Source organism: Pseudoxanthomonas spadix (assembly GCF_003703395.1).
In the GTDB taxonomy this organism is placed as follows: Bacteria; Pseudomonadota; Gammaproteobacteria; order Xanthomonadales; family Xanthomonadaceae; genus Pseudoxanthomonas_A; species Pseudoxanthomonas_A spadix.
The window spans coordinates 1-57671 of sequence record NZ_RDQN01000001.1 but is presented as its reverse complement, the minus strand read 5'-3'; the positions used below and the strand labels follow the sequence as shown (position 1 = coordinate 57671).

Annotated in this window: 47 protein-coding genes and 1 tRNA gene (1 of these 48 running past the window's edge); 19 read left to right on the top strand and 29 right to left on the bottom strand. The window is 68.7% G+C overall.

From position 1 onward, the window contains the following. Nucleotides 1-693 carry the 3' end of a penicillin acylase family protein gene (locus D9R12_RS00240; RefSeq protein WP_122226910.1) on the top strand. Its footprint begins 1731 nt before the window's first position, so 693 of the gene's 2424 nt are visible here — the last part of the coding sequence; its start codon lies off the left edge, out of view; its stop codon occupies nt 691-693. 19 nt (nt 694-712) lie between these two features. Here D9R12_RS00240 and D9R12_RS00235 read toward each other — a convergent pair whose 3' ends face one another. Continuing rightward, nucleotides 713-1081, bottom strand: a complete 369-nt coding sequence (locus D9R12_RS00235) for a response regulator (RefSeq protein ID WP_014161040.1) — start codon at nt 1079-1081, stop codon at nt 713-715. A 231-nt stretch (nt 1082-1312) separates the two neighbouring features. Between D9R12_RS00235 and D9R12_RS00230 the strand changes: the two genes are divergently transcribed. After that, nucleotides 1313-2377: a right-handed parallel beta-helix repeat-containing protein gene (locus D9R12_RS00230; RefSeq protein WP_244671984.1), complete on the top strand. Its 1065-nt coding sequence runs from the start codon at nt 1313-1315 to the stop codon at nt 2375-2377. A 125-nt stretch (nt 2378-2502) separates the two neighbouring features. Here the strand turns inward: D9R12_RS00230 and asnB are convergent, their stop codons facing one another. The 7 genes from asnB to map all read right to left on the bottom strand — a co-directional run bounded on the left by asnB (nt 2503) and on the right by map (nt 11129). Continuing rightward, nucleotides 2503-4191 (bottom strand): asparagine synthase B, encoded by a 1689-nt coding sequence (gene asnB, locus D9R12_RS00225; protein WP_014161042.1) that lies wholly within the window; start codon nt 4189-4191, stop codon nt 2503-2505. Nucleotides 4192-4436: 245 nt separating this feature from the next. After that, a complete protein-coding gene (gene dapE, locus D9R12_RS00220) occupies nt 4437-5624 on the bottom strand; it encodes a succinyl-diaminopimelate desuccinylase (protein WP_244671983.1) in 1188 nt (395 codons plus the stop codon). Nucleotides 5625-5640: 16 nt separating this feature from the next. Next, nucleotides 5641-6234, bottom strand: coding sequence for a DUF4136 domain-containing protein (locus D9R12_RS00215; RefSeq protein WP_122226904.1), 594 nt, complete (start codon nt 6232-6234; stop codon nt 5641-5643). Between the two features lie 91 nt (nt 6235-6325). Further along, nucleotides 6326-6682 (bottom strand): arsenate reductase, encoded by a 357-nt coding sequence (locus tag D9R12_RS00210; protein WP_122226902.1) that lies wholly within the window; start codon nt 6680-6682, stop codon nt 6326-6328. A 166-nt stretch (nt 6683-6848) separates the two neighbouring features. After that, nucleotides 6849-7763: a 2,3,4,5-tetrahydropyridine-2,6-dicarboxylate N-succinyltransferase gene (dapD, locus tag D9R12_RS00205; protein ID WP_122226900.1), complete on the bottom strand. Its 915-nt coding sequence runs from the start codon at nt 7761-7763 to the stop codon at nt 6849-6851. Further along, entirely contained in the window at nt 7729-10311 is a 2583-nt protein-coding gene (glnD, locus tag D9R12_RS00200; RefSeq protein WP_244671982.1) for a [protein-PII] uridylyltransferase, read from the bottom strand. The genes dapD and glnD overlap by 35 nt, the downstream gene beginning before the upstream one ends. A 41-nt stretch (nt 10312-10352) precedes the next feature. After that, nucleotides 10353-11129 (bottom strand): type I methionyl aminopeptidase, encoded by a 777-nt coding sequence (map, locus tag D9R12_RS00195; RefSeq protein ID WP_122227605.1) that lies wholly within the window; start codon nt 11127-11129, stop codon nt 10353-10355. A gap of 678 nt (nt 11130-11807) precedes the next feature. Here map and rpsB point away from each other — a divergent pair. The 3 genes from rpsB (at nt 11808) to D9R12_RS00180 (ending at nt 14249) form a co-directional block, all read left to right on the top strand. Next, nucleotides 11808-12590 (top strand): 30S ribosomal protein S2, encoded by a 783-nt coding sequence (gene rpsB, locus D9R12_RS00190; RefSeq protein ID WP_014161050.1) that lies wholly within the window; start codon nt 11808-11810, stop codon nt 12588-12590. 135 nt (nt 12591-12725) lie between these two features. Then, entirely contained in the window at nt 12726-13604 is an 879-nt protein-coding gene (gene tsf, locus D9R12_RS00185; protein ID WP_014161051.1) for a translation elongation factor Ts, read from the top strand. Between the two features lie 147 nt (nt 13605-13751). Next, the gene (locus tag D9R12_RS00180) at nt 13752-14249 is read left to right on the top strand and encodes an REP-associated tyrosine transposase (RefSeq protein WP_244919607.1); all 498 of its coding nucleotides are present in this window, start codon (nt 13752-13754) and stop codon (nt 14247-14249) included. A gap of 138 nt (nt 14250-14387) precedes the next feature. On the opposite strand, the gene radA is transcribed toward D9R12_RS00180, so the two are convergent. After that, complete coding sequence (gene radA, locus D9R12_RS00175; protein ID WP_122226897.1) at nt 14388-15779, bottom strand: DNA repair protein RadA; 1392 nt, start codon at nt 15777-15779, stop codon at nt 14388-14390. A gap of 126 nt (nt 15780-15905) precedes the next feature. Between radA and D9R12_RS00170 the strand changes: the two genes are divergently transcribed. The 5 genes from D9R12_RS00170 to D9R12_RS00150 all read left to right on the top strand — a co-directional run bounded on the left by D9R12_RS00170 (nt 15906) and on the right by D9R12_RS00150 (nt 20484). Beyond that, on the top strand, nt 15906-16844 hold the full coding sequence (locus D9R12_RS00170) for an ankyrin repeat domain-containing protein (RefSeq protein WP_122226895.1): 939 nt from the start codon (nt 15906-15908) through the stop codon (nt 16842-16844). Between the two features lie 31 nt (nt 16845-16875). Further along, nucleotides 16876-18180: a tRNA lysidine(34) synthetase TilS gene (tilS, locus tag D9R12_RS00165; protein ID WP_122226893.1), complete on the top strand. Its 1305-nt coding sequence runs from the start codon at nt 16876-16878 to the stop codon at nt 18178-18180. A 35-nt stretch (nt 18181-18215) separates the two neighbouring features. Next, nucleotides 18216-18476, top strand: coding sequence for an exodeoxyribonuclease VII small subunit (locus D9R12_RS00160; protein WP_043290532.1), 261 nt, complete (start codon nt 18216-18218; stop codon nt 18474-18476). Next, nucleotides 18466-19344 carry a polyprenyl synthetase family protein gene (locus D9R12_RS00155; RefSeq protein ID WP_122226891.1) on the top strand — a complete coding sequence of 293 codons (879 nt, stop codon included), beginning with the start codon at nt 18466-18468 and terminating at the stop codon, nt 19342-19344. Before D9R12_RS00160 ends, D9R12_RS00155 begins: the two co-directional genes overlap by 11 nt. 162 nt (nt 19345-19506) lie before the next feature. Next, nucleotides 19507-20484 carry a 2-hydroxyacid dehydrogenase gene (locus tag D9R12_RS00150; protein WP_122226889.1) on the top strand — a complete coding sequence of 326 codons (978 nt, stop codon included), beginning with the start codon at nt 19507-19509 and terminating at the stop codon, nt 20482-20484. Nucleotides 20485-20904: 420 nt separating this feature from the next. On the opposite strand, the gene D9R12_RS16105 is transcribed toward D9R12_RS00150, so the two are convergent. The 6 genes from D9R12_RS16105 to pmbA form a co-directional block, all read right to left on the bottom strand. Continuing rightward, on the bottom strand, nt 20905-21267 hold the full coding sequence (locus tag D9R12_RS16105) for a type II toxin-antitoxin system RelE/ParE family toxin (RefSeq protein WP_083833534.1): 363 nt from the start codon (nt 21265-21267) through the stop codon (nt 20905-20907). After that, complete coding sequence (locus D9R12_RS00140) at nt 21209-21394, bottom strand: hypothetical protein (protein WP_043290534.1); 186 nt, start codon at nt 21392-21394, stop codon at nt 21209-21211. Before D9R12_RS00140 ends, D9R12_RS16105 begins: the two co-directional genes overlap by 59 nt. 243 nt (nt 21395-21637) lie before the next feature. Next, complete coding sequence (locus D9R12_RS00135; protein ID WP_122226887.1) at nt 21638-22780, bottom strand: DUF1501 domain-containing protein; 1143 nt, start codon at nt 22778-22780, stop codon at nt 21638-21640. A 1-nt stretch (nt 22781) separates the two neighbouring features. Beyond that, on the bottom strand, nt 22782-24176 hold the full coding sequence (locus D9R12_RS00130) for a DUF1800 domain-containing protein (RefSeq protein ID WP_122227602.1): 1395 nt from the start codon (nt 24174-24176) through the stop codon (nt 22782-22784). A 257-nt stretch (nt 24177-24433) separates the two neighbouring features. Next, the gene (locus D9R12_RS00125) at nt 24434-24811 is read right to left on the bottom strand and encodes a DUF4870 domain-containing protein (RefSeq protein ID WP_122226885.1); all 378 of its coding nucleotides are present in this window, start codon (nt 24809-24811) and stop codon (nt 24434-24436) included. A 120-nt stretch (nt 24812-24931) separates the two neighbouring features. Next, a complete protein-coding gene (gene pmbA / locus D9R12_RS00120) occupies nt 24932-26293 on the bottom strand; it encodes a metalloprotease PmbA (RefSeq protein WP_122226884.1) in 1362 nt (453 codons plus the stop codon). A 76-nt stretch (nt 26294-26369) separates the two neighbouring features. On the opposite strand from pmbA, the gene yjgA reads away from it, so the two are divergent. Then, nucleotides 26370-26903: a ribosome biogenesis factor YjgA gene (yjgA, locus tag D9R12_RS00115; RefSeq protein ID WP_122226882.1), complete on the top strand. Its 534-nt coding sequence runs from the start codon at nt 26370-26372 to the stop codon at nt 26901-26903. Between the two features lie 287 nt (nt 26904-27190). Here the strand turns inward: yjgA and tldD are convergent, their stop codons facing one another. From tldD to D9R12_RS00095, 4 genes are all read right to left on the bottom strand, one after another. Beyond that, on the bottom strand, nt 27191-28636 hold the full coding sequence (gene tldD, locus D9R12_RS00110) for a metalloprotease TldD (protein ID WP_014161066.1): 1446 nt from the start codon (nt 28634-28636) through the stop codon (nt 27191-27193). 45 nt (nt 28637-28681) lie between these two features. Continuing rightward, the gene (locus D9R12_RS00105; RefSeq protein ID WP_122226880.1) at nt 28682-32605 is read right to left on the bottom strand and encodes a YhdP family protein; all 3924 of its coding nucleotides are present in this window, start codon (nt 32603-32605) and stop codon (nt 28682-28684) included. A gap of 330 nt (nt 32606-32935) precedes the next feature. After that, nucleotides 32936-34432 carry a ribonuclease G gene (gene rng / locus D9R12_RS00100; protein ID WP_122226878.1) on the bottom strand — a complete coding sequence of 499 codons (1497 nt, stop codon included), beginning with the start codon at nt 34430-34432 and terminating at the stop codon, nt 32936-32938. Then, nucleotides 34432-34998 carry a Maf family protein gene (locus tag D9R12_RS00095; protein ID WP_122226876.1) on the bottom strand — a complete coding sequence of 189 codons (567 nt, stop codon included), beginning with the start codon at nt 34996-34998 and terminating at the stop codon, nt 34432-34434. The genes rng and D9R12_RS00095 overlap by 1 nt, the downstream gene beginning before the upstream one ends. 135 nt (nt 34999-35133) lie before the next feature. Here D9R12_RS00095 and D9R12_RS00090 point away from each other — a divergent pair, with 135 nt between their 5' ends. From D9R12_RS00090 to D9R12_RS00075, 4 genes are all read left to right on the top strand, one after another. After that, the gene (locus D9R12_RS00090; protein WP_122227599.1) at nt 35134-35865 is read left to right on the top strand and encodes an SIMPL domain-containing protein; all 732 of its coding nucleotides are present in this window, start codon (nt 35134-35136) and stop codon (nt 35863-35865) included. Between the two features lie 243 nt (nt 35866-36108). After that, nucleotides 36109-39159, top strand: coding sequence for a TonB-dependent receptor (locus D9R12_RS00085; RefSeq protein ID WP_014161071.1), 3051 nt, complete (start codon nt 36109-36111; stop codon nt 39157-39159). 132 nt (nt 39160-39291) lie between these two features. Next, entirely contained in the window at nt 39292-40860 is a 1569-nt protein-coding gene (locus D9R12_RS00080) for a tetratricopeptide repeat-containing sulfotransferase family protein (protein ID WP_122226874.1), read from the top strand. Continuing rightward, nucleotides 40857-42425, top strand: a complete 1569-nt coding sequence (locus tag D9R12_RS00075; protein ID WP_122226872.1) for a tetratricopeptide repeat-containing sulfotransferase family protein — start codon at nt 40857-40859, stop codon at nt 42423-42425. Before D9R12_RS00080 ends, D9R12_RS00075 begins: the two co-directional genes overlap by 4 nt. A gap of 104 nt (nt 42426-42529) precedes the next feature. Here D9R12_RS00075 and rlmH read toward each other — a convergent pair whose 3' ends face one another. The 7 genes from rlmH to D9R12_RS00040 all read right to left on the bottom strand — a co-directional run bounded on the left by rlmH (nt 42530) and on the right by D9R12_RS00040 (nt 49980). Continuing rightward, nucleotides 42530-43000, bottom strand: coding sequence for a 23S rRNA (pseudouridine(1915)-N(3))-methyltransferase RlmH (rlmH, locus tag D9R12_RS00070; RefSeq protein WP_014161074.1), 471 nt, complete (start codon nt 42998-43000; stop codon nt 42530-42532). Between the two features lie 15 nt (nt 43001-43015). After that, complete coding sequence (gene rsfS, locus D9R12_RS00065) at nt 43016-43429, bottom strand: ribosome silencing factor (protein WP_014161075.1); 414 nt, start codon at nt 43427-43429, stop codon at nt 43016-43018. Nucleotides 43430-43460: 31 nt separating this feature from the next. Beyond that, nucleotides 43461-44315, bottom strand: a complete 855-nt coding sequence (gene nadD, locus D9R12_RS00060) for a nicotinate-nucleotide adenylyltransferase (protein ID WP_425479025.1) — start codon at nt 44313-44315, stop codon at nt 43461-43463. 620 nt (nt 44316-44935) lie between these two features. Beyond that, nucleotides 44936-45979 (bottom strand): DNA polymerase III subunit delta, encoded by a 1044-nt coding sequence (gene holA / locus D9R12_RS00055; RefSeq protein WP_014161077.1) that lies wholly within the window; start codon nt 45977-45979, stop codon nt 44936-44938. A gap of 2 nt (nt 45980-45981) precedes the next feature. Then, nucleotides 45982-46503 carry an LPS-assembly lipoprotein LptE gene (locus D9R12_RS00050; RefSeq protein WP_122227593.1) on the bottom strand — a complete coding sequence of 174 codons (522 nt, stop codon included), beginning with the start codon at nt 46501-46503 and terminating at the stop codon, nt 45982-45984. Nucleotides 46504-46622: 119 nt separating this feature from the next. Further along, the gene (leuS, locus tag D9R12_RS00045; protein ID WP_122226870.1) at nt 46623-49256 is read right to left on the bottom strand and encodes a leucine--tRNA ligase; all 2634 of its coding nucleotides are present in this window, start codon (nt 49254-49256) and stop codon (nt 46623-46625) included. A 94-nt stretch (nt 49257-49350) separates the two neighbouring features. Further along, the gene (locus tag D9R12_RS00040; RefSeq protein ID WP_244919606.1) at nt 49351-49980 is read right to left on the bottom strand and encodes a DUF998 domain-containing protein; all 630 of its coding nucleotides are present in this window, start codon (nt 49978-49980) and stop codon (nt 49351-49353) included. 178 nt (nt 49981-50158) lie between these two features. Here D9R12_RS00040 and trxA point away from each other — a divergent pair, with 178 nt between their 5' ends. Beyond that, the gene (gene trxA, locus D9R12_RS00035) at nt 50159-51019 is read left to right on the top strand and encodes a thioredoxin (RefSeq protein ID WP_122226866.1); all 861 of its coding nucleotides are present in this window, start codon (nt 50159-50161) and stop codon (nt 51017-51019) included. Nucleotides 51020-51093: 74 nt separating this feature from the next. Here trxA and D9R12_RS00030 read toward each other — a convergent pair. Continuing rightward, a tRNA-Arg gene (locus tag D9R12_RS00030) sits at nt 51094-51170 on the bottom strand. A 308-nt stretch (nt 51171-51478) separates the two neighbouring features. Here D9R12_RS00030 and D9R12_RS00025 point away from each other — a divergent pair. From D9R12_RS00025 to D9R12_RS00015, 3 genes are read left to right on the top strand one after another with little or no spacing between them, the layout of a single operon-like run. Then, on the top strand, nt 51479-52321 hold the full coding sequence (locus tag D9R12_RS00025; RefSeq protein ID WP_122226864.1) for a cyanophycinase: 843 nt from the start codon (nt 51479-51481) through the stop codon (nt 52319-52321). An 8-nt stretch (nt 52322-52329) separates the two neighbouring features. Continuing rightward, entirely contained in the window at nt 52330-55128 is a 2799-nt protein-coding gene (gene cphA / locus D9R12_RS00020) for a cyanophycin synthetase (RefSeq protein ID WP_122226862.1), read from the top strand. Between the two features lie 35 nt (nt 55129-55163). Then, nucleotides 55164-56936: a Mur ligase family protein gene (locus D9R12_RS00015; RefSeq protein ID WP_122226860.1), complete on the top strand. Its 1773-nt coding sequence runs from the start codon at nt 55164-55166 to the stop codon at nt 56934-56936. A gap of 63 nt (nt 56937-56999) precedes the next feature. On the opposite strand, the gene D9R12_RS00010 is transcribed toward D9R12_RS00015, so the two are convergent. Further along, a complete protein-coding gene (locus tag D9R12_RS00010) occupies nt 57000-57290 on the bottom strand; it encodes a type II toxin-antitoxin system RelE/ParE family toxin (protein WP_122226858.1) in 291 nt (96 codons plus the stop codon). Beyond that, a complete protein-coding gene (locus D9R12_RS00005) occupies nt 57277-57483 on the bottom strand; it encodes a hypothetical protein (RefSeq protein WP_122226856.1) in 207 nt (68 codons plus the stop codon). Before D9R12_RS00005 ends, D9R12_RS00010 begins: the two co-directional genes overlap by 14 nt. Between the last annotated feature and the right edge of the window lie 188 nt (nt 57484-57671).

The following is a 57671-nucleotide window of genomic DNA, read 5'->3' as shown; positions in this document are numbered from 1 at the left end:
CGCGCGCTGGCAAGCGCGGCGCATCAGTGGGACGGCTCGGCCAGCGTGGACTCGGTGAGCTTCCGGCTGGTGCGTGCGTGGCGCCTGGCGGTGCTGAGGCGGGTCGAAGACGGCCTGACCGCACCGGCGCGCGCCGCGCTGGGCAGCGACTTGCGCATGCCGGCGCTGCCGCAGTTCGAAGGCACGCTGTGGGCCCTGCTGCAGCAGCGACCGGTGCACCTGCTGCCGCGCGCGCACAGCTGCGCGGCGCTGCATCCAGCGCCGGCCAACTGCGACGATGCACAGGGCTGGCAGCGCCTGCTCGAAGCGGCCGCCGCCGCAGTCCGCGATGACCTCTCCGCCGATGCACCGCTGGAGCGCCGCACCTGGGGTGAACACAACACCGCGAAGATCTGCCATCCGCTGGCCGCCGCGCTGCCCGGGCCCGCCGGGCGCCTGCTGTGCATGCCGGCCGATCCATTGCCCGGTGCCGCCGACATGCCACGCGTGCAGGCGCCGGACTTCGGCGCGTCCGAACGCATGGTGGTCTCGCCCGGCCACGAAGCCGATGGCTTCATCCACATGCCTGGTGGCCAGAGTGGCCATCCGCTTTCGCCGTACTGGGGCGCGGGCCATGCGGACTGGGTGCACGGCCGGCCCACGCCGTTCCTGCCCGGACCGGCCCGGCACACGCTGACCCTGCAGCCGCGCTGAGCTGGGCTGGCGGCGCGCTTCAGAGCAGGCTGGCTTCCTCGGTCAGGGCCGACATCAGCCCGCCGAACTGGTAGGGCTTGGGCAGGAAGCGCACGCCGCGCGGCAGTTCCGGCAGTTGCGTGCGCGGATAGCCGGAGGTCAGGACCACGGCGATCTGCGGGTATTCGCGCGTGACCATGTCCACCAGCTGCACCCCGGACAGGCCGCGCGGCATCAGCACGTCGCTCATCAGCACGTCGAAACCCTGGTCGCGGATCAGGATATCCAGCGCCGCGGTCGCATCCAGGGCGGTGACGACCTCCACGTCATACATCGACAGCCCTTCCTGCAGCACGCGCAGCAGTTCAGGGTTGTCATCGACCATCAGCACGCGCAGGCGCTTGGACATGCGATTCCTCACCAGATGATGCGGACCCCGGCCGGGACCGGCCCGGACTATGGCGCGGCCTGCGACAAGACCGCGTGTTTTTTTTGCGCCGCCGCGCTGCGCCCGAGCCCGATCGTGGCGCCAGGGTGGGCACTGCACGCCGCCCTTACGCCGGTCCGGGACAATGCTGCGGCGCCGCAGCAGGTTCATGCGGCGCCATTCCCCGTTTTTTCACAGGTTCACAGGTTCCGGATGAGTCATCGACGCTGGTCTTCCCCCCTCGCCCTGATGGCGCCGCTGCTGCTGGCCCTGCCCTTCTTCAGCCCGAGCGCGCGCGCGGCCCTGGCCGACGACCAGCCTGCGGCCTGCACCGCCAGGGCCGGCCCCAAGGACAACCTGCAGGGCGTCATCAATGCCCTGCCCGCCGACGGTTCGCACGCGGTGCTGTGCCTGGCCGCCGGCGATTACCAGCTGCAGGGCCTGCTGTGGATCCTGCGTGACAACACCACCGTGCGCGGGGTCGGCCCCAGGACCGCGCTGCACATGCGCGATGGTGTGCAGCAGCCGCTGCTGGTGGTGGGTGATTACCTCAACCAGGTGCCGGACCGCACCATCACCAACGTCACCATCTCCGACCTGTCCCTGGTCGGTGGCCAGGCCGACAATGAGTTCATGCCCGAACGTCCGTACCTGAGCAACAGCGGCGTGGTCGTGCGCAAGGGCTATCGGGTGCGCCTGACCCGGCTCAAGGCCAGCGGCTGCCGCAGCGCCTGCCTGCTGACCGAACAGCACAGCGATGCGATCACCATCGACCACAACGACGTCTTCGGCGCGGTCTGGGACGGGGTGTCCTTCAACAGCACCTCCAACGTGGTGATGTTCGACAACCACGTGCACGACAACGTCGCCGCCGGAATCACCGCCGAGCACCTCACCGACAGCCAGATCCGCAACAACGTGCTGGCCAATAACGGCAGCCAGGGCGTCTACCTGTCCGATTCGGCGCGCAACCTGTTCATCGGCAACACCTTCACCGGCAACCGCGGCGCCGGGGTGTTCCTGACCTGCGCGATCCGTTTCCGCAACGCCGACGGCAGTACCCAGTGCTGGGACAACAGCATGAGCCAGGACAACGTGTTCGAGAACAACCACTTCGACAAGGACCCGTTCACCTACACCATCGGCGTGGACAAGGCGGCCAACTGCAAGAGCGCCGGCTTCAGGCCCAACGTGTGGAAGGCCAGCAACCGGGCCAGCGCTTCGGGCGTGGACATCGAACCGCAGCGCTACGGCTATTGCGTGCGCCATGAACCGTAGGGCGGGTCTCGACCCGCCATCGCGATGCCGGTAGGGCGGGTCTTGACCCGCCATCGCGACCCCGGTAGGGCGGGTCTTGACCCGCCATCGCAATGCCCACAACGGCCGGCGGGTCGAGACCCGCCCTACAGCGCCTGCGCGTGCACCCCGGCAATGGCACGGCCGGACGGATCTGCCGCGGCGGCGAAGCTCGCGTCCCAGGCGATCGCCGCCGGCGAGGAGCAGGCGATCGACTTGCCGCCCGGCACCGTCTCGGCCGCGGCCGGCGTCGGGAACGCCTGCTCGAACAGCGCGCGATAGAAGTACGCCTCCTTGGTCAGCGGCGGGTTGAACGGGAAGCGCTTGTCGGCTGCGGCCAGCTCGCGGTCGCTGACCTGGGCCTCGGCGTGGGCCTTGAGCCCGTCGATCCAGCCGTAGCCGACGCCGTCGCTGAACTGCTCCTTCTGCCGCCACAGGATCGAATCGGGCAGGTAACCTTCGAAGGCCTCGCGCAGCACCGCTTTCTCGATCCGCTTCTTGCCATCGGCACCGACCGTGATCATCTTGTGCGAAGCATCCATGCGCATGGCCACATCCAGGAACTCGCGGTCCAGGAACGGCACGCGCGGCTCCACGCCCCAGGCCATCATCGACTTGTTGGCGCGCAGGCAGTCGTAGTTGTGCAGCGCGTCCAGCTTGCGGATCAGCTCCTCGTGGAATTCGCGCGCGTTCGGCGCCTTGTGGAAGTACAGGTAGCCGCCGAAGATCTCGTCGGAGCCTTCGCCGCTGAGCACCATCTTCACGCCCATCGCCTTGATCCGGCGCGCCAGCAGGAACATCGGGGTGGAGGCGCGGATGGTGGTCACATCGTAGGTCTCGATGTGCCTGATGACCTCCGGCAGCGCATCCAGGCCTTCCTCGAAGGTGTATTCGAAGCCGTGGTGCACCGTGCCCAACGCGTCGGCAGCGATCCTGGCCGCGGCCAGGTCGGGCGAGCCCTTCAAGCCGATGGCGAATGAATGCAGGCGCGGCCACCAGGCCTCGGTCCTGTCGCCGTCCTCGACGCGATGGCGCGCATAGCGCGCGGCCACCGCGGCCACCAGCGACGAATCCAGGCCGCCGGACAACAGCACCCCGTAGGGCACATCGGTCATCAACTGGCGATGCACGGCGGCCTCGAAGGCCTCGCGCAACTCGGTCGGGCTCACCTGGACCCCCTTGACCGCCTCGTAGTCACGCCATGGGCGCCTGTAGTACTGGGTCAACTTGCCGGTGGCGGTGTCGTACCAGTGGCCGGGCGGGAACTGGGCCACATCGGCGCAATGCTCGCACAGCGACTTCATTTCCGAGGCCACGCGCAGGCGGCCTTCGCGGTCGTGGCCCCAGTACAGCGGGCACACCCCGATGGGGTCGCGGGCGATGAGGGCGCGGCCGGTCTGCCTGTCCCACAGCGCGAAGGCGAAGATGCCGTTGAGGCGGTTGAGGAACGATTCCGGCGCATCCTCGCGATACAGGGCGTTGATCACCTCGCAGTCCGAGCCGGTCTGGAACGCGTAGGGCTGGGTCAGCTCGGCCTTCAATTCGGCGTGGTTGTAGATCTCGCCGTTGACCGCCAGCGCCAGCGCGCCGTCCTGGCTCAGCAGCGGCTGCGAACCGCCGGCCGGATCGACGATGGCCAGGCGCTCGTGCACCAGGATCGCGCCCTCGTCCACGTACACCCCGCTCCAGTCCGGGCCGCGATGGCGCTGGCGCTGCGAGCACTCCAGCGCCTGACGGCGCAGCGCGCCAAGATCATCGCCGGATTGCAGGCCGAAGATGCCGAAGATCGAACACATGGGAAAACTCCTGGGGAAACATGACGTGGGAAAGGGTTCAGGGCGGTCCAAAAAGAAAAAACCCGCATCTTGCGATGCGGGTTTTCTGGTTTCCTGGCTGTTCCGTTCTGTGCCTAGTCGCAGACCCGCATCGGCCGCGCGCGATTGTTCGCACGCAGGGCATTGCGGTTGGTGTTGTTCACGACGGTGGCGCGGCTGGACGGCATGGGCGCAACTTAACCCGGGCGTTTGCTGCAACGCAACTGTTACGCCAGCAACCGTTCGATCAACGTGCGATACAGGTCCGGCAGCCGCTCCAGGTCGGCCACGCGCACGTGCTCGTCGATCTGGTGGATGCTGGCGTTGACCGGCCCGACCTCGATGCACTGCGCGCCCAGTGGCGCGACGAAGCGCGCGTCCGAGGTGCCGCCGCCGGTGCTTTCCTGCGGCGGCGCTCCGGCAAACTCGCCCAGCACCTGACGGGCCACGCAGCGCAGCGTGCCTTCGGGCGTGTAGAACGGCTCGCCGCTGCGATGCCATTGCAGCGTGTATTCCAGGCCGTGGCGCTCCAGCAGTGCGGCGACTTCGGCCTCCAGCTTCGGCGCATCCCAGTGCGGGTTGTAGCGCAGGTTGAACAGCACCTGCAGCTGGCCCGGGATCACGTTGCTGGCGCCGGTGCCGGCATGGATGTTGGACACCTGCAGGCTGGTCGGCGGGAAGCTTTCATAGCCGTCGTCCCACTGGCGCGAGGTCAGCTCGGCCAGGGCGGGGGCGGCCTGGTGGATCGGATTGCGGGCCTTGTGCGGATAGGCCACGTGGCCCTGCACGCCTTTGACCGTCAAGGTGCCGGTCAGGCTGCCGCGACGGCCCACACGCAGCAGATCGCCCAGGGTCTGGGTTGAGGACGGCTCGCCGGTGATGCACCAGTCGATGCCCTGACCGCGCTCGGCCAACACCCTGGCGACCCGGCGCACGCCATCGATGGCATCGCCTTCCTCGTCGCTGGTGAGCAGCACCGCCAGCGTGCCGGCATGGTCCGGATGGGCGGCCACGTATTGCTCGGCGGCGACCACGAACGCAGCCACGCTGCCCTTCATGTCGGCGCTGCCGCGGCCGTAGAGGTTGCCCTCGCGCACCTGCGGCTTGAACGGGTCACTGGCCCAGGCTTCGACCGGCCCGGTCGGCACCACGTCGGTATGGCCCAGCAGCACCAGCACCGGTGCGCCGCTGCCGTGCGTGGCCCACAGGTTGTCGACCCGGCCAAAGCGCAGCTGCTCGCAGGTGAAACCGGCCGCCTGCAGGCGCGAGCCGATCAGCGCCTGACAGCCGGCGTCCTCGGGCGTGACCGAAGGCCGGGCGATCAGTTCGCAGGCCAGCGCCAGGACCGGCTCGGTGTGCGCAGTATCGGTAGGCGCGCGCGCGCCGCCATCGTGGGAGCCGCTGGCGGCCTTCATCGGCACACCCCGGCGGTCATGGCGATGGCGTGCCCTGGCCGGCGCGATACGGAAACTGGGCGAAGATCCCCGCCATCGCCGAATCGATCTTGGCCGCACGTTCGGCCGGGGTCAGCTTGTGCACGGTGCCCACCGCCACGCCTTCCCATACCAGCCGCCGCTGCGCCACATCGACCAGGTCCACGTTGAGCGTGCCCTCGGTGTAGGTGCGCACCGTGGTGTGTTCATGCCAGTAGGGCGAGACGAAATAGCCGCCGGCGCGATAGCTGTAATAGGCGTCGTAGCCCACGTCCGGGATCGAGGAGACCTGTATCTTCTCCTGCAGGTAGGCGCCCAGGTTGACCCACAGGTCCGGCGCGACCGGATCGTAGCGATAGCCGCGCGCTTCCATCTCCCGACGCGCTGCTGCCTTGATCGCCTCGCTGGTGGCGGTGGCGTAACCCTTGCTCTCGATCGCCAGCGGCGCATAGAAGGCGAAGCTGCGATAGCGCGAGAAGTCGGCCTGGGGATCGGCCACGCTGCTGATCTTGGGGCCGGTGGCGCAGGCGGCCAGCAGCAGCAGACAACTGACAAAAAGACAACGGATGACCCGGTCTTGCACTGCGTTCATGGCATGGACTCCGTGGGAGGAAAGCGTGCACGCATCACCGCACGCGCAGCATCCTCGCATGATCCCCCTGCTGCGCGCACCGCCGTGTCACTCACCCGATGCCAAACAACCGCTTGAAGCCGTTGTCGGAGAAGCCCTGGCTGAAACGACCGTCCTGCGTGATCACCACCGGCCTGCGGATCAGCTGCGGATGCTCGCGCAGCAACAGCTTCCATTCAGCCTCGCTGCCGGGGGTCTTGCGGTTTTCTGGCAGCTGGCGCCAGGTGGTGGAGGACTTGTTGACCAGCGCCTGGAACCCACCGGCCCTGCCCGCCCAGTCCACCAGCATCTCTGGCGTGGGTTTGTGATCGCGATAGTCGATGAAGGTGTAGGCCAGGCCGAACCGGTCCAGCCACTTGCAGGCCTTCTTGCAGGTGTCGCAGTTGTTGAGTCCGTAAAGCGTGGTCATGGGGCGAGAGACGAGGGGAGCGGTGTGAGAAACGAGGGAAGGCGGGAGCCGCGGAGAACGAATCCATGAAGCTCCAGAAACGAACACGACAGCGGGCAAAGGCCGAACGGAGCCGCGGTTGCGCGCGATTGCTTGTTCCTCACTGCTCTGCCCTCGTTCCTGTGTTTCAGTCCGCCAGCCCGCGCAGCAGGTCGTTCACCGAGGTCTTGCTGCGGGTCTTCTCGTCGACCTGCTTGACGATGACCGCCGCGTACAGCGAATGCGAGCCGTCGCTTGCCGGCAGCGAACCTGCCACCACCACGCTGCCCGGCGGCACGTAGCCGTAGGAAATCTCGCCGCTGGCGCGGTTGTAGATGCGGGTGGACTGGCCCAGGAACACGCCCATGCCGATCACGCTGTGGTGGCCAACGACCACGCCTTCGACCACTTCCGAACGCGCGCCGATGAAGCAGTGGTCCTCGATGATGGTCGGCGCGGCCTGCAGCGGCTCCAGCACCCCGCCGATGCCGGCGCCGCCGGACAGGTGGCAGTGCCTGCCGATCTGCGCGCAGGAGCCGACCGTGGCCCAGGTATCGACCATCGTGCCCTCGCCCACGTAGGCGCCGATGTTGGTGAAGCTGGGCATCAGCACCACGTCCTTGCCGAAATAGGTGCCGCGACGGGCCACCGCGCCCGGGACCACGCGCACGCCTGCGGCGCGGAACCTGGCCGCATCGTAGCCGGCAAAGCGCGCCTCGACCTTGTCCCAGAACGGTGCCGGCTGCGCCGGGATCACGGCCATGTCGTTGACGCGGAAATACAGCAGCACCGCCTTCTTCAGCCACTGGTTGACCTGCCAGCCGCCCTCGGCCGTGGGTTCGGCCACGCGCAGGGCGCCGGTTTCCAGCCCGTCGATGGCCGCGTACACGGCCGGGCGCACCTGGTCGTTGATCTGCTCGGCGGTGAGCTCGGCGCGGCGATCGAACGCGCTTTCCAGGGTGGACTTGAGGGACTCGATGGCAACTGCGGACATGGCGCGAAGCGTTCCTGGAAGTGGGGGGAAGGAATCAGGCGGCCGTTTCGAGCTGCGCGCGCAGCGCATCGCGCAGGGCCTCGCGCGCCTGGCCGCTCAGCGGCCTGTCGGCCTCGTCGCTGAGATGGAACACATCCTCGGCACGCTCGCCGAAGGTGGCGATGCGCGCCTCGTGCACGCGCAGGCGCTGGCCGCGCAGCACCTGGGCCACCTGTGCCAGCAGGCCCGGGCGATCGGGTGCGACCAGCTCCAGCACCGTATGGCGGCCATCGAGCGTGGTGCCGAATTCAAAGCGCGGCGGAAAACGGAAATGCCGCAGCTGGCGCGGCACCGTGCGCTGGGAAACGCGCACCTGGTCCAGCGGGCCGGCCAGCGCGCGGCGCAGGGTTTCGGCCACGGTGGCGGTGTCGGCGCTGGCGTAGGTATCGGCGGGCAGGATCTCGAAGGTATCGAACACCGTGCCATGCGGCCCCATCAGCACGCGCGCCTGGTGGATGCCGAACCCCAGCCGGTCCAGCGTGGCCAGGATCGCGGCGAACAGGCCGTCGCGGTCCGGCGAATGGACGAACACTTCCATCGCCCGCGCCTCCCCGTCGATGTGGCGCACCTTGACCAGGGTCTGCCCGTGCCGCACATCCACCAGCGCGGCGGCCTGCCAGGCCAGCTGCTCGGGACGGAAACGCATGAAGCCCTCGTCCGGCATTTCGGCGAACTGGCGCGCGATGGTGTCCACGTCGAAACCCTGCTGCAGCATCAGCGCGCAGGTCGCCTCGCGGCCCTCGGCCACGCGCTGCTCCACCGCCATCGGCTGCTCCAGACCCTCGCGCAGCACCCGGCGCGTGGCAAAGTACAGGTCGGCCAGCAGCCGGTCCTTCCATGCGTTCCACAACTTGGGGCTGGTGCCGGCGATGTCGGCACAGGTCAGCAGGTACAGGTAATCCAGGTGTTCGCGGTCACCGATCACGGTGGCGAAGCGATGGATCACCTCCGGATCGGCGATGTCCTGCTTCTGCGCGGTGACCGACATGCGCAGGTGCTGCTCGACCAGCCAGGTCACCAGACTGGTGTCCGAAGCCTTGAGCCCGTGCGCTTCACAGAACGCGCGCGCATCGCTCGCGCCCAGTTCGGAATGGTCACCGCCACGGCCCTTGGCGATGTCATGGAACAGCCCGGCCAGCAGCAGCAGCTCCGGCTTGCGCAGGCGCGGCCAGACTTCGTGGGCGATGGAAAACCGCTCGTCGGCGCGGCCGCTGGAAAACACCGCCAGGTTGCGCAGCACCATCAAGGTGTGCTGGTCGACCGTGTACACGTGGAACAGGTCGAACTGCATGCGCCCGGACACCAGCGCGAACGCCGGCAGCCACTGCCCCAGCACGCCCAGCCGCGCCATCCGCGTCAGCGTGTCCACCGCGCGCGGTGCGCGCATCAAGGCCATGAACTGCGCGCGCTGTTGGGCACTGGCATCGGTGTAGGGCTTCAGGCGGGGCAGTGCCTCGGCCAATGCCCGCGCGGTCTGCGAATGCAGCCCGCTGATCTTCGGCTGCCCGGCCCAGGTGGCGAACAGCGCGAAGACATCGCCGATGTCGCGCGGCCACTGCGGGCTGCTGGCGGCCAGGTAGTTGCGGCGCAGCTCGAAGGCCTGGTCCAGCGCGCGCGGCACCGGCTCGCCTTCGAACTGTTCCTCGAAGCGCTGCAGGAGCCGGTCACTGATCTGGCGCACGACCGCCGCGCTGCGGTAGAACCCCTGCATCATCTGCTCGACCGCCAGGCTGCCCGGCGCATCGACATAGCCCAGGCGCGCGGCCAGGGTCTTCTGATAATCGAAACGCAGGCGCTCTTCCGGCCGGCCCGCCATCAGGTGCAGGCCGTAGCGCAGCCGTCCCAGCGCGCGGCGCTCGCGCGCCAGGGCGATGGCCTCGTCCGGGCCCAGCTGGCCGATGCCGACCAGCGGCTCCAGGTCGCGCACACCAAATGTGCGCAGCGCCATCCAGCCCAGGGTATGCAGGTCGCGCAGCCCGCCGGGACCATCCTTGATGTCCGGCTCCAGGTTGTCGGAGGTATCGCCGAAGCGCGCGTGGCGCAGCGCCATCTCCTCGCGCTTGATCGCGAAAAACTCGCGCGGCGGCCACACCTTGTCCGGCGAGACCGCAGCGGCCAGCGCCTTGCGGGCCACCTCGCTGGCCATCAGCGGGCGCGCTTCGATCAACGCGGTGAGCACGGTCTGGTCGGCGGCCGCCTCGGTGCACTCCTGCGGCGAGCGCACCGCATGGCTGAGCTTGAGGCCGACATCCCAGACCAGCGCCAGACAGCGCGCCAGGGCTTCGTGCCCGCGCTGCTGCGCCTGCGGATCGCCCAGCACCAGCACGTCCACGTCCGAATGCGGAAACAGCTCGCCGCGCCCGTACCCGCCCACCGCAAACAGCGACAGGCCCACGTCCTGGGCCATGCAGCGCCGCCAAGCCTCGCGCAGCAGCTGGTCGACCGCGCGCGCGCGCAGCGCCAGCACATGGTCGATGCGTTCGACATCATCAAACCGGCGCGAGAGTTTCTCGTCGGTGGCGGCCAGGGCCGCACGCGCCTGCTGCGACCAGGCGCTGTCGCAGGCCAAGGCGCTCAAGAGCGGGCGCGGCAAGGCGTCGCTGGCGGCCGCCGGGGTCCTCACAGGTCGTTGTCGTCGCCCGGCAGCCGGGTCAGGATCTCCACCCCGTCCTCGGTCACCGCCACGGTGTGTTCCCACTGCGCCGAGAGCCTGCGGTCCTTGGTCACCACGGTCCAGCCGTCCGGCAGGGTCCTGGTGTAGCGGGTGCCCTCGTTGATCATCGGTTCGATGGTGAAGGTCATGCCCGGCTTGAGCACGACCCCTTCGCCCGGACGCCCGTAGTGCAGCACCTGCGGCTCGTCGTGGTACACCGTGCCGATGCCGTGGCCGCAGTACTCGCGCACCACGCTGAAACGCTCGGATTCGGCGTACTGCTGGATCGCATGACCGACATCGCCCAGCGTCGCGCCCGGCTTGACCGCACGGATGCCGCGGAACATCGCCTCGCGGGTGACCTCGACCAGGCGCCTGGCCATCACCGACGGGGTGCCGACGATGTACATGCGGCTGGTATCGCCATGCCAGCCATCCTTGATCACGGTGACATCGATGTTGACGATGTCGCCGTCCTTCAACACCTTGGATTCATTGGGGATGCCGTGGCAGATCACGTTGTTGACCGAGGTACACACCGCGGCGGGGAAGCCACGGTAGCCGACGTTGGCCGGAATGGCGTCCTGCACCTTGACGATGTGGTCGTGGCAGATGCGGTCCAGCTCGGCGGTGGTCACGCCGGGCTTCACGTGCGGGGCGACGACCTGCAGCACCTCGGCGGCCAGGCGGCCGGCCACGCGCATTTTTTCCAGGTCGGCGGCGGATTTCAGTTGGATGCTCATGATCACCATTATCGCCGATTCGGGCCGTGCCTGAACGGAACCGGGGCGCGCAGCCCGGCAAGGGGGGCGAAAAACCGCGCAGCGGCAAACAGCGCGCGGCTTGCCGCTTGCCAAGCCCGGCGGGAGTCCCCAGATGACCAACAGCGGGCGAAGCAGGTGATCGCCGGCGGCCAAATGTGACGCGTGGATGCACGACAACGCGGCCGCAGTGCCGGTATCTGCCACCACGCAACCTATTGTCTGTACAGGGTTTTAGCCTCACGAGGGCCGGTTGGCACGGCCCATGCTTACACCATCTCCCCAAGGCCGACGCATCCCGCTGCGGCCACTCCGCCGGAAAACCCATGCCATGCGTCTGACCGCCTCGCGCCGCCTGCTGCTGCTCGTCATCCTGATGGCCGCCGCGCCGCTGTTTGCCTGAAACACCCCGACGCCTGCGCGATTTGCGCCAGCGTCCGCCGCGCGGCTATAATCCGCCGGCTCTGCGAGGCCTGCCGGCCCGCATGAACCGCCCACGCCGGGCGTCACCGGCGAATACACACCTGCTGCCACAGCCCGTGCCGGGGTGCCTTTCCAAGAGGAAGGTTCGGACACGGATGCCGCAGGGAGGCCCAACCCCGGAACCGTCAGTACCGCATCCCACCGAGCGGCCGGTTCCACTGCCCTGGAGTTTTTGCAATGTCCCAGATCACCATGCGCCAGATGCTGGAAGCCGGCGTCCATTTCGGCCACCAGACCCGCTACTGGAACCCGAAGATGGCTCCGTACATCTTCGGCGCCCGCGGCAAGATCCACATCATCAACCTGGAAAAGACCCTGCCGTTGTTCGTCGATGCGATGAACTTCATCAGCGCCATTGCCCAGAAGCGCGGCACCATCCTGTTCATCGGCACCAAGCGCAGCGCCCGCGATTCCATCAAGGAAGAAGCCGAGCGCTGCAACATGCCGTACATGACCCAGCGCTGGCTGGGCGGCACCCTGACCAACTTCGCCACGGTGAAGAAGTCCGTGGCCCGCCTGAAGGAACTTGAAGCCGCCGAAACCGACGGCACCTTCGAAAAGCTGGTCAAGCACGAAGTGCTGGGCCTGCGCCGCGAGCGCGACAAGCTGCTGGCCTCGCTGGGCGGCATCAAGGAAATGAACCGCCTGCCCGACGCGCTGTTCGTGATCGACATCGGCCACGAGGACATCGCCATCAAGGAAGCCAAGAAGCTCGGCATCCCGGTGGTGGCCGTGGTCGACTCCAACTACGATCCGGCCCTGGTCGACTACCCGATCCCGGGCAACGACGACGCCATCCGCGCCGTGCAGCTGTACGCCCGCGCCGCCGCCGACGCGGTGCTGGAAGGCAAGGCCGCTTCGCCCAACAACGCCGTCGTGCGCGAGGAAGAGTTCAGCGAAGGCAGCGCCGAGGCCAAGCCGGCCCGTCGTGGCCGCAAGAGCGACGAAGCCTCCGCCTGAGGCGTCATCGCCGCGCAACGCCGGCGCGCCATGGTCGCGCGTCGGCCCCAGCGGCAGGCATGCGTCCGGCCGTTGTCGCTTGGAATGGCGCCATGCGCCTTCCCAACCAATACCCAAAAAACCGAGGTCACCACCGTGGAAATCACTGCTTCCCTGGTCAAGGAACTGCGCGAGCGCACCGGCGCCGGCATGATGGAGTGCAAGAAGGCACTCACCGAGAACGCGGGCAACATCGACGCCGCCGCCGAGTGGCTGCGCAAGTCCGGCCTGGCCAAGGCCGACAAGAAGGCTGATCGGGTCGCCGCCGAAGGCAAGATCGCCTCGGCCCAGGACGGCGGCAAGGCCGTGCTGGTCGAGATCAACTCCGAGACCGACTTCGTCGCCAAGGACAGCAACTTCCTGACCTTCGCCGACGCCGTCGCCCAGGCCGCCCTGGCCTCCGGCGCGACCGATGTCCAGGCGCTGAAGTCGGCCAGGCTGCCCTCCGGCCAAACCATCGAGGAAACCCGCGCCGCCGTCATCGCCAAGGTCGGCGAGAACGTGCAGGTGCGTCGCATGGTCGCCATCAACAGCACCAACAACGTGGCCGCCTACGTCCACGGCGGCCGCATCGGGGTGCTGGTCGAAGTGGCCGGCGGTGACGCCGAGCTGGCCCGTGGCCTGGCCATGCACGTGGCCGCGATGAACCCGCCGTACAACAAGGCCAGCGACGTGCCGGCCGAGTTCGTGGCCAAGGAAAAGGAAATCGAGCTGGCCAAGATGTCCGAGAAGGACAAGTCCAAGCCGGCCGACATCCTGGAGAAGATCATCAGCGGCAAGATCGCCAAGATCGTCAACGAAGTGACCCTGTACGGACAGCCCTACGTGCTGGACACCAACCAGAGCGTGGAGCAGGTGCTCAAGGCGGCCGGCGCCGAGGTCGTGGGCTTCAAGCGGCTGGCCGTGGGCGAAGGCATCGAGAAGGTGGTGGAAGACTACGCCGCCGAAGTGATGAAGCAGGCCGGCCTGGCCTGATCCGCGCCGACTGGTCGGCAACAAAAAAGCCGCGGGAAACCGCGGCTTTTTTGTTGTTCCAGCCCGTGGGAGCCGCCATGGCGGCGATGCGCCTCTGCCGACACCGCCGCCGCAAAACCAGACATTTCCGACAGACCATCACGCCCCATGCTGATTGCAGCAGCTCCATCGCCAGACCATGCTGACCGCATGCCGCTCCCCCGATCTCACCTTCTCCGGAAGCACCGATTTTCCGAATCCGGAAGGATTTACCTGATCACCTTCGCGACCCACCGGCGCACGCCCTACTTCTCTGAACACCCTCATGCAGCTGTTGTCGCGCGCTGCCTGAACAGCCCGCAAGCCTGGCCCCATGGAAGACTGCTTTGCTGGACCCTGATGCCAGATCACTGGCATGGCCTGCTTGAGCTGGGCACCGAATCCCTTGATCGCAGCATCGGCCGCGCCAAAGCGCTGGCAACCCGCCAGTGGCACAAGGCGTTGGATTGCCAACACGTGCTGTGGGGGCGCGGATTCCACGACCGCGCAGTCCGCAAGGACGAGGACGTCCTGCACATGGCGCGTTACATCGTGGCCAACCCCGTTCGCGCAGGACTGGTCCGCCGGGTCGGCGACTATCCTTATTGGAATGCGATCTGGCTCTGAAGCTGCCAGGCGTGGAAGCGGCGCGGACCTTCCAGTACCCAAGGTGATTCCAACGCGCCGGTAAGGAAGGCATCGCCGCCGTGGCGGCTCCCACCGGTCTTATCCCACTCAACCCTTATCCCACTCAACCCAGCGCCCTCAACCCAGCGCCGCCTCCAGCGCGTCGGTCAGGCGCTCCACCGCCACGATCTCCATGCCCTTGATGCTGGTGGTCTTGGGCGCATTGGCCCTGGGCACGATCGCGCGCTTGAAGCCGTGGGTCGCAGCCTCTTTCAGGCGGTCCTCGCCGTTGGGCACCGGGCGGATCTCGCCGGACAGGCCGACCTCGCCGAAGGCGATGGTCTTTTCGGCCAGCGGCGCATCGCGCAAGCTTGAGAGCACCGCCAGCAGCACCGGCAGGTCGGCGGCGGTTTCCTGCACCCGGATGCCGCCCACCACATTGACGAACACGTCCTGATCGCCCACCACGATGCCGCCGTGGCGATGCAGCACCGCCAGCAGCATCGCCAGGCGGTTCTGCTCCAGGCCCACGGCCACCCGGCGCGGGTTGGACAGCGGCGAGGCATCGACCAGCGCCTGGACTTCCACCAGCAGCGGGCGGGTGCCCTCGCGGGTGACCATCACGCAGCTGCCTGGCTGGCGGGTGCTGCCGCCGGAGAGGAAGATCGCCGAGGGGTTGGAGACTTCCTTCAAGCCCTTCTCGCCCATTGCGAACACGCCCAGCTCGTTGACCGCGCCGAAGCGGTTCTTGAAGGCGCGCAGCAGGCGGAAACGGCTGCCCGACTCGCCCTCGAAATACAGCACCGCATCGACCATGTGCTCCAGCACGCGCGGGCCGGCGATGCCGCCTTCCTTGGTGACGTGGCCGACCAGGAACACGGCCGTGCCGGTCTCCTTGGCATAGCGCACCAGGCGCGCGGCGCTTTCGCGGACCTGGCTGACCGAGCCGGGCGCGGCGGTCAGGGTTTCGGTCCACAGGGTCTGGACCGAATCGGCCACGATCAGCTTCGGCCTGGCTGACGAGGCGTGTTGCAGGATGCTTTCGATGCCGGTTTCGGCCAGCGCGTTCAGGCCCTCCAGCGGCAGGTCCAGGCGGATCGCGCGGCCGGCGACCTGGGCCAGCGATTCCTCGCCGGTGACGTACAGCACCGGCAGGGTGGCGGCCATGCTGGCCAGGGCCTGCAGCAGCAGGGTGGACTTGCCGATGCCAGGGTCGCCGCCGACCAGCACCACCGCGCCTTCGACCAGGCCGCCGCCCAGCACCCGGTCGAATTCGCCGATGCCGGTGGACACGCGCACTTCCTCGCCGTTGCGCACGTCCTTGAGCGCGGTAATCTTCGGCGACTCGGTCTTGCCGGCCCAGCCGGAGCGGCGCGCAGCGGGCGGCGCCCCGGCCGCCGGCTCCAGCACGATCTGCGAGAGCGAGTTCCACGCATTGCACTCGGTGCACTGACCCTGCCATTTGCTGTATTCGGCGCCGCATTCGCTGCACACATACGCGGTGCGCGCCTTGGAGGTGGCCTTGGCCATGAAGCATCCCACTGGAAATCCGGGGATCACTGTAGCGGCGCGGCGTCTCCCGGCGCGAGACCGGGGCGACCGCTGCGGGCAGGTTCTGCCGTGGTAACAAAGGCCGACGCATCGAAGCCCGCGCACTTGGCCAGCCTCCCCCGCGCCACCCGTCCGACCTGGAACCTGCAGCCTGTGCTGGGGCGCGTGCTGCGCGCGACGCTGGCGCTGGCGACCCTGGCAGGATGCGTCTACCTGCTCCTGCCGCTGGACACGACGCCTGCGCCACAGGCGCCACTGGATCCGGCCGACTATTTCACCGGCCCGGGCCTGGAGATGGCCCGCGCGGTGGACCGCAACGACTGGCCCGCGCTGGACAGGCTGGTCTACCAGCGCGGGATCGATCCGGACACGATCTTCGACGTGCACGGCCGGCCGCTGCTGGCCTGGCCACTGGCCACGCGCAACCCGATGGGCCTGCACCTGCTGCTCAACGTCGGCGCCACGCCTGACATCCGCATGCAGTCGACCGGCATCGGCGTGGGCGCGGCAGCGGAGACGGCGCTGGTGCAGGCCGCGGCGATGGCCGATTCGCGCTACCTGACCGAGCTGCTGCTGCGTGGCGGCGACCCGAACGGGCGCAACGCCGCCGGCCAGCCGCTGCTGTACGTGGCCTTCATCAACGGCCATTGGGACAACGTGAAGGCGCTGGTCATGTCCGGTGCCAACCTGGACACCACGCTGTACACCGAGGACGGCTACGACACGGTGCTGAGCTGGTATTCCAGGATCGGCCGCTTCGACCGCCTGTACTGGCTGCTGGAACACGGCGGCGACCCGACCCGAATCATGCGCGACCTTCCCGATTCGCGCCTGGCCGATACCGCAGACTCCAACGAAGGCCGCATGCCGGTGGTCGAGGACGTCTTCTATGCGCAGGTGCCCGCGCACCAGCGTGACTGGCAGCAGGCCTGCCAGGCCTGGCTGCTGCTGCACAACGTCGATCGCCCGCCGCCGCCACCGACCTGGCGCATGCGCCAACGCCAGCGCAGCCAGGACGAGGACGGCAACGCGATCCAGTTTTAGGAGCCGCGCAGGTGCGTGGCACCATCTGCGCATGTCCCAACCGCTCGCGCTGCTCTGGCTTCCACCGGCCGCACCTGCCCAGGCGCAGCTGTGGGTGGCGTTGAGCGGCGGCCTGGATTCGACCGCGCTGCTGCACGCCATGGCCCAGCGCTGGCGGGGCACACGGCAGCTGCGCGCGATCCACGTCCACCACGGCCTGCAGGCCCAGGCCGATGACTGGGCCGCACATTGCGCCAGGCTCTGCGCGCAGCTGCAGGTGCCGCTGGAGATCGTGCGCGTGCAGGTGGACCGCAGCCGTGGTGCAGGCCTGGAAGCGGCCGCCCGCCACGCCCGCCATGCGGCGTTTGCCCAAGTCATGCAGGCCGGCCAGGTGCTGGTGACCGCGCACCACCAGGACGACCAGGCCGAAACCTTCCTGCTGCGGGCACTGCGCGCGTCCGGGCCGGACGGACTGGCGGCGATGCGGCCGTGGCGCGCCTTCGCCAGCGGCTGGCTGTGGCGGCCGTGGCTGGCGCTGCCGCGCAGTGCGATCGCCGCCTACGCGCGCGAACACGCCCTGCACTGGATCGAGGACGCCAGCAACGCCGACACCACGCTGGACCGCAATTTCCTGCGCCACCAGGTGCTGCCGCTGCTGCAGGCGCGCTGGCCGCACGCGGCCACCGCCCTGGCACGCAGCGCCGGGCTGAGCGCGCAGGCCAGCGCACTGCTGCAAATCCAGGACCAGGCCGCGCTGGAACAGGCCCGCACCGCCGATCCGGCCGTGCTGTCGGTGCCGGCCCTGCAGGCGCTGCCGCCCGCGCTGCGGGCACGTGTGGTGCGATCCTGGGTCCAGGCCCGCGGCCTGCCGCCCTTGCCAGCCCGCGGCCTGGCCCGGCTGGAAGACACCCTGCTCACCGCGCGAGCCGACGCCCAGGCGCAGTTCGACTGGAATGGCGTCTGCCTGCGCCGCTGGCGCGACCAGCTGCACGCCGGCCCGTTGACGCCGCCGCTGCCGGCGGACTGGGAGGTGCGCTGGGATGGTCGCGCGCCGTTGCTGCTTGCCGATGGCGGCGGCCTGCAGCTTGTGGGTCATGCGGTGTTCGATCCAGCGCTGCGGGTCACCGCGCGCCACGGTGGCGAACGCATCCACCTGCCCGGGCGCAGCCATTCGCACGCACTCAAGCACGTGCTGCAGGCGCTCGACCTGCCGCCCTGGCAGCGCAGGCACCTGCCGCTGCTGCGCGACCAGGCCGGCCAGGTGCTGGCCGCTGGCGATCGCATCCACTCCGCCGATTTCGCCGCATGGCTGCAGGCACGTGCAGCCAGCCTGCGCTGGACACCGCCGGGCGCGTGATTGACCCATCACCCATGCGCGCACACACTTTGCCCATGGCCAAGAAACCCGCAACAGAGACTTCGCCGGTGGCGCATTTCGAAACCTCGCTGGACGAGCTGGAACGGCTGGTCGGGCGCATGGAACTGGGCGAACTGAGCCTGGAAGAATCGCTGGCCGCCTACGAACGCGGCGTCGGCCTCTACCGCAGCTGCCGCACCGCGCTGGAGCAGGCCGAACTGCGCGTGCGCCTGCTCAGCGACCCGGACCGCCCCGACACCGCCGAACCCTTCGCCCCGCTGCCCGATGGCGAGTGAAGCCGTATTCACGCGCTGGGCCCAGCGCGTGGAGGCTTCGCTGGACGCTGCCCTTCCCGACCCGGTCCGCGCCCCGCAGCGCCTGCACGCGGCCATGCGCCACGCAGCCTTGGGCGGTGGCAAGCGCATGCGTCCGCTGCTGGTCTACGCCGCCGGCACGATGACCGGCGCCGATGAAGGCGTGCTGGATGCGCCGGCCACCGCGGTCGAACTGATCCACGCCTACTCGCTGGTCCACGACGACCTGCCGGCAATGGACGATGACGCCCTGCGCCGTGGCCAGCCCACCGTGCACATCGCCTTCGACGAGGCCACCGCCGTCCTCGCCGGAGACGCGCTGCAGACCCTGGCCTTCGAGGTGCTGGCCGGCAGCGATGCCGGCGCCGTGCTGCGCGTGGCCTGGCTGCAGACCCTGGCCCAGGCCAGCGGCGTGGCCGGCATGTGCGGCGGCCAGGCCCTGGACATCGATGCCACCGGACAACTGCAATCGCTACAGGCGCTGCAGCACATGCACGCGCTCAAGACCGGCGCCCTGATCCGCGCCAGCGTGCGCCTGGGCGCCCTGGCCGGCGGCGTGGAAGAAGCCACTTTGCAACGCCTGGATGCCTTCGCTCAGGCCCTGGGCCTGGCCTTCCAGGTCCGCGACGACATCCTCGACATCGAAGCCAGCTCCGAAACCCTCGGCAAGACCGCCGGCAAGGATGCCGCCCAGTCCAAGTCCACCTATCCTGCGCTGCTCGGCATCGACGGTGCGAAGGCGAAGCTCGACGCGCTGGCGGCGCAGATGCACGAGTTGCTGGCGCCGTTTGGGGAACGCGCAGATGCATTGGCGGCGTTGAGTGAGCTGGCGGTCAAGCGCGAGCGTTGAGTTCGCATCAAATGGCAAAATCGCTGCGCTATTGTGTGCCAGGCGCGGAACTTCGAACGAAGTCAATCGCGACCCCTGTCTCGCACGCAGGAAACCACGGCATGTCGGTGGAGGACGCCGATTTACCAGCCCTCCGCCGACACAAGGCAAAGGAGCGTTGTCATGCAACCAGTGAATGTGCTTGTGACCGCCAGGCTCGATGAGAATCTGAAAACAATCATCGACGACCATCTGCGCGATGTTGCCAATGTCACGTATCTCGGCCCGGAGGAGGGCCGAAACCAAGCCATTGGGCATGCAGATGTGCTTCTTTCCTGGAACCCTTCCCGGGAGTTCTCGGAGGATGAGTATCGGCGAATGAACAAGGCGCGATTCATGCAGCTGTTGTCTGCCGGTGCCGACCATGTTCCCTTCAGGCTATTCCCCGAGACGCTGGTCGTCGCCGGGAACGCGGGTGCATACGCAGGACCCATGGCTGAGCATGTCATGGCCATGACCCTGGCCCTGTCCAAGAACCTCAGGGAAGGTCACAGGAAGCTTGTCGCTGGGCAGTTCGATCAGTTTGGCATGAACAGATTTCTTCGTGGCTCCACATGCGCCATCCTTGGTTTTGGCGGGATCGGCAAGGCCACCGCCCAGCTCATGAAGGCCTTTGGGGTCAAGATACTTGCGGTCAATACCAGCGGCAGGACCGACGAAGACGTCGACTTCATCGGCACGACAAAAGATCTGGAGGATGTCCTGGGCCGCGCCGACATCGTGGTCGTCTCAATGCCCTTGTCGCGCTCGACAAAAGGGCTCATCGGCGCGCGCGAGCTGACATGGATGAAGCCCGATGCCATCCTGGTGAACGTGGCAAGAGGGGAGATCATCGATGAAGGCGCCTTTTACGAACATCTGAAGTCGCATCCGGCTTTCAAGGCAGGCATCGACGCCTGGTGGGTCGAGCCCTTCAGGCATGGAAGGTTTGAGGTGCATTATCCTTTCCTCGATCTGCCCAACGTCCTGGGCTCGCCACACAATTCCGGCATGGTGCCCGAGGCCATGGCGCAAGCAACAAAAGAGGCTGCGGAAAACATCAAGCACTACATGACGGGAGGAAAGGTAAAGGGGGTTTTCAGGAGGGAAGAATATCTTTAGATACTGGGCCACGGGCTGCCTTGCTGGCCCGGCGCGGGCTAGGAGCCACCCAAACACCACCTGCAGCACCTGGCCATGGCAACGCAGGCAGTCGCGATGAGAACCGTGCAACGAGCCGACCCTGGAAGAGCAAAACGAGGACGGGTAGAAAACCGAAAAAAAAAGGCAGGCAGGGTCACTCTGCTCTCTTTTTCTGGCAGTGCAGATGCACGAACTGCTGGCACCCTTGTCGGATGCGTCGGCGGTGCCACGTGAATTGGCAGTCAGGGCGCGGGCATCGAGTCCGCATCAGACCACAAGATCTTCGCAACCTGACGTGGGTGCGGACCTTCAACTTACGGTAAGTGCATTCCCCCTGTTTCCCTTGGTGTCGCGATTCGGCGTCGGCTTGAACGGCGCAGCCGTTAGGCCGCGCCGTAGTCAGTCGTGCAGATCGGCCAGATCGGCCGGCATCAGCTGCCGATAGTGCAGCACCGTCAGAATCTCCACCTGCGTCTGCGTCACGCGGTAGATCAAGCGATAGGGCCGCTCCAGCAGCTCCCGCACGTCCGCAGGCCGATAGCGTTCCAGCCGCTTGCCCATCGCTGGCAACTCGCCCAGTTCCAGTGCGCGGCGCGCCAGCTGGAGCGTCACCGACGCCGCAACGTCCGGGGCGTGCGCTTTCAGGTAGGTCTGGTCTGGATCTCCAGCGGCCGGGCCTGGGCGCCTGGCGTCCAGCAGACCCTCATGCGGCCAGTTCGAGTTGCCGAAGCACGTCCTCGGCGGCAATGAGCTGCCCGGCATCGGCCTGCTCGATGCCCTTTTCGATCGCCCGGTGCAAGGCGGCCTGATAGATCAGGTCCTCCCAACTGGCCTCGTCGGGCAGGTCGTCCACTAGCTGATGGGCCTGCTGTTTGAACGCGGCGGCCATGGGCTGTTCTCTCGCAAGGGATGTCCTGATCATCTTAGCCCCGGCCGACCTGGCTGTCCCCATCGTCCCCGGGCAGGCGTTCAGCGTGCTGCAGACGCCGCCAGTGCACCCGCAGCAGCCGTTCGACCACCCGCCGCCACCTGCGTCGCCTCCCGGTTGTAGAGCACCAGGTCGCCGTAGTCGGTGTGCAAGGTGCACTTCTCCACGCCGGCCCCTCCTGGGCGTCAGCGAGGCATCACCGTGTCACCCCAGCAGGCCATCCATCGCCCGCACCTTGCCGCTTTCGGGAAACACCGTCTTTTCCAGCCGGCCCTGGTCCACGCGCAGGTGGCCGGCCAGCACGGCCTTGAACAGCGCGCGCATGTCGGTGGTCACGCGCAGATCGCGACCGTCGTTGAGGGCGGCCTGCGACAGGCCGGGCCAGTGGCCGGCGATGCGGCCGCCGCGCACGGCGCCACCTGCCAGCAGGGCCAGGCCGCCGGTGCCGTGATCGGTGCCGCCGGTGCCGTTGGCCCTGGCGGTGCGGCCGAACTCGGTGACCACCACGACCACGGTCTTGTCCCAGAGGCTTTGCGCGCCGTCGTGGAAGGCGCGCAGGCCGTTGTCCAGCTGGGTCAGTTTGTTCTTCAGGATCGCCGCCTGGCCGGCGTGCGTGTCCCAGCCGGAATCCTCGACGAAGGCGATGCGCGGGCCGTCGGGTTGGGACATGAAGGTCGCCGCCGCAGCGGTTGCCGCCGCCATCCGGCCCTTGCCGCCGGCGCCCTGCACCGCGGCCATGCCCTGGTTGGCCACCGCCCGCTGGAAGTTTTCGGCCAGCGCGCTGTCGTGCGCGTACAAGTCCTGCAGGCGCTGCAGCAGGATCGGGTTGACCTGCCTGGGCAGCGGCGGCGACCAGGTGGAGGCATCGCCGGGGCCGCGCATGATCAGCGGCATCACCGTGGTGATCGACAGCGCCTGGGTGCCGGCCATCGCGCCAGCGCAGCGGTTGAGCCAGCCGGTGTTGGCGCCGCCGGGGCGGGCGCTGCCGTTTTCCAGGCAGTCCTGTGCCTCGAAGTGCGAGCGCTGCTGGTACGGCGGGGCGATCGCCACCACCGGCAGCAGCTGCTTCTTGCCATACAGCGCATGGGCGAAGGCCAGCGAGGGATGCAGCGCGAAGTCGGCGTCCAGCTTGAGCGCGTCGTCCGGTGCCAGCTCGCCACGCAGGCTGCGGTAGTTGGGGTCGTCGATCGGGATCAGGGTGTGCAGGCCATCCAGGCCGCCGCGCAGCAGCACGACCAGCAGGCGCGTGTCGTTGCCGTGCAGCGCGGCCAGGCCGAGCGAGGGCCACAGCGTCAGGGTGGTCATCGCGCCAGCGGCGCCGAGGAAGGCGCGTCGGGTCAATGGCATTTCAGGTCCTCCACTGGAACGCGGGGCTGGCGAACAACAGCGCCAGGCCATCGCGCGGCGATTCGGCACGCCTGAGCGCGGTCAGGGTGTCGGCGTCGAGGGTGTCGGCGAACACCGCCTGCGCGGTGCCCAGCGGATCGAGCAGAGCCTCGGGCACCGCTTCGGCCAGCGCCTGCGCACTCTGCACCCGCTTCCACAGCGCGTCGGGCCCGCTCCACTGCGCGGCGTCGTCTTCGAAGCCGGCCGGCGAGCGCGGGGTCAAGGTCGGCTGGCCCATGCGGTTGAGCAGCGTGGCCAGCGCCTGCGGGCGCCGGTCGTCGGGCCGGCCGCCGGCGCGCAGCGCGGACACCACGAAATCGTCGGGCGTCTTGAACTTGCGCGCCTGCGCGCCCCACGCGGCCGGGTGGCGGATCAGCGTGGCGTAGACGCTGGCCAGATCGCCATCGGTTTTCAGCCACGCGCGGGTCATGGCCTCGACCACGCCCGGCGGCGGCGCATCGCTGATCAGGTGCCGGGCGATCTTGCTCGAAACATGCCGCGCGGTGGCCGGATGCACGGCCAGCTGCGCCAGCACGGCCTTGCCCTGGTCCATGCCGGCCTGCGGGTAGCGCTTGCCCATGACCGTGCGCGCGCCGCCTTCATGGGCGTTGGCGCGGAACACGAAGGCGCTGTGGACCTGGCCACGCTTGAAGTCCTGCGGCATCGGCACGCCCCAGCCGGTGATGGCCTTGGCCAGCTCGGTGACATCGGCCTGGGTATAGCCGCCGTTGGCGCCGACGGTGTGCAGCTCCAGGATCTCGCGGGCGAGGTTTTCGTTGAGCCCCGGGGCCTTGTCCGGATTGCGCCGGCGCGCGCGCATGGCCACCATCGAGTCGGCGCCGACCGAGCGCGCGTTGTCCAGGAAGCGCAGCATCGCCGGGTGCGTTTCCACCGCCAGCAGCAGCTCGCCAAAGCGGCCGATGACGTGTGGGCGGATCGCTTCGCGCTCCATTGGCGCGGCGTAAGGTGCGGCCACCGGCTTGTCCAGCGACACGGCGAAGTGGTTCGACCAGAACCGCACCATGCGCTCGACAAAGCTCGCCTGGCTCTCGACGGCGACTTGGTGGCGCAGGGCCAGTTCGCGCACCTGGCCCTGGCGCAATGCCTTGACCAGCCCGGTGGGCTTGTCACCGCCGTTCTGCCTGGCTTCGCGCCGTGCCTGCTGCAGGGCGATGTCCTGCTGCAGGACCTCCAGGCTGGTCGGCAGGCCCGCCAACGCCGCGGGCGGCGCGCCGGGATGCAGCTGCGCAAGCAGCCAGCCCTGCGGGTCGGCCAGCCCGGCCAGCCCGGCCAGTTCGCCCGGGCGCGCGCCCAGGCCAAAGCGATTGGTGGCGCTGACGGCGGTCTGGCGGGTCATGCGCATGGCACCTGCTGCGAAGAAACACTGCACATGCAAACGCCCCACCGCGCATCGGGTTGACCTGCGCCGGAACGTGTTCAGTGAGGTTCATGGCGCGAGCGCATTGCGATGCGGCCAGCGTCAACGCCTGGGTCAGACCCGGTAAGATGCAGGTGCGGCGGAAAGCTGGCTCAGGCAGGTCCTTGCCGGCAAGCACCGCGGCGCCCATGCGAAAGGCCCGGCGATGCCGGGCCTGTTTGCTGCCAGTCCGCCGGCTACTTGATCAGGCGCAGCGCGAACGGATAGCGGTAGCTGACGCCTTCGTTGGCCTTGACGCCGGCCAGGATGCACAGCACCAGGTTGGCGACCCAGACCAGCGGCATCAGCAGGAAACCGATCCCGATCACACCCAGCACGCTGCAGACGAGATAGGCGATGAACACGGTGATCTGGAAGTTCAGCGCTTCCTTGGACTGGTCAGTGAGCCAGGCCTTGGCCGGATTGTCCTTGTTCACCAGCCACAGGATCAGTGGCACGACAAAACTGGCCACGATGCCGGTCAGGTGCACGATCAGGGCGACGGTGCGGTCTTCCTGCGGGGCCACGCCTGTGGGCGGCGGCGGCGGAGCGGTGACGTTCTCGAATTCGTTCATGCGCTTGCGGTTCCTGAAGTGGGGTGGTGGAACGCATCCGGCCGTGGGCTGGCCGCGGCCACTGTCGTGGCCGGCGCGGCGCGCGTCAATCCCCCTGCACGGCAGGCATCAGGCAAGACGTCATTGCCCACCGGCAACGGTCATGCGCCCGACCAGGACCGAGCCGATGCCGATGTGCGAGCGCCGATCCACGTCGCTGCCCACCGCTTCGATCGCGGCGAAGATGTCCTTGAGATTGCCGGCCACGGTGACGTTGTCCACCGGATAGGCGATCTGGCCATTTTCGATCCAGAAGCCACCGGCGCCGCGCGAGTAGTCGCCGGTCACCGGATTGACCCCCTGGCCCATCAATTCGGTCACCAGCAGGCCGGTGCCCATGTCCTTGAGCATCGTCGCCAGGTCGCCGGCATTGGCGGCGATCTCCAGGTTGTGGATACCGCCGGCATTGCCGGTGCTGGACAGGCCCAGCTTGCGCGCCGAATAGCTGCCCAGCACGTAGCGCTGGAGGACGCCATGGGACACCAGCGCCGAATCGGCCGTGGCCACGCCTTCGGCATCGAATGCGCCCGAACGCAGGCCCTCGCGCAGCAGCGGCCGTTCCTCGATGGAGAACCAGTCCGGGAAGATCTGCCTGCCGGCGTGGTCCAGCAGGAAGCTGGCCTTGCGGTACAGCGCCCCGCCACTGACCGCGCCCAGCAGGTGGCCGATCAGCGAGCGGGCGACCTCGGCGCTGTACAGCACCGGGTACTGGCCGGTGGCCAGCTCACGCGGCGCCAGCCGGGCCACGGTGCGCTGCGCGGCGCGGCGGCCGATGGCCTCGGGCGCTTCCAGCCGCTCGCGCGCCAGCGCGGTCGAATACCAGCCGTCGCGTTGCATGCCTTCACCGGTACCGGCGATCAGCGCGCAGCTGATCGAATGGTGGGTGCCGCGCTCGCGGCCGACGAAGCCATGCGAGTTGGCATAGACCGACAGGCCATGGCTGCTGCTGACCGAGGCGCCGTCGGAATTGCGCACTCGCGCATCGGCGTCGCGCCCGGCCGCTTCGCAGGCCAGGGCCAGGTCCACGGCCGCATCGGCATCGAGCTGCCAGGGGTGCCAGCCGCCCAGGTCCGGAAAGTCGCGCGCCATGCGCTGCGGGTCGGCCAGGCCGGCCGCTGGGTCGTCCTCGGTATAGCGGGCGATGGCGCAGGCCTGTTCGACCGTGGCGGCCAGGCTTTCCTCGCGCAGGTCGCCGGTGCTGGCGCTGCCCTTGCGCTGGCCGAAGTAGACGGTCACGCCGATCGCGCGGTCCTGGGTGGATTCGACCGTTTCCACCTCGCCCATGCGCACGTTGACGCTCAGGCCGAAATCCTCGCTGCAGCTGACCTCGGCCTGGCTGGCGCCGCGGCTGCGGGCCATGGCCAGCAGGCGCTCGGACAGCTCGGCCAGGTGATCAAGGCGCTGGGCGCTGTCGTCGCGGGCGGGGGAAGTGAGTGCGTTCAATGGCTTATCCTAGTGGCTCTATTCGATTGACTTGGCGCGCGCTCGATCCTGCGTGCCCTTGAGGAAGGTGTGCTGAATGCGCGGACGCGATCCTGAAACCGGCGAATTTCGCGGCCCCAGCCGGACCCAGCAGCGCCAGGGCGCGCTGGAAGTGCGTGCGCTGGCCGAACAGCTGGTGGCGCTGAGCCCGGCGCAGCTGGCGCGCCTGCCGCTGAGCGAGGAACTGGCCGGACATGTGGATGAAACGCGCCGGGTCACCTCGCACATCGCGCACAAGCGCCAGCTGCAGTTCCTGGCCAAGCAGATGCGCAAGGAAGACGACGACACCCTGGAGGCAATCCGCGACGCGCTGGACACCAGCGGCGATGCGGCGCGCATCGAGACCGGCCTGATGCACCAGGCCGAAAGCTGGCGCGAGCGCCTGCTCGACGACCCCGAAGCGCTGACCCAACTGCTGGACGAATATCCGCACGCCGACCGCCAGCGCCTGCGCCAGCTGATCCGCAACGTGGCCGAAGAACGCAAGCGCAACAAGCCGCCGGCCTCCTACCGCGAGCTGTTCCGGGTCCTGCGCCAGGTGCTGACGGCGGCAGAACCGGGCCCCGGGTAACAGCGGATCGGCCCCCTCTCCCCCACTTGTGGGGGAGAGCTCGAAGTCGCGGCGAGCGACTGAGGGGGTGAGGGGGTTGCCGAAGACCAGAACCGGCCGATTGTCTGCGCAGGTGCCGAAGCCAACGACATCGTGATGCGCCAGCAGCGGAAAACCCCCCTCATCTACCCTGCGGTCATCTTCTCCCCCGCAAGCGGGGGAGAAGGGGCATGCCGAGCAGGCCGTTGCTCCTGCGCGACTGCGTTTTGCCCGGGCCCCGGGTCCCGGGCCCAGAGTCCCGGCGCTGCTCACGCCCTGGTGCCGCCCACGGTCAGCCCGTCGATCAGCAGCGACGGCTGGCCCACGCCAACCGGCACGCTCTGCCCGTCCTTGCCGCACACGCCCACGCCGGCATCCAGGGCCAGGTCGTTGCCGATCATGCGCACCTTCTGCATGGTCTCCGGGCCGTTGCCGATCAGGGTGGCGCCCTTGACCGGCGCGGTGACCTTGCCGTCCTCGATCAGGTAGGCCTCGGTGGCGGAGAACACGTACTTGCCGCTGGTGATGTCGACCTGGCCACCGCCGAAGTTGACCGCGTACAGGCCCTTTTTGACCGAACGGATCATCTCCTGCGGATCGTGCTGGCCGGCCAGCATGTAGGTGTTGGTCATGCGCGGCATCGGCAGGTGGGCAAAGGATTCGCGGCGGCCGTTGCCGGTCGGCGCCATGCCCATCAGGCGCGCGTTGAGGCTGTCCTGCATGTAGCCGACCAGGACGCCGTCCTCGATCAGCGTGGTGCATTGGGTGCGCTGGCCTTCGTCATCGACGTTGAGCGAGCCGCGGCGGCCTTCCAGGGTGCCGTCATCGACGATGGTCACGCCCTTGGCGGCCACGCGCTGGCCGATGCGGTCGGCGTAGACGCTGGTGCCCTTGCGGTTGAAGTCGCCTTCCAGGCCGTGGCCGACCGCTTCGTGCAGCAGCACGCCGGGCCAGCCGGAGGCCAGCACCACCGGCATCACCCCGGCCGGCGCGTCGACCGCTTCCAGGTTCACCAGCGCCTGGCGCAGGGCCTCGCGGGCGAATTCCTCGGGGCGGCCGGTGCCGAGCAGTTCGGCGTAGGAATAGCGCCCGCCGTAGCCGGCGTAGCCGGATTCGCGGCGGCCGTTCTGTTCGACGATCACCTGGATGTTCAGACGCACCAGCGGGCGCACGTCCGAGGCCAGCACCCCGTCGCTGCGCGCCACCAGCACCGTGTCCACGCCGCCGGACAGGCTGACGGTGACCTGCTGCACGCGCGGATCGGCCGCGCGCAGGAATTTGTCCACCGCGCGCAGTGCGGCGACCTTGTCGTCGTTGTCCATCGCATCGACCGGATCTTCCGGCGCATACAGCGCCCGGCCCTGGCCGCGCACCAGGGTGCGCGCAGCGTGGCTGGCGCCATCGCGCGCGATCGCCCGGGCCGAACCGGCCGCGCTCAGCAGCGCAGCCGCGTTGATGTCGTCCGAGTAGGCAAAGCCGGTCTTCTCGCCGGAGATCGCGCGCACGCCCACGCCCTGTTCGATCGAATGCGCGCCGTCCTTGACGATGCCGTCCTCCACCGTCCAGCTCTCGCGGCGCGCATGCTGGAAATACAGGTCACCAAAGTCGATGCCCGGCCCCAGCAGCGCGCCGAAGGCACGCTCCAGACCGGTCTGGTCAAGGCCAGCGGGAACCAGCAGGCGGGATTGGGCAAGTGCGAGTGCGGATGTGCTCATGGGGTAATGATCGGGTCCTGAAGGGGGAATGCAAGCCGCGCGCGCTCAGCGCGGCTGTGCGGGCGTGACAGGTGCAGGCATCTGGACTGGCTTGGTCGCAGGTGTGGCCGGGCCTTCGTGTTCGGTCACATCCACCTTGGGGTCCTTCCACGGACCGGTCACGTGGTAGGTCTTGGCGCCGATCTCTCCCAGTGGCTTGCCCAGCATCGCGTTGGCGGCCGCGCCGACCGCCGCGCCGACCGGGCCGCCGGTGAAGGCCCCGACCATGGTCAGCAGGTTGCCCGAGCGCGGCAGGACGTGGATGGTCTGGTCGAAGGTCTGCTTGCCCAGGTCGGTGCTGCCACCAATGAGGATCTGCGCCGCTGGACCTTCGATCACGGTGTTGTCGGTGCGGGCGCGGCCATCGTTGAAGGCCACATCGCCCTCGATCCGGTTGAAGGCAAAGCCCTTGGAGAAGAAGTCACGGAAATCCAGCATCAGCCGGCGCGGCAGCTGGGTCAGGCTGAACAGGCCGAGCACGCGGCCGGCGCCCGGTTCGACTTCCAGCAGCGCACCGTTGTGCGCGCTCAACCTGGCGCTGCCGTCCAGCCCGCCCAGCGAGAAGTCCGCCGGACTCGACGGCCAGGCCAGGTCCAGCTCGACCTTGCCGGTGCCGCCGCGCACCCGCCCGGTGAAGCCCAGGCCGTCCATCAACGCGCCCAGGTCCTGGCTGTCGACCTTGGCCACCAGGTGGGTACGCGCGCTGCGGCCGCGCCCGGTCCAGTCACCGTTGATGTCCAGCTTCTGCTGCGGCGAGCGCATCCTGAGGGCTTCCACGCGCAGGCCGGAGGGCAGCTTGCGCGTGCGCAGGGTGGTCTGGCCCAGCCGGGCCTGGCCGAAGCGCAGGTCGTCCACGTCCAGCGCCAGCGAGGGCAGCGCGGACGGGTCCAGGTCGTCTGCGGCCGGTGTCGAGCCGGTATCAGCCGTCGGCGGCGGCGCGGCCGACACCCAGTGCAGCCGCGCCAGCCGGCCGCGCACCGGCGCGTTTTCATCCTCCGGCACATGCACGCTGCCTGAGAGCGCCGCGCCGTCCAGCTTCACCTCCAGGGCTTGGGGCGCCAGCACCACTTGCACCCGGGTGGCCGGAAAGGCGCCGCCAATCAGCAGCAGCTTCTGCGCGGTGATGTCGATGCCACGCAGCTTGAGCGGCTGGCTGGCGGCGGCCGGAACAGGATCGACCACGGCCTGCGGATTGGTCAGCGCGGCGGCTGCGGCGGCCGCCTTGACCAGGGGAGTATCGGCCGGTGCGCTGCCAGAGGCGCGCGCCACCGCGATCCAGCCGGCTGCATCCAGCGAGGTCGCCGTGCCGCCGGCGCTGAGGCCGCTGTCCGGCACCGGCTGGGCGATGCTGCTGCGGCCCATTTCCACGCGCACACCGGTGTTGCCGCCACGCTGCTGCATGCGCAGTGCCATTAGCTTGCCGAAGCCCACATCCACCTGGCCCCTATCCAACGGCAGCTGCACGTCCACGCTGGCAGGCAGCGCCTGGCTGGCGGATTTCGCCAGCGGCGCGGGCAGACTCAGGGTGGTGCCGACCAGGTTGGAAGCGGCGCTGATCCTGACCGGCGGATCGGCCCCGGCCTGCGCCGGCGCCCCCACTCCGACCTTGACCGTCCACGGTGAACGCCCGTGCAGATAGGCCTTGAGCCAGCCGATTTCCGGCACCCGCTGCAGCAGTTCATCGCTGGTCAGTGGCGCCTGCAGCTGGGCTTCGAAGACATGCGCCGGATCCTGCGTCGAGGTGCCCGCGCGCAGGGCCAGCTGGCCCGGCTGGCCGCCGGTGTTGACGCTGAGCAAGGGCGCCTGGAAGCCGCCATCGCTGAAGCTGGCCGCACCGCGCACCTGGCTGAAATCCAGGTCCCAGGTGCGGTCGGTCAGGCGCGCGCCGTCCAGCGCCACCTGGCCGCCGATCTGCCGTTCCACCCCCGAACCGGCGCGCAGTGGCAGCTGCATCCGGTAGTCGACCCTGGCCGGACCAGACGCGCTCAGGCCTTTGATCGCGCTGCCGTAGCGCTGCTGCAGCGGGCTGCTGCGCACCAGCGACAGCAGCCCGCCGGCATCGTCGCCGCCGGCCGCGTCCACCTTGAGCACGGTCTGGTGCCAATCGGCGATGCCGGCCTCGATGCGACTGACCGGCACCTGCCCCAGCTGGCCCTTGCCGCTGAGCTGGAAGCCGTTGTTGACAAAGCGCACGTGCGCATCCACGCCCTGCATGTCCGGCCAGTCGGCCTGGAAGCGGATGCGTCCGCCTTCGATGTCAGCACTGGCATCAAACAACCCCTGGTTGTGCAGGAACGGCCAGTGGTCCAGGTCACCGGCGACCAGCCCGGTGCCGTTGCGCAGCGTGCCGCCCTGCAGGGCCATGTTCAGCCAGCCCAGCGCCGCCCTGGACATGCGGTGGCGCACCCAGAACCCGCGTGCGGCCGCCAGTGGCGTGTCGTGCACCTCGGCGGCCAGGTTGAGCCAGGGTCGGCTGGAATCGTTCTGGAACCACACATCGCCGCGCACGTCCAGCCCGAAATCCGGGCCGACCACCCGCAGCGCCGGCGTGCCGAACTTCCACCCGGCGCCTTCGCGCCAGCCGGCCAGGGTGCCGCGCAGCGACGCGGCGTGGACCACGCCGAAGCCGGCCGGCCAGTCGAACCTGAACGGCGCCGCCTCATCCAGCACCAGCGCCACGCCCTGCGTGTCGCCGGTCAGGCGGCCGGCCAGGCCGCTCAGGCCCGGGGCCTGGCCCACCGGGGCAAACCCGGCGTCCTGGACCTGCGCCGCCAGCCGCAGCGGTCCCCGCACCGAGCCGGCCACCTGCACTTGGCGCAACACCGCCTGCGGCCTGGCCTGCTGCAGCCAGGTGCGCAGGCCCGGCTTGAGCTGGTCGCTCATCGCCAGCGCCTGCAGCAGCGGCGCGACCTCGATCCGGTCCGCCACCAACGCCGAGCGCGCGCCGCCGATCAGGCTCACTCCATCGACACCGCCGCTGCCGCCCTTCGGCCCCAGCCGCAGCCGAGGCACGTCCAGGCGCCACTGGTCGGGCTGCTTCTGGAAACGCCCCCGCCCGCTGATCTCCGCGAAGGTCGCCGTGCCGCTGCCGTCGCGGGTGGCCAGCTGCACCTGTTTCAGCGCCAGCTCGGCCTGCACCTGCTGGACGCGATGGGCCTTCAGCTGCACCCAGGCATGCACATCACCACGGCCGCCGCGCAGCTGCATCCCGGCCAGTCCGGACAGGGCCTGCCAGTGGGCCAGGGTGATGCCCTCGCCCTGCAGGTAGGCGCGCCCGTCGCCGCTGTGGCGGTCGAACCGGGCGGCGATCCCGATCGGTTTGCCGCCCTGGCGGCTGCCGCGCAGGCGTGCGCCGGCCCGCACCTGCGGCCCCTGCACGCGCAGGCGCAGGTCGATGCTGGGCAGCTGCAGGTCCCAGCCCTGCGAGGGCGCCAGCACGCGCAGGCGGCCGTCGACCACCTGCAGTTCGCCCAGGCCATCGAGCGACTGCAGCGGATCGGGCCTGTGCTGGCCGGGAAATCCACGGATCGTCCAGCTGCCATCCTCGGCACGCACCGCTTCCAGGGCGATGTTGCGCAGGCGCAGCTCGGTGAAGGCCCGGCCCGGCAGCAGGCCCGAATACAGCGCCACCAACACTTCGCCCTGGCCGATCTGCACGCCCTGCCCGGCGCCACTGCCGCCGACCTGCAGGCCATCGAGCCGCAGCAGCGGGCCGCGCCGGGTCCATTCGGTCTTGAGCGTGCGGAAGGTCACTGGCCGCCCGGCGCGCTGGCTCAGCCAGGCCGCGACCCTGTCCGGGTGGCGCTCGGCCAGCGGCAGCAGCTGGCTGACCACGCCCAGCACCAGGGCCACGCAGACCAGCGCCACGGCCAGCGCATACCAGGCCACGCGGCGCAGCACGCGCAGGCGGTGGTGGAAGGCAATGGGCATCAAGCGATGGCCGGGGCCGGGGAGCCGGGACCCGGGGCCCGGGACCCGGGACCCGGGGAAGCAACGGCAAACGCTGGACCGACAGCCTCACGCTGTCGCCGGAGTGTTGGATCTCGCCCGTGAAACGGCGAAAGCGGCAACGGACACGCCGAAATCCCGCTTTCCCGGGACCCGGGACCCGGGGAAGCAACGGCAAAAGTTGGACCGACGGCCTCACGCTGTCGCCGGAGTGTTGGATCTCGCCCCTGAAACGGCGAAAGCGGCAACGGACACGCCGAAATCCCGCTTTGCCGGGTCCCGGGTCCCGGGTCCCCGGCCCCGGCCCCGGCCTCAAAGCAGCACGACATCAAACTGTTCCTGCAGGTACTGCCCATCGGCCTGGAAGCGGATCGACTTGCCCAGGAACTCCTCCAGCTCGGCCACCGCCTGCGACTCCTCGTCGGTGATCCGCGCCACCACCTGCGGCGAGGCGATCACCAGCAGGCGCGCGGCTTCGAACTGGCGGGTGGCGCGGGTGATCTCGCGGAAGATCTCGTAGGTCACCGTCTCGGCGGTCTTGACCATGCCCCGCCCGCCGCAGGCGCTGCAGGGCTCGGACAGCTGGCGTTCCAGGCTTTCCACGGTGCGCTTGCGGGTCATCTCCACCAGCCCCAGCGGCGAGAAGTCGTAGACCGTGGTGCGGGCATGGTCGCGCGCCAGACCCTTTTCCAGCGTGCGCAGCACCTGGCGCTTGTGCTCGGCATCGGACATGTCGATGAAGTCGATGATGATGATCCCGCCCAGGTTGCGCAGCCGCAGCTGCCGGGCCACCGCCTGCGCCGCTTCCAGGTTGGTTCGGTAGACCGTTTCCTCCAGGTTGCGCTGGCCCAGGAACGAACCGGTGTTGACGTCGATGGTGGTCATCGCCTCGGTCTGGTCGATCACCAGGTAGCCTCCGGACTTCAGCGGCACCTGCTTGTCCAGGGCGCGGCCGATCTCGTCCTCGACCCCGTACAGGTCGAAGATCGGCCGATCGCCGCCATACAGCTCGATGCGCTCGGCCAGCGGCGGCATGTACTTGGCGACGAAGGCCTGCAGGCGCTCGTAGGTTTCGCGCGAATCGACCTTGACCTTCTCCACGTCCTTGCGGATCAGGTCGCGGACCGCGCGCAGCGGCAGGCTCAGGTCCTCGTAGAGCAGCGCGCGCGGGGCCATCTCGCCGGCGCGCCGGTTGATCACGTTCCACACCCGCGACAGATAGGCCACGTCCTCGGCCAGCGCCTCGGCCGGCTGGCCTTCGGCATTGGTGCGCACGATGTAGCCCATGCTGCCGTGCTGCGAAGACAGCTCGGTGATCAGACGCCTGAGCCGGGCGCGCTCGGCCTCGTCCTCGATCCGCGCCGACACCCCGATCACCCTGGACTGCGGCAGCAGCACCAGATAGCGCGAGGGAATGCTGATCTGGGTGGTCAGGCGCGCGCCCTTGGAACCGATCGGGTCCTTGACCACCTGCACCACCACGTCCTGGCCGTCGCGCACCAGCTCCAAAATGGACGCCGGCGCGATGGGTGCCGGCGGCAGCGGCACTTCCTCGCCGGCAGCCACGTTCGACGGTGGCCCGGCGCGGACGATGTCGCTGGCGTGCAGGAAGGCGGCCCGGTCATGGCCGATCTCCACGAAAGCCGCCTGCATCCCGGGCATCACCCGCTGCACCTGACCCTTGTAGATGTTGCCGACGATGCCGCGGCGCCAGCCGCGCTCGATGTGCAGTTCCTGCAGCATGCCGTTTTCCACCACCGCCACCCGGGTCTCCCGCGGGGTGACGTTGACCAGGATCTCCTCGGACATCAAAGCACTCCGAATTGCGCAAGCAGGCGCGCTGCGTCGTGCAGCGGAAGACCCATTACACCGGAATAGCTGCCGGAAAGGTGGGTGATCAGCGCCTCGCCACGGCCCTGGATGGCGTAGGCGCCGGCCTTGCCCATCGATTCGCCGGTGGCCACGTAGCGGGCAATGGCCTGCCCGGTCAGCTCCGCGAAGGTCACCTCCGACACGTTGAGCAGCTGCGCCTGGCGCCCGGCCGCGACCACCGACACCGCGCTGGCCACCGCGTGCGTGCGCCCGGACAGGCGCTGCAGCATGGCCGCCGCATCGGCCTGGTCGGCCGGCTTGCCGAACACGACATCGTCCAGGATCACTTCGGTGTCCGCACCAAGCACCACCGCGCCCGGCTGCTCGGGCAGCCGTGCCAGGCCGGCCTGCGCCTTCTCCTGCGCCACCCGGCGCACGTAGTCCAGCGCCGCCTCGCCAGGCTGGCGCTGCTCGGGGATGTCCAGGGTCAACACATCGAAGCGCACCCCGAGACGGGCCAGCAGCTCGGCGCGCCGGGGGGATTGGGAGGCAAGAAACAGCATGGGTGCAGGATACTCCGCGGCGCCTGGCGCAACGATGACCCGGCGCGCGCGCGCCCGCCGCAACCCCGACTTGGCCGACCGCCCGTTCATGGCGTGGGATACCCTCCCGCCACCGCCCTGGAACAGGACACCGCCATGCGCAACCCCCGTCTTCGCCCGCTGCTGATCGCCCTCGTCCTCGCCCTTGGAGGCGCCGCCATGCCCGCTTCAGCCCAGACCGCCTCCGGCTACACCCTGCCGGCCGACGGCACGCTGCTGTCAGTGTCCTCCCAGGCACAAGCCAGCCGCGCGCCGGACATCGCCACCCTCTCCGCCGGCGTGGTCACCCAGGCCGTGGACGGCAACACCGCCATCGCCCAGAACGCCGCCCAGATGACCCAGCTCATGGCGGCGATCAGGAAGGCCGGCATCGCCGAGAAGGACATCCAGACCAGCGGGGTGATGCTCAGCCCGCAATACGACTACCGCGACAACCAGGCCCCGAAGATCACCGGCTACCAGGCCACCAATACCGTCAACCTCAGGGTCCGCAGGCTCGCCGAGCTGGGTCAGGTGCTCGATGCCCTCGCCGCCCAGGGCGCCAACCAGATCAACGGCCCGACCTTCGAGATCGAGCAGCCCGAACCGCTCTACGACCAGGCCCGCCTGTCTGCCCTCAAGCAGGCCCAGGCCCGCGCCGAAACCTACGCCAGCGGCCTGGGCCTCAAGGTCCGGCGCATCGTCAGCATTTCCGAAGGCGCCAGCGGCGGCGGCCCGAGCCCGGTGATGATGACCGCGCGCGCCAAGGTGGCCGACAGCACCCCGGTCTCGCCGGGTGAAGCCACGCTCTCGGTGAGCATCGATGTGGTGTTTGAGCTGGGGCGTTGACCGCGACGCGAGCCAGCCTTCGGCCAAGGCGCGCAGCCGACCGTCTCTGCGGGTGACCGCAACCAGGCAACTTCACATGACTGAATTTGACTCACGTCGGGAAATCCGCCTTCGGACCGGCACTTCATTAATTTTTCGTGACTTGTGCGGCGAAGACCGCTAAATTCCGGTTAACCGTTGTCACGGCTTGCCAGAGATGACACACGGGATCCTTCAATTCATACCGTAGTCAGGAGAGAGACTGTGGCAGTCAACCGCACCAAACAAGCGATGCAGCGCACCGCACTCAGCGTTGCCCTTGGCATGTGTTTCAGCACCGTCGCGTTCGCGCAGCAATCGACCGGCTCCATTTCCGGTCAGGCACCGGCAGGCTCGACCCTGCAGATCACCAACCCGGATACGGGTTTTTCCCGCTCCGTGACGGCGGGCGCAGACGGAAGCTATCGCTTCTCCACGCTGCCCACCGGCACCTATACCCTGACCAAGCAGGGCGCCGACGGGACCACCGAAGTCCGCGAGGGCGTGCGCGTCCTGGTCGGCAGTGGCTCGACCGTCAATTTCGTCACTGCTGAAGGCGCCGCCTCGACCCTGGGCACGGTGCAGGTCCGCGGAACCGCCATGCTCAACCCGATCGACGTGTCTTCGGTAGAGTCCACCACCATCCTGACCGCCGAGCAGATCGCGCGCATCCCGGTTGCGCGCGACACCACCTCAGTCGCCCTGCTGGCGCCGGGCACCGTGCGCGGCGACTCCGCGTTCGGCAACCTCGCCTCGTTCGGTGGCGCCTCGGTGGCCGAGAACCAGTATTACGTCAACGGCTTCAACATCACCAACTCGTTCCGCGGCCTCAACTTTGCCCAGGTCCCGTTTGAGGCGATCGCCGAGCAGCAGATCAAGACCGGCGGTTATGGCGCCGAATTCGGCCGTTCGCTCGGTGGCGTGGTCAGCCAGGTCACCAAGCGCGGTACCAATGAATTCCATGCCGGCGGCAACGTGTTCTTCGAGCCCAAGGCACTGCAGGCCCATACCCGCGACACGCTCTATGCCAATCCGCTGACCGGCGAATACGGCACGCTGCGCTCGGACAACTCCGAAGATGAAAGCGAGAGCTGGGTCACCTCGGCCTGGGCCAGCGGCGCGCTGATCCAGGACAAGTTGTTTGCCTACGGCCTGATCCAGTACGGGAAGACCGAGAGTGACGAATGGGGCTCGGTCCTGTCCAACCAGAACCTCAATGAGGACCAACGCGATCCGACCTGGCTGGTCAAGCTGGACTGGAACATCAGCGACCGCCACACCTTGGAGTTCACCGCGTTCTCCGACAAGGAGAAGACCAAGCAGGTCGCCTACGCCAACACGCCCGGAGAGACCGATCGCGGAGACAAGATCGGTAGCTTCTTCAGTGAGCAGGGCGGCGAGAACTATATCGGCCGCTACACCGGTTACCTCACCGATACATTCACCCTCTCGGCCCTGTATGGCCACAGCGAGTTCTCGCGCGAACAGTATCTGCGCTATCCCGACGGCAGCAAGGCATCCTACGGCGGCGACCTCAACAACCCGGCTACCGGTTGCCCCATCATCCAGGATTCGCGTCCGTTGGCGCAGCGGCAGCTGACCGGCCAGTACCGCAGCACCTGCAACATCACCGGCACGACCATCGACGCCGAGAACGGCGAGGACACCCGCGACCAGTACCGCATCGACGCTGAGTGGGCACTGGGCGACCACCTGATCCGCTTTGGCTACGACCGCGACGACTACGAGTCTGTGGCGGGCGCCTCCTACGAGGGCGGCCGCATTTGGCAGTACAGCACCACCGCCGCCGGCGTCAATCGCGTGCGTGAGCAGATCGTCAACCAGGGCGCCACCGTCGAGGTGAACCAGGAGGCCTTCTACATCGAGGACAACTGGAACATCACCGACAACTTCCTGGCCTATGTGGGCCTGCGCTGGGATTCGTTCGAGAACCTCAACGGCGACGGCGATGCCTACGTCGAGATCGAGAACCAGTTTGGCCCCCGGCTTGGCTTTTCGTGGGATGTCAACGGCGATTCGTCGCTGAAGATCTATGGTAACGCCGGCCGTTATGCGCTGCCGCTGACCTCCAGCGTGGCCATCCGCGGCGCCAGCGCATCGGTGTTTTCGCGGCAGTTCTACAGCTACACCGGCGTCGATCCGGTCACCGGCGCGCCGCTGGGTGCCGTTCCGATCAGCCCGATCCAGTACATCAACGGCGAGTTCGGTGGTTCCAAGGATCCCAAGACGATCGCCTCGACCAACCTCGACCCGATGTACCAGGACGAATATATCCTGGGCTTCCAGCAGGCATTGACCGAGCACCTGAGCTTCGGCGTCAAGGGCACCTATCGCAAGCTCAAGGCCGCCATCGACGACAACTGCGATTACACGCCGATCGCCCATGCGGCCGAGGAGGCCGGGCTGGACTACATCCTTCCCAACGGTGGCTTCCCGTACTGCCGCATGTTCAACCCGGGCGAGGACGCGGTCTACATCACCGATCTGCTGGGCGACGGCAACTACATCACCACCGAAGTGGACGCGGACCTGCTCAGCCCGCAGGCCAAGCGCACCTACAGGGCACTGGACTTCACCCTGGACGGCAACTACGACAAGTTCTTCTTCCAGGCCAACTACACGCTGGCCTACAGCAAGGGCAACACCGAAGGTGGCGTGAAATCCGACATCGGCCAGGACGACACCAATGTCACCCAGGACTTCGACTACAAGGAACTGACGGTCGATACCTACGGCTACCTGCCCAATGACCGGCGCCATACGATCAAGTTGTTCGGCAACTACCAGTTCAACGAGGAATGGTCGGTGGGCGGCAACTTCATCGTGCAATCCGGACGTCCGAAGAACTGCATGGGCATGCTGGATCTGAACGACGCGCCGCCGGTGCGCGACCCCACCGGCAAGATCATCCAGACCAACTTCGCGCCCCACCCGTACGGCTCGTCCTTCATGCGTTGCGGCACGACGACCGATGGTGGCGTGGACGATGCAACGGTCGTGGCGGTCCCACGTGGCAAGGCAGGACGCCTGCCATGGACCAACAACCTGGACCTGAACGTCGCCTACAAACCCTCCGCCATGGAAGGCTGGCAGTTCAAGGTCGACGTGTTCAACGTCTTCAACAGGCAGAAGGTGACCGCCATCAACGAGACGGCGGAAATCAACCCCACCGGTCAGCCTTCGCCGACCTACCTGCTGCCGGACTCGTACCAGACGCCGCGCTATTTCCGCTTCATGGCGCAGTACGACTTCTGATCGAAGCCTGCATCACGATCGTCAAAGAGGGGCCGCCGCAAGGCGGCCCTTTCTTTATCTGCCACGCCCTGCCCGACGGGGCAGGACGACCGCTATCCTTGCACCCGCACAGACCTTCCAAGACCACGCCAAATGCAGCCACCATTGAACGCCCACTGGGCCCGAGGGCAGGAATTCGAGGCGCAGCGCGACCTGCAGTCGGCACGCAAAGAATATGAAGCACTGCTGCGGCTCGACGCGCGCCACATCCCGGCCCGACTGCGCCTGTCGCGGTTCGCGCAATTCAACGGGCGCTACCGCCAGGCCCGCCAGCACGCGCTCCAGGCCGCCGATGCGGTCCGACTGGGGGCGAGCGCGCGCCATCTTGGCTATGTGACCCTGCGGCTGCTGGACTTTGCCGAAGACGCGGAAGTGGCTTCGGTCATCCTTTCTGCCGACTGGAGCGACCCTGACGTCCTGCGGCAATCGCCGGCACTGGCCCAGCATCTCTGGCTGGCCGGACGCTATGACGATGCCCTGCGTTTCCTCGATGGCGTCCAGCCTCGGCTGGCTCCCAATGCGCTGCTGGTGTTCACGCGCGCCAACGTGTTGCGCTATCTCGGCCGCCTCCAGGAGGCCGCCGTGCTCCATGAGCGCAGCCTGGCGCTGGACCCGGCCCTGGTCGACGCACACTGGGCGATCGCGACCCAGGCGCGCGATGGCATGCAGGGCCACCGCCTGGCCCGACTGGAAGCCGCGCGCCAGGCGCATCCCGCCGACGGCATCGAGCAGGCGCACCTGCTGTACTCGCTCTTCCATGAGTACGACCGGGGCCGCGATCCGCGCGCCTGGCAGGCACTGGCATCGGGCGCCGGCATCATGCAGCAGCGGCTGCACCACGACCCGGCGCAGGACCAGGCCAGGCTCGAGGCACTGCATGCGCTGGACTGGTCGCCTGGCACCCGAACGGACACCAAGGCCGAGCAACCCACGCCGCTGTTCATCGTGGGACTTCCGCGCACCGGGACCACGCTCCTGGACCGGATCCTGGGCAACCACGGATGGGTCAGCTCGGTGGGCGAGCGCAACGACTTCGCGGTGGCGGTCAGCGAAGTCTCCGACCGGTTCTTCAGCACCCTGCTGGAAGCGCATCGACCCGCGGACTTCATGCACCTGGACCATCGTGCGGTGGGGCATCTGTACATGCAGCGCCTGCGTCGCCATGCCTCGGCCACCGCCTTTGCCATCGACAAGAACCCGCAGAATTTCTTCAACATCCCGCTGATCGTGCAGGCGCTGCCCCACGCCAGGATCCTGGTGATGCAGCGGCAGCCAATGGATGCGGCGTTCTCCAACCTGAAGGAGCTGTTCCAGGGCAGCGCGTACCCCTACAGCTACGACTTCAAGTCGCTGGCCACGCGTGTTCGCGGCGTCGAGAAGCTGATGGCGCGCTGGCAGCGCATGGCGCCGCAGGCGGTGAAGGTGGTGTCCTACGAGGCACTGGTGGAGGATTCGCCGCGGGTGATCGCCGAGGTGCTGGATTTCGCCGGCCTTCCGGCCTGGCCTGGCCTGGCCGACATCACCGGCAACCCGGCGCCGGTTGCCACCGCCAGCAGCGCCCAGGTCCGCGAACCGATCAACAGCCGGGGCGTCGGCGCCTGGAAACGGTACGCCGACGAACTGGAACCGCTGCGGATCCTGCTGGAGGCGCCCGCGGCATGAGCCCTGCCGTTCCCGCGCCCGGATATGGCGCCCTGCTCGAACGCGCCGAAGCCTGCGCGGCGCGGCGGGACATCGACCAGGCCATCGCCCTGTATGGCGCAGCGCTCGTGCAGAAGCCGGCAGACCCCTACGTCCTGGTCCAGTTGTCCTACATGCATTCCCTGCGCGGGCAATACCGCAAGGCGCTCGCCTGTGCGATGCAGGCCCATGCGACCGGGACCAGCTCGCCAAAGGTCCTGGACGAGCTGCTCCCCAGGCTGCGGACATTCAACGAGATCCCGGCCTTGCTGGAGTGCATCAAGCGCATGCTGCCGGCTTCGCGCATGTCCATTCCGGCCCTGATCCGGGCCGCGGCGCAATTGAGCTACGTCAACCTGCCCGATCAGGCCATCGTCCTGCTGGACGAAGCCCGGCGCGCGGACCCCGATTATCCAACGACCCTGCTGGCAAGGACCCAGGTGCTGACTTATCTGGGGCGTTTCAGGGAAGCCGAGCAGGACGTGGCGCGGGCGCTCAAGCGGGCACCGGAGATTGCGCAGGGCTGGTGGCTGCAGGCCGCGCTGCGCAGGCAGCAGCCGACCTCGCACCACGTCGACGCCATCAAGGCGCAGTTGCAGCGGCCGGGCCGCAGTGCCGCCGATGTCGCCCTGCTGGGTTTCGCGCTGCACAAGGAACTGGACGACCTGGGAGACACCCAGGGCGCCTGGCAGGCGCTGATGCTGGGCTGCCGCGCGAAGCGTTCGACCCTGCAATACGAAACTGGCGCGTCCTACCGGTTGATGCAGGCGCTGGCCGCATTCACCCCGCCGCCGACGCCTGCCACGGGCAATGCCGGTGCCACGCCCATCTTCATCGTCGGAATGCACCGCTCGGGCACCACCCTGCTCGAGCAGATGATGGACGGATCGCCGCATGTCAGGGGCATTGGCGAGCTCTATGACTTCACCAGCGCCATGCGCCACGCCACCGACCACCACTGCCGCGGAGTGATCGACACCACGATCGTGGAGCGTGCGCAACGCGCGGACCTGGCTGCTGCCGGGCAGCGCTATCTGGACGGAATTGCGTGGCGCCTGCAGGGCGAGGCGTTCTTTACCGACAAGCTGCCTTCGAACTTCCTCAACATCGGATTCATCGCCGCGGCATTGCCGCAGGCCAGGATCCTGCACCTGGTCCGCGACCCGGTGGAAACCTGCTTCTCCAACCTGCGCGAGCTGTTTTCCGAGGCCAATCCCTATAGCTATGACCTGCAGGAGCTGGCGGCGTACTACCGCCAGTACCGCGCGCTCATGGCCCATTGGCACCGGCGCTTCCCCGGCCGCATCCTGGACGTGGAATATGCACGCCTGGTGCGCGAGCCCGAAGCCGTGCTGCGCCAGGTGTGTGCCTTCTGCGGACTGGACTTCGATCCGGCGATGCTGGAGCTCGCAGGCCGGCAGCGGGGGGTGGTGACCGCCAGCGCGGTCCAGGTCCGTGGCGGCATCCAGGCCAGGGACGTGCCGAAATGGGCGCCCTACGCCAAGCACCTGGCGCCCTTGATCCAGGCGTTGCGCCGCCCGGATTGAGCCGTCCAGCCATCGGCATCGCCCTGGTCGCCGGGCGGTTTACGGGGCAGCTCGGGCGTCTTGCGTTTCATCGCTGCGGTCCGTGGCGCGGCCGGTGGCGGTGATCAGCCGCGATGGTAGGGATGATTGGCCAGCATCGCCGCGGCGCGATAGAGCTGTTCGGCCACCACCAGGCGCGCCAGCATGTGCGGCAGGGTCAACGGGCCGAGCGACCAGGTCTCGTGCGCGGCGGCCAGGACCGCTGGCGCGTGCCCTTCCGGCCCGCCGATCAGCAATGCCAGGTCGCGGCCCTGCCCGCGCCAATGTTCCAGGCGCTGGGCCAGCTGTTCGGAAGAATGCTGCTTGCCGGTGACTTCCAGGGCGACGATGTGTGCGTTCCTGGGCAGTGCGGCGAGCACGCGCTGGCCTTCGTCCTCGATCGCGCGCTGGGCATCGCGGTTCCTGCCACGCAGGCCCGGCGTCACTTCCACCAGTTCAAGCGGCAGCCAGTGCGAGAGCCGCTTCTGGTATTCGGCAAACCCCTGCGCGACCCAGCCGGGGGCGCGCTCACCGGTGGCGATCAGGCGGGCCTTCATCGCCCGGCGCAACCGTCAGCGACGGCCGTCTGCTTCGCCGTCGTCTTCCGGCGGCTGGTCGCCCACCGTCCACAGGCGCTCCAGTGCGTAGAACTCGCGCACGCGCGGCAGCATGACGTGGACGATCACATCGCCCAGGTCGACCAGCACCCATTCGGCTTCGCGCTCGCCTTCCACGCCCAGCGGCATGACGTCCAGCTTCTTGGCGAACTTCACCACTTCGTCGGCGATGGACTTCACGTGGCGGGTCGAGGTGCCCGAGGCGATCACCAGGAAATCGGCGACGCTGGATTTGCCGCGCACGTCGATCTCGATGACTTCCTTGGCCTTGAGCTCACCCACCGCGGCATGCACGCTGGCAAGCAGGTCCGGGACGGACGGGGGCGGGCTGGGCAGGCGGGTCTTGATGACGTGGGCTTGGCTGGACAAAAGAGCGACTTGGTGGACGGACCAGCCGCGATTATAGCGCCGCCGCTCCGTACAGGCCGTGGGCCATGATGAATGCCGCCACTGCAGGCGGCACCAGCGCCTGCCAGGACTGGCCGGCGGCGATGCGCGCACGCACGTCGCTGGCCGATTCGGCCTGCAGCGGCTGGTGCAGGCGCAGGACCCGGCCCGCGGGGGCAGACTGCAGGTCGGCAGGCGCGCTGGTCCAACGTGCCGCCACCGCCTCGGCCAGCACTGCCGGCAGCTGCTCGAGCATGGTGTCAGCGCGCTCGGCCACGACCAGATGTGCCAGGCCGAACAGCGCTTGCCATTGGTGCCAGTCCGGCAGGCCCAAGAAGCTGTCGGCGCCGATCAGCAAGGCCAGCGGTGCCTGGGGGCCAAGCTCGGCGCGCAATTCGCGCAAGGTATCGACCGTGTAGGAAGGTCCCGGGCGATCCAGCTCGCGCCGGTCCACGCGCAGGCCCGGGTCGCCTGCGACGGCCGCTTCCAGCATCGCCAGCCGTTGCCCGGCGTTGGCACCGGGCGGCGGGCGATGCGGCGGATCAGCCGCGGGCACCAGGGTCACCGGGACCTGCAGGGTCTGCCCTGCCAGGCGGGCAATGGCCAGGTGCCCGTTGTGGAAGGGATCGAAGGTCCCGCCGTAGATGAGATGGGGCCGGGACTCGGGGCGTGCAAGCCGGGACTCGGGACCCGGGACCCGGGACCCGGAAGAGCCAGAAGCCAGCACAGGCCCCGGGTGGTGCTGTTTACGGGACCCGGGGCCCGGGACCCGGGACCCGGAAGCGCCAGAAGCCAGCACAGGCCCCGGGTGGTGCTGTTCACGGGACTCGGGACTCGGGACCCGGGACCCGGAAGCGCCAGAAGCCAGCACAGGCCCGGGGTGGTGCTGTCCACGGGACCCGGGACCCGGGACCCGGGACCCGAAAGAGCCAGAAGCCAGCACCGGCCCGGGTTGGCGCTGTTTACGGGACACGGGACCCGGGACCCGGGACCCGGAAGCGCCAGAAGCCAGCACAGCCCCCGGGTGGTGCTGTTTACGGGACCCGGGACCCGGGACCCGGGACCCGGAAGCGCCAGAAGCCAGCACCGGCCCGGGTTGGCGCTGTTTACGGGACCCGGGACCCGGGACCCGGGACCCGGAAGCGCCAGAAGCCAGCACCGGCCCGGGGTGCCGTTGCTTGCGGGACCCGGGACCCGGGACCCGGGACCCGGAAGAGCCAGAAGCCAGCCCAGGCCCGGGGTGGTGTTGTTCACGGGACCCGGAAGCGCCAGAAGCCAGCACAGCCCCCGGTTGTTGTTGTTGTTGCTGTTCCCGGGTCCCGGGTCCCGAGTCCCGAGTCCCGGCTTCTAGGTCCCGAGTCCCGGCTTTTAGGTCCCGGGTCCCGGGTCCCGAGTCCCGGGTCCCGGCCTTTAGGTCCCGGGTCCCGAGTCCCGGGTCCCGGGTCCCGGCTTTTAGGTCCCGAGTCCCGGCTTCCAGCCCCCCGTCCCTCACACCAGCAGCTCCACCGCCTTGGCATCGGCGATCGCCAGCAGCAGCCGTTCCAGGGCGACCCAGGCATCGCCTTCGGCGCGGCCCTTGGCGATGCGATCGATGTGTCCGGCCTCGGCGACGAAACGGTCCCAGCGGGCCGGGCTGGCATGGCGCTGCAGCGCGCGCTTGAACGGCGCCTGCCGGCTTTCCCAGATGCCCTGCCCCTTCATCGCGGCGGCCAGACCGGATCCGGAGTTGCCGCCCTGCCCGGCCACGCGCGCAAGGTGCGCGGTGCTGAGCAGGTTGCGCACCACCATCGGCATCAGCCCGGCGACCGCCTCGCCTTCGGCGCGCAGTCCGGCGAGCATGCGCGCGGCCTGGCCGGCATGGCCCGACAGGGTGGTCTCGATCAGACCGAACACGTCAAAGCGCGCCGCATCGGCCACCAGCGACTGCATCGTCGCCAGGTCCAGGGTCCGGCCATCGGCCAGCAGGACCAGCTTGTCGATTTCCTGGGCGGCGGCCAGCAGGTTGCCTTCCACCCGCTCGACCAGCAGCGCGATCGCATCGCGCTCGGCGCGCAGGCCGCGCGCACGCAATCGTGCCTGGACCCAGCCGGAGAGTTCGTGCGGCTTGATCGCCCAGGCCACCGAGAGCACGCCGATGCGCTCGATCGCATCGGCCCACTTGCCGCGATGGGCCTTGCTCCATTCGCCGGCGGTGACCAGCAGCACCACGTCCTGCGGCGGGCGCGCGCAGAAGGCACTGATGACCTCGGCCCCCTCCTTGCCCGGCTTGCCGGTGGGCAGGCGGACCTCGACGATGCGGCGGGCACTGAACAGGCTGGGCGCATCGAAGCTGGCCTGCAGCCCGGCCCAGTCGATGTCGCGGCCCTCCAGGTCGAAGATTTCGCGCTCGGCGATGCCCAGCGCGCGCCCGCGCGCGCGGACCGCATCGGCGGCCTCCAGCACCAGCAGCGGTTCCGGCCCGGCGATCAGGTAGGCCGGCGCCAGCGCCGCATCGGCGACCTGCGCGGCCAGCCGGTCGGGGGCCAGTTCCATCGCTACTGCGCGTGAGGTGGCGGCACCCGGCCCACGCCACGCACCACACCGTCGACGCGACGCAGGATCGAGGCGGACATGTCGCGGCGCAGTTCTTCGGACAGGATTTCGCGCTCGGAGGTGGTACCGGTCAGGTCGGTCGCTTCGGCCACATAATCGCGCGAGAGTTCGACCACTTGCTGCGGGACCAGCTCGCTGCCATCGGCGCGCACGAAGCGGAACACCACCGCATAGCGCAGGCTGTATTCCAGCGCGCGGCCCTGCTCGTCCAGCGCGATCGGGCGATCGCCCCATTGCTCGGACAGGATCTCCAGGGTGGCGGCCTTGGCGTTGGCGTCTTCGGCCGGGATGGCGCCGGCGGCTTTCAGGCCCATCGCCACATCACGCGCCAACGGGCTGTACGGATCGGTGGCCAAGACCTTGACCGGGCCCAGATCCCCCGGCAGCGCGATCTTGCTGCGCAGGTGAAAGCCACAGGCCGACAGGGAGACAGCAAGCAGGGTGACGGCCAGCAGCCGCAGCATCGGGGTCGGTTTCATGGCGGGGAGTCTGGACGAGGCCGGCAGGCGCGGCAAGGGTGGCAGGGACGGCAGTTGAGCGACGGGCGAGCCTGCCTGATCCAGCGTGAACGCGGCTTGAGAGCTCACGCTGCGACCAGGTTGACGATCTTGCCCGGCACCAGGATCACCTTGCGGATCGTGCTGCCTTCCAGGAACCTGGCCGTGTTGGGCTCGGCCCTGGCCAGCGATTCGATCAGATCCCTGGGTGCATCGGCCGCGACCTCGATCGTGCCGCGCAGCTTGCCGTTGACCTGCACGGCCAGGGTCACCGAGTCGCGCACCATCGCCGCCGGGTCGGCCTGCGGGAACGGCAGGTCCTCCAGCAGCGTCTGGGCATGACCCAGCAGCTGCCACAGCGCGTGACTGGAGTGCGGGGTGATCGGGTTGAGCAGCAGCACCGCCGCTTCCAGCGCCTCCTGGCGTACGGCGCGGCCGGGCTCGCTGAGGTCATCGAACCTGGCCAGCGCGTTGGACAGCTCCATCACCGCGGCGATGGCGGTGTTGAAGCCGTGGCGCTTGCCATAATCGTCGCCGACCTTGGCGATGGTTTCGTGGGTCTTGCGGCGCAGGGCCTTCTGCTCGGTATTCAACGCCGCCACGTCCAGTTCCGGGGCGGCGCCGCCGGCGGCATGGCGCTGGGCCTGGGTCCACAGCCGGCGCAGGAACCGCGACATGCCTTCCACCCCGGCTTCGTTCCATTCCAGCGACTGCTCGGGCGGCGCGGCGAACATGGAAAACAGCCGCACCGTGTCGGCACCGAACTTGTCCACCATCGATTGCGGATCCACGCCGTTGTTCTTGGACTTGGACATCTTCTCCACGCCACCGATCTGCACCGGCTGGCCGTCGCTGGCCAGCACCGCACCGACGATGCGGCCGCGCTCGTCGCGCTGCACCTGGACCTGCGCCGGGTTGATCCAGTCCCTGGAACCGTCGGCGTTGAGGCGGTAATAGGTCTCGGCGATCACCATGCCCTGGGTCAGCAGGTTGGTGGCCGGCTCATCGCTGTCCACCATCCGCGCATCGCGCATGAGCTTGTGGTAGAAGCGGAAATACATCAGGTGCAGGATCGCGTGCTCGATCCCGCCGACATACATGTCCGCCGGCATCCAGTAGTTGGCGCGCTTGTCGACCATCGTCGCCGCGCCCGGGCTGGTGTAACGGGCCACGTACCAGCTCGATTCCATGAAGGTGTCGAAGGTGTCGGTCTCGCGCTCGGCCGCGCCGCCGCACTCCGGACAGGGGGTCACGCGCCACGTCGGATCGGCCTTCAGCGGCGACTTCAACCCGTCCAGGGTCACCTTCTCCGGCAGCAGCACCGGCAGCTGGTCGTCCGGCACCGGCACCGCACCGCACCTGGGGCAGTGGATCACCGGGATCGGGCAGCCCCAGTAGCGCTGGCGGCTCACGCCCCAGTCGCGCAGGCGATAGTTCACCCGGCGCTGGCCCTGGCCCTTGCGTTCGAAGCGCTCGGCCAGCGCCTCGAAGGCTTCGTGGAAATCCAGTCCGTCAAACTCGGCCGAATTGATCAGCTCGAATTCGCGGGTCTTGTCCGCATACCAGTCCTGCCATTGGCTGCTGTCGTAGTTGCGTTCGGCCTCGTTGCGCGGCTCCTTGAGCTGGATCACCTGCACGATCGGCAGCGCGTACTTGGTCGCGAACTCGAAATCGCGCTGGTCGTGGCCCGGCACGGCCATCACCGCGCCGGTGCCATAGCCCATCAGCACGAAGTTGGCCACCCACACCGGCACGCTCTCGCCGCTGATCGGGTGCACGGCCTTCAGGCCGGTGTCCATGCCGCGTTTTTCCTGGGTCTCCAGCTCGGCTTCGGACACCCCGCCCAGTTTGAGTTGCTCCAGGAAGGCGGCCAGTTCCGGGTTGGACGCAGCGGCCTTCAGGGCCAGCGGATGCTCGCCGGCGATCGACACGAAGGTCACGCCCATCAGCGTGTCCGGGCGGGTGGTGAACACCATCAACGGCTCATGGCCGCCTTCGACGTTGAACTGGATTTCCAGGCCTTCGGAGCGGCCGATCCAGTTGCGCTGCATGGTCTTGACCGACTCGGGCCAGCCTTGCAACGTATCAAGGCCGTCCAGCAGCTCCTGGGCGTAGTCGGTGATGCGCAGGAACCACTGCGGGATCTCGCGCTTTTCCACCAGCGCGCCCGAGCGCCAGCCGCGGCCGTCGATGACCTGCTCGTTGGCCAGCACGGTCTGGTCCACCGGGTCCCAGTTCACCACCGAGGCCTTGCGGTAGGCGATGCCCTTGCGCAGCAGCCGGGTGAACATGCGCTGCTCGTGCACGTAGTACTCGGGGCTGCAGGTGGCGAACTCGCGGGTCCAGTCGATCGCGTAACCCAGCGCCTTGAGCTGGCTGCGCATGTGCTCGATGTTGGCGTAGGTCCACTGGGCCGGCGCGGTCCTGTTCTTGATCGCGGCGTTCTCGGCCGGCAGGCCGAAGGCGTCCCAGCCCATCGGCTGCAGCACGTTGTGCCCGGTCATGCGCTTGTAGCGGGCGATGACGTCGGAGATGGTGTAGTTGCGCACGTGGCCCATGTGCAGCGCACCGGACGGGTAGGGCAGCATCGACAGGCAGTAGTACTTGGGCTTGTCCGAGGTCTCGCTGACCTCGAAGGCCTTGCTGGCGTTCCAGAACTGCTGCGCGGAGGTTTCGACCTGCTTGGGGTCGTAGGCGTGGGTTTCGGGAACGGCGGACATGGGTAGGGGCTGCGAAGGCGGCTGCAAAGCCGCAAAGCGTACCGCAGCGCACCACCGGCTGCACCCGCGCGCTGTGCCGGTGCGCAGGCCCGCTTCAGCCTTGCAAGCTGCCCGCCAGGGACCGCGAAGGACCGCTCAAGCCCGCCAGCGCACACCATCCGAACCACAGCAGCAGCGCGATCCGCTGTGACAGGCCCTGCGGCAGCACCGCTGGAAGCACCAGGGCGAACGCGACCACGCCCAGGGCCAGGACCGGCCCGCCCAGGACCAGTCCGCGCCAGTGCGCCTGCCTGCGCAGGCCCAGTGCCAGCAGCAGCGCCGAGGCCAGGCCGGTGGCCCACCACAGGCCCCAGGCAGTGGCGTGCAGCTGGGTCTGGGTACCGCGCAGCTGCTGCGGCTGGAGCTGGAACAGGCCCATCGCCACCAGCCCCAGCGCCGAGAGGAACATCAGCTGTGCCCCGATCCGCTGCGGCCAGGCCGCCCTGAGCGGGATCCGCAGGCGCAGGCCCAATCCGACCATCGCGCACAGCGCGCCGGGCAGGATGAAGCCCAGCAGGTTGAACCACCGCGCATTCGGAACGCCCTGCGCGCCCAGCACCGCCAGCGGATGATCCCAGGGCGAGTACCCCGGCAGCGCCGCGCCGAACCCCAGCGCCGCACCCAGGCAGAGCAAGGCGGCCAGCGGACTGCACACGCGCCACCAGCGCAGGCTCGCCAGCTTCACCGACGGGCCGTGGCGTTGCGCGCGTGGCCGCGCGCGCATTGGATCGAGCGGGGGGATTCCATGCGCGGGCAGGCTACCGGCACCGCCGCCGGAGTCAATGACCGCCGCCACCCGGCTTGTATCCTCGCCGCCCCGGCACCATCTGCCTGCCATCGCCGTTGCAAGGACCAGACCGCCCATGAGCCCGCTGCCCCACGTCTTCAATGCCACCACCGACACCTTCGAAACCGAGGTGCTGCAAAAATCCATGACCACCCCGGTGCTGGTGGATTTCTGGGCAACCTGGTGCGGCCCCTGCAAGACCCTGGGCCCGATCCTGGAAAAGCTGGCCGGCGAGTACAACGGCGCCTTCGAGCTGGCCAAGGTCGATGTCGATGCCGAGCAGCAGATCGCCGCGGCCTTTCAGATCCGCTCGGTGCCGACCGTGTTCCTGGTCCGCGACGGGCAGATCGTGGACGGCTTTCCCGGCGCGTTGCCGGAGGGCCAGCTGCGCGCCTTCCTGCAGCAGCATGGCGTGGAGCCGGCCGAGGCGGCCGCCAATGATGAGCCCGAAGCGTTGACCGCGCTCAGCCCGGCCGAACAGGTCGCCGCGCTGCGCCAGGCCATCGCCGCCGAGCCGGACAGGGACGAGCTGAAGCTCGACCTGGCCCTGGCCCTGCTGGCCACCGGTGATGCGACCGAAGCCGAAGCCCTGCTCGACGCCCTGCCCGCCAACCTGGCCACCGACGAGCGCGCGGTCAAGGCCCGCGCCCGCCTGGGCTTCGCCGCCCTGCTCAAGGACGCGCCGGCCCCGCAGGCACTGGAGGCCGCGCTGGCCAGGGACGAGAACGACCTGCGCGCCCGCCACCTGCTGGGCGTGCACAAGCTGGTCGCCGGCGACGCCGAGGGCGCGCTGGAGCAGTTCATCGAACTGCTGCGCCGCGACCGCGCCTGGGAAGACGGCCTGGCCAGAAAGTCGCTGATCGATGCCTTCCGCGTGATCGAAGACCAGGACCTGGTCGGCAAGTACCGTCGCCGGATGTCCTCGCTGCTGTTCTGAACCGTGCCGTCGCTCCTGCCCGGCGGCCTCCACCTGCCGGCCCGTGCTGCCTCAGGGGCGGCCTTGCGTGGGACTGGTGACCCCGAGTGGATTCGAACCACTGACCTTCCCCTTAGGAGGGGGACGCTCTATCCAGCTGAGCTACGGGGCCAAGCGCGGGGGCCATTGTAGCCGCAGTTGCCACCGCCGGCCCGTCCGGTGGCCACGGCCGCCGGCGCTGGCCGCGGCCATGAGGGCTTGGCCCGGACGGGCGCCGGCCACGGGTTAGCAGGCGTCCCCGTCGTGGGCAGAGGCCCGCCGCTGCGGCGCGTGCTACCGTGGCCGCGGTCGGGTCCAGGCCCGGCCTTGGGGGGTGGATCGGGGGAAATCGCGGCACCGGGCCGCTTGCCTGATGGCCGCCTCGCGGCGAAGGCTTTCCGCGTCATTCAACCCGTTTCCCGCAGGAGCCAGAGCCCCGTCATGTGTCCGAGCAAGGTCGCCGAGGGTGACCAAAGAGGCTGGATCGTTCCCATCGGCGGTGCCGAGAACAAGGACGAGAACCCACGCATCCTCAAGCGATTCCTGGCCGTTGCCGGCGGCAGCACGGCCGAGATCGTGGTGATCCCCACCGCCAGCCAGCTGCGCGATACCGGGCCGCGCTACCAGCGCCTGTTCGGCGAGCTGGGCGCGCGCAAGGTGGAGGTGGTCGATTTCGACAGCCGCGGCGACTGCACCGAATCCGGCCGCCTGGACCGGATCGAACGGGCCAGTGCGATCTTCTTCACCGGCGGCAACCAGCTGCGCCTGTCCACGATCCTGGGCGGCACGCCGGCGGCGCAGATGATCCGCGCCTGCAATGCCGCCGGGGTGACCGTGGGCGGCACCAGCGCCGGGGCCAGCATCCTGTCCGAACACATGATCGCCTTCGGCAAGGAAGGCTCCTCGCCGCGGGCCGACTCGGTGCGCCTGGCGCCCGGGCTGGGCCTGACCAACCGCTTCGTGATCGACCAGCATTTCCGCCAGCGCGATCGGCTGGGTCGCCTGCTCGCGGCGCTGGCCTACAACCCGTTTGCCATCGGCATCGGCCTGGACGAGGACACCGCGGCCTTCATCGGCCCGGACAACACGCTGGAAGTGGAAGGCTCCGGCTCGGTCAGCGTGGTCGATGCCGGCAACCTGGACTTTTCCTCGATGGCCGATGCCAGCGAGGACCAGCCGGTGTGCATGCTGGGCCTGACCGTGCACATCCTGCTGGCCGGGGCGACCTTCAACCTGGCCACCCGCAAGGCCTCGGCCGGCACCCTGGCCCCTTCCAAGACATGAGGTAGTGCATGCGCATCCTTGAGCGTTCGGTCTACGTCGGTCCTTCGCTGTACGCGCACTTCCCGGTCATCAAGCTCGAGCTGGACCTGGAGGCGCTGGAAGACTGGCCTACCGGCAGGCTGGGCAGCGCATTCGTCGATGGCCTGGTCGCGGCCCTGCCCGGCCTGGCCGAACACGGCTGCTCGTATCGCCAGCCCGGTGGCCTGCTCCGGCGCATGCACGAGGGCGAAGGCACCTGGCTGGGCCATGTGCTGGAACATGTGGCCATCGAGCTGCAGAACATCGCCGGCGAGGATGTCACCTTCGGCAAGACCCGCGGCGTGGGCGACCGGCGCCACGGGGTCTACGAGGTGATCTACGAATACGCCCAGCGCGAGGAAGGCATCGCCGCCGGCGAGCTGGCGCTGCGGCTGCTGACTTCGCTGCTGCCGGCCGAGCTGCGCGGCAGTGAAAAACTTCCCGAGGACTGGGACTGGGACACCGCGCGGGTGGAGTTCATCCGCTACGCGCAGCGGCGTGCGCTGGGCCCGTCCACCGCCGCGCTGGTCAAGGCGGCCGAGGATCGCCGGATTCCGTGGTTCCGCCTCAACAACCAGTCGCTGGTCCAGTTCGGCCACGGCAAGTACCAGCAGCGCATCCAGGCCACGGTCACCGGCAAGACCTCGCACATCGCCGTGGAGCTGGCCAGCGACAAGGAAGAAACCAACAACATCCTGGGCGGCCTGGGCCTGCCGGTGCCGCGCCAGATGCTGGCCAGCGATGCGGCCGGTGCAGTGCGCGCGGCCAGGCGGCTGGGCGGGGCGGTGGTGACCAAGCCGTACAACGGCAACCACGGCCGCGGCATCACCATCAACATCTCCAGCGACGATGACGTGCGCGCAGGCTTTCAAGCCGCGCGCGAGCATGCGCGTTCGGTGATCGTGGAAACCTACATCGCCGGCGACGACCATCGCCTGCTGGTGGTCAATGGCGAGCTGATCGCCGCCACCCGACGCACGCCCGGCCACGTGGTCGGCGACGGCATCGCCGACATCGCAGAGCTGGTCGACCGGGTCAACGCCGATCCGCGCCGCGGCATCGGCCACGAGAAGGTGCTGACCCAGCTGGAGCTGGACGAACAGGCCGATCTGATGCTCGGCCGCGTCGGCTACGACCATTTCTCGGTGCCGGCGCCAGGCGAGGTGGTGTTCCTGCGCTCCACCGCCAACCTGTCCACCGGCGGCACCGCCACCGATGTCACCGACATCATCCATCCGGACAACCGTGACATGGCCGTGCGTGCGGTGCGCGCGATCGGCCTGGACGTGGCCGGCGTGGACTTCATCAGCCCCAACATCGCCGAAAGCTACAAGGCCATCGGCGGGGCGATCTGCGAGGTCAACGCCGCGCCCGGCTTGCGTATGCACGTGGCGCCCAGCGAGGGCACCGCGCGCGATGCGGCCGGCCCGGTGATCGACATGCTGTTCCCGCCGGGCACGCCGGCGCGCGTGCCGATCGCCGCGGTCACCGGCACCAACGGCAAGACCACCACCGCGCGCATGCTGTCCCACATCACCAAGATGGCCGGCCACACGCCGGGCCTGACCACCACCGACGGGGTCTACATCGACGGCCAGCGCACCGTGGAAGGCGACATGACCGGGCCGGTCTCGGCGCGGATGGTGCTGGGCGACCCGCAGATCGACATCGCGATCCTGGAAACCGCGCGCGGCGGCCTGCTGCGCGCCGGCATGGGTGTGCCGGAGGTCAATGTGGGCGCGGTGCTCAACGTCGCCTCCGACCACCTTGGCCTGAAGGGCATCGACACCCTGGAGCAGCTGGCGCAGGTCAAGCGCATCGTGGTCGAGGTGGCGCGCGACTGCGCGGTGCTCAATGCCGACGATCCCAACGTGATCAAGATGTCCGCCTACACCGATGCGCGCACCATCTGCTACGTCACCACCAACCCCTCGCATCCGCTGGTGCGCGAACACATCCGCGCCGGCGGCCGCGCATGCGCGCTGGAGGCTGGCGTCAACGGCCAGATGATCACCCTCTACGACAAGGGCAGTCACATCCCGCTGCTGTGGACGCACCTGATCCCGGCCACCCTGGAAGGCCGCGCCCTGCACAACGTGCAGAACGCGATGTTCGCCGCGGCGATGGCGTTTTCGCTGGGCCTGAAGCTGGAAGCGATCCGCCAGGGCCTGCGCACCTTCGACACCACCTTCTTCCAGGCGCCGGGGCGGATGAACCTGTTTTCCGAGCATCCGTTCAAGGTACTGATGGACTACGCCCACAACGCGCACGCGGTGGGCGTGATGGCCGAGCTGGCCCAGCGCATGGATGTGTCCGGCCGGCGCATCGTGGTGCTGACCGGCCCGGGCGATCGTCGCGACCAGGACCTGGTGGAAATCGCCGGTGCGGTGGCCGGGCGCTTCGATCATTACATCGTGCGTCGCGACGATGCACTGCGCGGCCGCGATGGCGATGAGGTGCCGCGGATCATCGCCGGCGCGCTGCGCCAGGCCGGCATCGGCAGCGAGGCGATCAGCATGATTCCCGACGAGCAGCAGGCCGTGGACGCGGCGCTGGGCATGGGCCAGCCCGGCGACCTGCTGGTGATCTTCGCCGATGCGCTGGCCCGCACCTGGAAACAGATCACCAAGTTCAGGCCGGCCGGGCAGCCCGCACAGCCGGCGCCGGTGCCCGATGCGCCGGTCACCCTCGGCCAGCCGCCCGGCCCGGCCCTGGCCGCGATGCTGGAGGGCATGGTCCGCGACGAGCGCGGGCTGGTGTTCGAGCGCGTGGATGAGCAGGGCGACTAGTGCCGTCTCCCGCAGAAAATCCCCCGATCGTCCCCATGCGCCCTGAACCCTTCCAGGATTCGCGCCGGCTGACCGGCTGCAACGTCTACTTCGCCGGTCCCGGGGTGGCGCTGGAGTCGGCGCACGGCCTGGCCTTCGACGCCATCGCGCCCAGGCGCTGGCGCGGGCTGGTGCGGCAGATGCGCCGGGCGCTTGGCTGGGCCGACGGCGCGGTGCACCAGCGCGTGCATGCCAGCGGCGTGACCCTGGCCTTCGCCGCGCCGCTGGATCAGCTCTACACCGCCACCGAAGTAAACGAGTGGGCCTGGTGGCAGGCTGCGGGCAGCGATGCGCCGGCCTTCCATGCGCCCGGCCATGCGGCGGTGTGGGATGCAACCCTGGCCCTGCACACGCTGCGCGCGGCGGCCGCCGCCGAGGCGCTTCCACAGCTGGTCACGCTACAGGCAGAAGCCCTCGCGCACGACCTGCCGTTCCTGCTGGACGAGGACGAACTGACCCTGGGCAGCGGTGACGGTGCGCGCAGCTGGTTCCTCGACGAACTGCCGCAGGTCGCCGAGGTCCCGTGGGCGCGCCTGCACGGCATTCCCACCGCGCTGGTCACCGGCTCCAACGGCAAGACCACCACCGTGCGCCTGCTGGCCGCGCTGTGCCGGGCGCACGGCTGGCACACCGCGCACAGCTGCACCGATGGGGTGTTCTTCGAGGACATTGCGCTGGAGACCGGTGATTTCTCCGGCCCCTCCGGTGCGCGCACCGCGCTGCGCCAGGGCCGGGCCCAGGCCGCCGTGCTGGAAACTGCGCGCGGCGGCATGCTGCGCCGCGGCCTGGCCACCTGCCGCGCCGAGGTGGCGGTAGTGACGAACGTGGCCGCCGATCATTTCGGCGAATACGGCGTGCACGGCCTGGACGACCTGGCCGCGGTCAAGCTGACCGTGGCGCGCGCGATCGGCGTGGGCGGACGGCTGGTGCTCAACGCCGACGATGCGCTGCTGCGGGCCCAGGCCAGCGCGCTGTCGTGCCCGCTGGCGTGGTTCTCGCTGGACTTCGACCATCCGCTGCTGCGCAGCCAGCGCGCCGACGGCCAGCCGGCCTGTGGCGTGCGCGAAGGCCACCTGTGGCTGTCGCTGGCCGGGATCGACCATGACCTGGGCGCCACCGCGGCCATGCCGCTGAGCCTGGACGATCGCGCCCGCTACAACCTGGAGAACCTGGCCGGCGCCGCGCTGGCGGCCGCCGCGCTGGGCATCCCGGCGCCGACCATCGCCGCGGTGCTGGCGCGCTTTGGCCGCAATCCCCACGACAACCCCGGACGCCTGCAGCACTGGGCCCTGGGCCAGGTGCAGGTGGTCCTGGATTACGCGCACAACCCCGACGGCCTGCGCGGGCTGCTCGATGCGGTGGGCGCGGGCGAGCGTGCGGGCCGCATGGCCATCGTGCTGGGCCATGCCGGCAACCGCGAGGACGCCGACCTGCGCGCGGTGGCCGCCACCGCGGCGGCGTATCGGCCCGAGCTGGTGGTGCTCAAGGACATCGCCGGTTACGAACGTGGCCGCGCCAGTGGCGAGGTGGCCGGCATCATGCGCGCCCAGCTGCTGGCCGACGGCATCGCCGCGGCCACGATCGCCGTGTGCCTGGACGAGGTCCAAGCGGCCCGCGCCACACTGTGCTGGGCGCGCCCCGGCGACCTGCTGGTGCTGCCGGTGCATGAACTCGATGCGCGCACGCGGGTGGTGGCGCTGCTGGACCGGATGGCCGCCGATGGCTGGCGCCCGGGTCAGCCGCTGCCGGCCGCGCCGCCGGCGGCCTGACGGCGCAGGTAAACCCTGCAACCTTGCGTGATTGGCCGCCCGGATCAAGACATCCGGGCGCAATCACTCGGTGCGCGACATCCAGTCCTGCGCCTCATGCCACACGTGCAGCACTTCCAGCGCATCCACGCCTTGGCGATACACCAGCAGGTACGGAGTCCTGGCCACCCTCCATTCCCGGGTCCCCCCCCACTGCACCGGGACGGCCGATCGCCGGCTGCCTGCACAACCGCTGCGCCCCTCCATGACGCGCAGTGCCATGCGTGTGGCCGCTCTCGGATTGAGCGCCTGGTAATAATCCTGTGCGTGTTCGAGTTGGTTGGCAGCGGGTGTGGTCCACTCAAGTCTCAGCATCAACGCCCCATTTGGCGAACATCGCCTTCACCCGCTCGGCGCTGGCGAAGTCACCGCGATCGGCTGCCTCGATGCCTTCCCGCACCGCCTCCTGGAACCGGGCTCGGTCCACCACCCGCACCACATCGTCCCAGCTGGCCGCCTCGGGCAGCGTATCGATCAGCTTGTGCGCTTGCTGTTTGACGGCGGACATGGCGGGCACCTCATCAGGGATCACTCGCATTCTAGTGTACTGTTCTATTCTTGATGGAACCTATATGAAATCCATCGTTCCAACACTCTACGAGGACGAAGAGTGGAGAGTGCAAGTGCGAGTTGCCCCTGAGATTGTGCTGAGCGACGAGGAGCGAGCCGAGTTGACGAGACTGGTTCGCTCCAAGC

What these genes read in the sequence shown, in the direction of transcription:
- D9R12_RS00135 (WP_122226887.1), bottom strand. Translation starts at nt 22,780, where the DNA reads ATGCCATTGACCCGACGCGCCTTCCTCGGCGCCGCTGGCGCGATGACC.
- map (WP_122227605.1), bottom strand. Translation starts at nt 11,129, where the DNA reads ATGAGCATCCAACTGAAATCCGCCGCCGACCTGGAAAAAATGCGCGTG.
- D9R12_RS00150 (WP_122226889.1), top strand. Translation starts at nt 19,507, where the DNA reads ATGCAACCAGTGAATGTGCTTGTGACCGCCAGGCTCGATGAGAATCTG.
- tldD (WP_014161066.1), bottom strand. Translation starts at nt 28,636, where the DNA reads ATGAGCACATCCGCACTCGCACTTGCCCAATCCCGCCTGCTGGTTCCC.
- rng (WP_122226878.1), bottom strand. Translation starts at nt 34,432, where the DNA reads ATGTCCGAGGAGATCCTGGTCAACGTCACCCCGCGGGAGACCCGGGTG.
- D9R12_RS00015 (WP_122226860.1), top strand. Translation starts at nt 55,164, where the DNA reads ATGCGCCCTGAACCCTTCCAGGATTCGCGCCGGCTGACCGGCTGCAAC.
- holA (WP_014161077.1), bottom strand. Translation starts at nt 45,979, where the DNA reads ATGGAACTGGCCCCCGACCGGCTGGCCGCGCAGGTCGCCGATGCGGCG.
- radA (WP_122226897.1), bottom strand. Translation starts at nt 15,779, where the DNA reads ATGGCCAAGGCCACCTCCAAGGCGCGCACCGCGTATGTGTGCAGCGAA.
- D9R12_RS00180 (WP_244919607.1), top strand. Translation starts at nt 13,752, where the DNA reads ATGCTGATTGCAGCAGCTCCATCGCCAGACCATGCTGACCGCATGCCG.
- D9R12_RS00210 (WP_122226902.1), bottom strand. Translation starts at nt 6,682, where the DNA reads ATGACCACGCTTTACGGACTCAACAACTGCGACACCTGCAAGAAGGCC.
- D9R12_RS00230 (WP_244671984.1), top strand. Translation starts at nt 1,313, where the DNA reads ATGAGTCATCGACGCTGGTCTTCCCCCCTCGCCCTGATGGCGCCGCTG.
- D9R12_RS00005 (WP_122226856.1), bottom strand. Translation starts at nt 57,483, where the DNA reads ATGTCCGCCGTCAAACAGCAAGCGCACAAGCTGATCGATACGCTGCCC.
- dapE (WP_244671983.1), bottom strand. Translation starts at nt 5,624, where the DNA reads ATGAAGGCCGCCAGCGGCTCCCACGATGGCGGCGCGCGCGCGCCTACC.
- D9R12_RS00160 (WP_043290532.1), top strand. Translation starts at nt 18,216, where the DNA reads ATGGCCAAGAAACCCGCAACAGAGACTTCGCCGGTGGCGCATTTCGAA.
- D9R12_RS00125 (WP_122226885.1), bottom strand. Translation starts at nt 24,811, where the DNA reads ATGAACGAATTCGAGAACGTCACCGCTCCGCCGCCGCCGCCCACAGGC.
- D9R12_RS00130 (WP_122227602.1), bottom strand. Translation starts at nt 24,176, where the DNA reads ATGACCCGCCAGACCGCCGTCAGCGCCACCAATCGCTTTGGCCTGGGC.
- dapD (WP_122226900.1), bottom strand. Translation starts at nt 7,763, where the DNA reads ATGCGCTGCGCGCGCAGCTCGAAACGGCCGCCTGATTCCTTCCCCCCA.
- D9R12_RS00090 (WP_122227599.1), top strand. Translation starts at nt 35,134, where the DNA reads ATGCGCAACCCCCGTCTTCGCCCGCTGCTGATCGCCCTCGTCCTCGCC.
- yjgA (WP_122226882.1), top strand. Translation starts at nt 26,370, where the DNA reads ATGCGCGGACGCGATCCTGAAACCGGCGAATTTCGCGGCCCCAGCCGG.
- D9R12_RS00050 (WP_122227593.1), bottom strand. Translation starts at nt 46,503, where the DNA reads ATGCTGCGGCTGCTGGCCGTCACCCTGCTTGCTGTCTCCCTGTCGGCC.
- D9R12_RS16105 (WP_083833534.1), bottom strand. Translation starts at nt 21,267, where the DNA reads ATGCCGGGCAGCTCATTGCCGCCGAGGACGTGCTTCGGCAACTCGAAC.
- D9R12_RS00075 (WP_122226872.1), top strand. Translation starts at nt 40,857, where the DNA reads ATGAGCCCTGCCGTTCCCGCGCCCGGATATGGCGCCCTGCTCGAACGC.
- rpsB (WP_014161050.1), top strand. Translation starts at nt 11,808, where the DNA reads ATGTCCCAGATCACCATGCGCCAGATGCTGGAAGCCGGCGTCCATTTC.
- D9R12_RS00105 (WP_122226880.1), bottom strand. Translation starts at nt 32,605, where the DNA reads ATGCCCATTGCCTTCCACCACCGCCTGCGCGTGCTGCGCCGCGTGGCC.
- D9R12_RS00140 (WP_043290534.1), bottom strand. Translation starts at nt 21,394, where the DNA reads ATGGCCGCCGCGTTCAAACAGCAGGCCCATCAGCTAGTGGACGACCTG.
- D9R12_RS00215 (WP_122226904.1), bottom strand. Translation starts at nt 6,234, where the DNA reads ATGAACGCAGTGCAAGACCGGGTCATCCGTTGTCTTTTTGTCAGTTGT.
- trxA (WP_122226866.1), top strand. Translation starts at nt 50,159, where the DNA reads ATGAGCCCGCTGCCCCACGTCTTCAATGCCACCACCGACACCTTCGAA.
- D9R12_RS00095 (WP_122226876.1), bottom strand. Translation starts at nt 34,998, where the DNA reads ATGCTGTTTCTTGCCTCCCAATCCCCCCGGCGCGCCGAGCTGCTGGCC.
- D9R12_RS00025 (WP_122226864.1), top strand. Translation starts at nt 51,479, where the DNA reads ATGTGTCCGAGCAAGGTCGCCGAGGGTGACCAAAGAGGCTGGATCGTT.
- D9R12_RS00155 (WP_122226891.1), top strand. Translation starts at nt 18,466, where the DNA reads ATGGCGAGTGAAGCCGTATTCACGCGCTGGGCCCAGCGCGTGGAGGCT.
- tilS (WP_122226893.1), top strand. Translation starts at nt 16,876, where the DNA reads ATGTCCCAACCGCTCGCGCTGCTCTGGCTTCCACCGGCCGCACCTGCC.
- D9R12_RS00010 (WP_122226858.1), bottom strand. Translation starts at nt 57,290, where the DNA reads ATGCTGAGACTTGAGTGGACCACACCCGCTGCCAACCAACTCGAACAC.
- D9R12_RS00080 (WP_122226874.1), top strand. Translation starts at nt 39,292, where the DNA reads ATGCAGCCACCATTGAACGCCCACTGGGCCCGAGGGCAGGAATTCGAG.
- cphA (WP_122226862.1), top strand. Translation starts at nt 52,330, where the DNA reads ATGCGCATCCTTGAGCGTTCGGTCTACGTCGGTCCTTCGCTGTACGCG.
- rlmH (WP_014161074.1), bottom strand. Translation starts at nt 43,000, where the DNA reads ATGAAGGCCCGCCTGATCGCCACCGGTGAGCGCGCCCCCGGCTGGGTC.
- D9R12_RS00235 (WP_014161040.1), bottom strand. Translation starts at nt 1,081, where the DNA reads ATGTCCAAGCGCCTGCGCGTGCTGATGGTCGATGACAACCCTGAACTG.
- leuS (WP_122226870.1), bottom strand. Translation starts at nt 49,256, where the DNA reads ATGTCCGCCGTTCCCGAAACCCACGCCTACGACCCCAAGCAGGTCGAA.
- asnB (WP_014161042.1), bottom strand. Translation starts at nt 4,191, where the DNA reads ATGTGTTCGATCTTCGGCATCTTCGGCCTGCAATCCGGCGATGATCTT.